The organism is Xanthomonas theicola (assembly GCF_014236795.1).
GTDB lineage: Bacteria > Pseudomonadota > Gammaproteobacteria > Xanthomonadales > Xanthomonadaceae > Xanthomonas_A > Xanthomonas_A theicola.
The window spans coordinates 3621043-3676269 of the sequence record NZ_CP049017.1 but is presented as its reverse complement, the minus strand read 5'-3'; the positions used below and the strand labels follow the sequence as shown (position 1 = coordinate 3676269).

At 68.8% G+C, this 55227-nt stretch carries 51 protein-coding genes and 8 pseudogenes (2 of these 59 cut by a window edge); 32 read left to right on the top strand and 27 right to left on the bottom strand.

Annotation, left to right across the window (positions count from 1 at the left end; genetic code table 11):
• Positions 1-1271, top strand: the final stretch of a protein-coding gene (locus tag G4Q83_RS17140; protein ID WP_128419104.1) for a bifunctional acetate--CoA ligase family protein/GNAT family N-acetyltransferase. The gene continues 1426 nt to the left of window position 1, outside the view; the window shows 1271 of its 2697 coding nt (coding positions 1427-2697); the start codon falls outside the window, past its left edge; it ends in the stop codon at positions 1269-1271.
• 147 nt (positions 1272-1418) lie between these two features.
• On the opposite strand, the gene G4Q83_RS17135 is transcribed toward G4Q83_RS17140, so the two are convergent.
• A complete protein-coding gene (locus G4Q83_RS17135) occupies positions 1419-2102 on the bottom strand; it encodes a chymotrypsin family serine protease (protein WP_128419105.1) in 684 nt (227 codons plus the stop codon).
• A gap of 62 nt (positions 2103-2164) precedes the next feature.
• On the opposite strand from G4Q83_RS17135, the gene G4Q83_RS17130 reads away from it, so the two are divergent.
• Both G4Q83_RS17130 and G4Q83_RS17125 read left to right on the top strand, forming a co-directional pair.
• A protein-coding gene (locus tag G4Q83_RS17130; RefSeq protein ID WP_246432140.1) for an IS5 family transposase occupies positions 2165-2928 on the top strand; the annotation gives its coding sequence in 2 pieces (ribosomal slippage) (positions 2165-2480 and positions 2480-2928; 765 coding nt in all).
• A gap of 78 nt (positions 2929-3006) precedes the next feature.
• Positions 3007-3240: pseudogene (locus G4Q83_RS17125) on the top strand (transposase); the annotation flags it as partial.
• Between the two features lie 7 nt (positions 3241-3247).
• Here G4Q83_RS17125 and G4Q83_RS24790 read toward each other — a convergent pair.
• Positions 3248-3565 (bottom strand): transposase, encoded by a 318-nt coding sequence (locus G4Q83_RS24790; RefSeq protein ID WP_425509775.1) that lies wholly within the window; start codon positions 3563-3565, stop codon positions 3248-3250.
• A complete protein-coding gene (locus tag G4Q83_RS24785) occupies positions 3454-3747 on the bottom strand; it encodes a helix-turn-helix domain-containing protein (protein ID WP_128422014.1) in 294 nt (97 codons plus the stop codon). Before G4Q83_RS24785 ends, G4Q83_RS24790 begins: the two co-directional genes overlap by 112 nt.
• Before the next feature lie 418 nt (positions 3748-4165).
• Between G4Q83_RS24785 and G4Q83_RS17115 the strand changes: the two are divergent.
• A pseudogene (locus G4Q83_RS17115) lies at positions 4166-4456 on the top strand (IS5/IS1182 family transposase); the annotation flags it as partial.
• Positions 4457-4625: 169 nt separating this feature from the next.
• Entirely contained in the window at positions 4626-4910 is a 285-nt protein-coding gene (locus G4Q83_RS17110; RefSeq protein ID WP_146095472.1) for a hypothetical protein, read from the top strand.
• A 232-nt stretch (positions 4911-5142) separates the two neighbouring features.
• Here G4Q83_RS17110 and G4Q83_RS17105 read toward each other — a convergent pair whose 3' ends face one another.
• From G4Q83_RS17105 to G4Q83_RS17095, 3 genes are all read right to left on the bottom strand, one after another.
• Complete coding sequence (locus tag G4Q83_RS17105) at positions 5143-6276, bottom strand: PA0069 family radical SAM protein (protein ID WP_128421708.1); 1134 nt, start codon at positions 6274-6276, stop codon at positions 5143-5145.
• A gap of 184 nt (positions 6277-6460) precedes the next feature.
• Entirely contained in the window at positions 6461-7477 is a 1017-nt protein-coding gene (locus tag G4Q83_RS17100) for a class 1 fructose-bisphosphatase (protein WP_128421707.1), read from the bottom strand.
• A gap of 226 nt (positions 7478-7703) precedes the next feature.
• Positions 7704-8906: an amino acid aminotransferase gene (locus tag G4Q83_RS17095; protein ID WP_128421706.1), complete on the bottom strand. Its 1203-nt coding sequence runs from the start codon at positions 8904-8906 to the stop codon at positions 7704-7706.
• Between the two features lie 148 nt (positions 8907-9054).
• Between G4Q83_RS17095 and G4Q83_RS17090 the strand changes: the two genes are divergently transcribed.
• From G4Q83_RS17090 to G4Q83_RS23630, 3 genes and pseudogenes are all read left to right on the top strand, one after another.
• Positions 9055-11163 (top strand): TonB-dependent receptor family protein, encoded by a 2109-nt coding sequence (locus tag G4Q83_RS17090; protein WP_170069206.1) that lies wholly within the window; start codon positions 9055-9057, stop codon positions 11161-11163.
• 213 nt (positions 11164-11376) lie between these two features.
• Positions 11377-11577, top strand: coding sequence for a hypothetical protein (locus G4Q83_RS17085; RefSeq protein WP_128421705.1), 201 nt, complete (start codon positions 11377-11379; stop codon positions 11575-11577).
• A gap of 738 nt (positions 11578-12315) precedes the next feature.
• Positions 12316-12558: pseudogene (locus G4Q83_RS23630) on the top strand (IS30 family transposase); the annotation flags it as partial.
• Here G4Q83_RS23630 and G4Q83_RS17075 read toward each other — a convergent pair.
• The gene (locus G4Q83_RS17075; RefSeq protein ID WP_211288276.1) at positions 12535-12687 is read right to left on the bottom strand and encodes a hypothetical protein; all 153 of its coding nucleotides are present in this window, start codon (positions 12685-12687) and stop codon (positions 12535-12537) included. The pseudogene G4Q83_RS23630 and the gene G4Q83_RS17075 sit on opposite strands and share 24 nt — an antisense overlap.
• 385 nt (positions 12688-13072) lie before the next feature.
• On the opposite strand from G4Q83_RS17075, the gene G4Q83_RS17070 reads away from it, so the two are divergent.
• On the top strand, positions 13073-15250 hold the full coding sequence (locus G4Q83_RS17070; RefSeq protein ID WP_128419722.1) for a carboxy terminal-processing peptidase: 2178 nt from the start codon (positions 13073-13075) through the stop codon (positions 15248-15250).
• 215 nt (positions 15251-15465) lie between these two features.
• Here the strand turns inward: G4Q83_RS17070 and G4Q83_RS17065 are convergent.
• A pseudogene (locus G4Q83_RS17065) lies at positions 15466-16204 on the bottom strand (TSUP family transporter).
• A gap of 85 nt (positions 16205-16289) precedes the next feature.
• Here G4Q83_RS17065 and G4Q83_RS17060 point away from each other — a divergent pair.
• Positions 16290-17165 (top strand): annotated as a pseudogene (locus G4Q83_RS17060) (LysR substrate-binding domain-containing protein).
• Positions 17166-17198: 33 nt separating this feature from the next.
• Here the strand turns inward: G4Q83_RS17060 and G4Q83_RS17055 are convergent.
• Entirely contained in the window at positions 17199-18056 is an 858-nt protein-coding gene (locus G4Q83_RS17055; protein WP_128419721.1) for an endonuclease/exonuclease/phosphatase family protein, read from the bottom strand.
• 485 nt (positions 18057-18541) lie between these two features.
• On the opposite strand from G4Q83_RS17055, the pseudogene G4Q83_RS17050 reads away from it, so the two are divergent.
• The 5 genes and pseudogenes from G4Q83_RS17050 to G4Q83_RS17025 all read left to right on the top strand — a co-directional run.
• Positions 18542-18820, top strand: a pseudogene (locus tag G4Q83_RS17050) (bifunctional nicotinamide-nucleotide adenylyltransferase/Nudix hydroxylase); the annotation flags it as partial.
• 64 nt (positions 18821-18884) lie between these two features.
• Positions 18885-20309 (top strand): nicotinate phosphoribosyltransferase, encoded by a 1425-nt coding sequence (locus G4Q83_RS17045; RefSeq protein WP_128419720.1) that lies wholly within the window; start codon positions 18885-18887, stop codon positions 20307-20309.
• A gap of 19 nt (positions 20310-20328) precedes the next feature.
• Positions 20329-20814: a hypothetical protein gene (locus G4Q83_RS22670; RefSeq protein WP_221893091.1), complete on the top strand. Its 486-nt coding sequence runs from the start codon at positions 20329-20331 to the stop codon at positions 20812-20814.
• Between the two features lie 80 nt (positions 20815-20894).
• Positions 20895-21563, top strand: coding sequence for a DUF2242 domain-containing protein (locus G4Q83_RS17030; RefSeq protein ID WP_246432138.1), 669 nt, complete (start codon positions 20895-20897; stop codon positions 21561-21563).
• Between the two features lie 139 nt (positions 21564-21702).
• Complete coding sequence (locus G4Q83_RS17025) at positions 21703-22071, top strand: glycine zipper 2TM domain-containing protein (RefSeq protein WP_128419718.1); 369 nt, start codon at positions 21703-21705, stop codon at positions 22069-22071.
• 124 nt (positions 22072-22195) lie between these two features.
• Here the strand turns inward: G4Q83_RS17025 and G4Q83_RS17020 are convergent, their stop codons facing one another.
• Complete coding sequence (locus G4Q83_RS17020; protein ID WP_128419717.1) at positions 22196-23086, bottom strand: TIGR01777 family oxidoreductase; 891 nt, start codon at positions 23084-23086, stop codon at positions 22196-22198.
• Between the two features lie 205 nt (positions 23087-23291).
• On the opposite strand from G4Q83_RS17020, the gene G4Q83_RS17015 reads away from it, so the two are divergent.
• Positions 23292-24593 (top strand): hypothetical protein, encoded by a 1302-nt coding sequence (locus G4Q83_RS17015; protein WP_128419716.1) that lies wholly within the window; start codon positions 23292-23294, stop codon positions 24591-24593.
• Positions 24594-24663: 70 nt separating this feature from the next.
• Positions 24664-25605 (top strand): phosphogluconate dehydrogenase (NAD(+)-dependent, decarboxylating), encoded by a 942-nt coding sequence (gnd, locus tag G4Q83_RS17010; protein WP_128419715.1) that lies wholly within the window; start codon positions 24664-24666, stop codon positions 25603-25605.
• Positions 25606-25617: 12 nt separating this feature from the next.
• On the opposite strand, the gene G4Q83_RS17005 is transcribed toward gnd, so the two are convergent.
• Positions 25618-26658, bottom strand: a complete 1041-nt coding sequence (locus G4Q83_RS17005; protein ID WP_128419714.1) for an oxidoreductase — start codon at positions 26656-26658, stop codon at positions 25618-25620.
• Between the two features lie 156 nt (positions 26659-26814).
• On the opposite strand from G4Q83_RS17005, the gene G4Q83_RS17000 reads away from it, so the two are divergent.
• The 5 genes from G4Q83_RS17000 (at position 26815) to G4Q83_RS16980 (ending at position 31729) form a co-directional block, all read left to right on the top strand.
• Positions 26815-27216, top strand: coding sequence for a BON domain-containing protein (locus G4Q83_RS17000; protein ID WP_128419725.1), 402 nt, complete (start codon positions 26815-26817; stop codon positions 27214-27216).
• Between the two features lie 321 nt (positions 27217-27537).
• Positions 27538-27750 carry a hypothetical protein gene (locus tag G4Q83_RS23625; protein WP_246432137.1) on the top strand — a complete coding sequence of 71 codons (213 nt, stop codon included), beginning with the start codon at positions 27538-27540 and terminating at the stop codon, positions 27748-27750.
• A 209-nt stretch (positions 27751-27959) separates the two neighbouring features.
• Positions 27960-29771 (top strand): sensor histidine kinase, encoded by a 1812-nt coding sequence (locus tag G4Q83_RS16990; protein ID WP_128419713.1) that lies wholly within the window; start codon positions 27960-27962, stop codon positions 29769-29771.
• Positions 29768-30208 (top strand): response regulator, encoded by a 441-nt coding sequence (locus G4Q83_RS16985; protein WP_019797077.1) that lies wholly within the window; start codon positions 29768-29770, stop codon positions 30206-30208. The genes G4Q83_RS16990 and G4Q83_RS16985 overlap by 4 nt, the downstream gene beginning before the upstream one ends.
• 6 nt (positions 30209-30214) lie before the next feature.
• On the top strand, positions 30215-31729 hold the full coding sequence (locus G4Q83_RS16980) for an ATP-binding response regulator (protein WP_128419712.1): 1515 nt from the start codon (positions 30215-30217) through the stop codon (positions 31727-31729).
• Positions 31730-31833: 104 nt separating this feature from the next.
• Here the strand turns inward: G4Q83_RS16980 and G4Q83_RS16975 are convergent.
• A pseudogene (locus G4Q83_RS16975) lies at positions 31834-32456 on the bottom strand (IS1595 family transposase); the annotation flags it as partial.
• 78 nt (positions 32457-32534) lie between these two features.
• Between G4Q83_RS16975 and G4Q83_RS16970 the strand changes: the two are divergent.
• Positions 32535-33187 (top strand): annotated as a pseudogene (locus G4Q83_RS16970) (IS5 family transposase); the annotation flags it as partial.
• Between the two features lie 94 nt (positions 33188-33281).
• On the opposite strand, the gene G4Q83_RS16965 reads toward G4Q83_RS16970, so the two are convergent.
• From G4Q83_RS16965 to G4Q83_RS23620, 5 genes are all read right to left on the bottom strand, one after another.
• Positions 33282-34730 carry a dihydrolipoamide acetyltransferase family protein gene (locus G4Q83_RS16965; protein WP_128419711.1) on the bottom strand — a complete coding sequence of 483 codons (1449 nt, stop codon included), beginning with the start codon at positions 34728-34730 and terminating at the stop codon, positions 33282-33284.
• Complete coding sequence (locus tag G4Q83_RS16960) at positions 34727-35077, bottom strand: SH3 domain-containing protein (RefSeq protein ID WP_128419710.1); 351 nt, start codon at positions 35075-35077, stop codon at positions 34727-34729. The genes G4Q83_RS16965 and G4Q83_RS16960 overlap by 4 nt, the downstream gene beginning before the upstream one ends.
• 1 nt (position 35078) lies before the next feature.
• Entirely contained in the window at positions 35079-36065 is a 987-nt protein-coding gene (locus tag G4Q83_RS16955; protein WP_386272955.1) for an alpha-ketoacid dehydrogenase subunit beta, read from the bottom strand.
• Between the two features lie 91 nt (positions 36066-36156).
• A complete protein-coding gene (pdhA, locus tag G4Q83_RS16950; protein WP_128419708.1) occupies positions 36157-37245 on the bottom strand; it encodes a pyruvate dehydrogenase (acetyl-transferring) E1 component subunit alpha in 1089 nt (362 codons plus the stop codon).
• 362 nt (positions 37246-37607) lie between these two features.
• Complete coding sequence (locus tag G4Q83_RS23620) at positions 37608-37943, bottom strand: hypothetical protein (protein WP_246432136.1); 336 nt, start codon at positions 37941-37943, stop codon at positions 37608-37610.
• Between the two features lie 164 nt (positions 37944-38107).
• On the opposite strand from G4Q83_RS23620, the gene G4Q83_RS16940 reads away from it, so the two are divergent.
• The 3 genes from G4Q83_RS16940 to G4Q83_RS16930 all read left to right on the top strand — a co-directional run bounded on the left by G4Q83_RS16940 (position 38108) and on the right by G4Q83_RS16930 (position 41329).
• Positions 38108-39004 carry a tryptophan 2,3-dioxygenase gene (locus tag G4Q83_RS16940; protein WP_128419707.1) on the top strand — a complete coding sequence of 299 codons (897 nt, stop codon included), beginning with the start codon at positions 38108-38110 and terminating at the stop codon, positions 39002-39004.
• A 176-nt stretch (positions 39005-39180) separates the two neighbouring features.
• Positions 39181-40704: a peptide MFS transporter gene (locus G4Q83_RS16935; protein ID WP_128419706.1), complete on the top strand. Its 1524-nt coding sequence runs from the start codon at positions 39181-39183 to the stop codon at positions 40702-40704.
• Positions 40705-40720: 16 nt separating this feature from the next.
• On the top strand, positions 40721-41329 hold the full coding sequence (locus G4Q83_RS16930) for a thioredoxin family protein (RefSeq protein ID WP_128419705.1): 609 nt from the start codon (positions 40721-40723) through the stop codon (positions 41327-41329).
• Positions 41330-41443: 114 nt separating this feature from the next.
• Here G4Q83_RS16930 and G4Q83_RS16925 read toward each other — a convergent pair whose 3' ends face one another.
• Entirely contained in the window at positions 41444-41932 is a 489-nt protein-coding gene (locus tag G4Q83_RS16925) for a MarR family winged helix-turn-helix transcriptional regulator (protein ID WP_128419704.1), read from the bottom strand.
• 133 nt (positions 41933-42065) lie between these two features.
• Between G4Q83_RS16925 and hppD the strand changes: the two genes are divergently transcribed.
• Both hppD and hmgA read left to right on the top strand, forming a co-directional pair.
• The gene (hppD, locus tag G4Q83_RS16920; RefSeq protein WP_386272957.1) at positions 42066-43178 is read left to right on the top strand and encodes a 4-hydroxyphenylpyruvate dioxygenase; all 1113 of its coding nucleotides are present in this window, start codon (positions 42066-42068) and stop codon (positions 43176-43178) included.
• Positions 43179-43308: 130 nt separating this feature from the next.
• A complete protein-coding gene (gene hmgA, locus G4Q83_RS16915) occupies positions 43309-44610 on the top strand; it encodes a homogentisate 1,2-dioxygenase (RefSeq protein ID WP_128419703.1) in 1302 nt (433 codons plus the stop codon).
• Positions 44611-44623: 13 nt separating this feature from the next.
• On the opposite strand, the gene G4Q83_RS16910 is transcribed toward hmgA, so the two are convergent.
• On the bottom strand, positions 44624-45088 hold the full coding sequence (locus tag G4Q83_RS16910) for a hypothetical protein (protein WP_128419702.1): 465 nt from the start codon (positions 45086-45088) through the stop codon (positions 44624-44626).
• Positions 45089-45233: 145 nt separating this feature from the next.
• Here G4Q83_RS16910 and G4Q83_RS24275 point away from each other — a divergent pair, with 145 nt between their 5' ends.
• The 3 genes from G4Q83_RS24275 to G4Q83_RS16900 all read left to right on the top strand — a co-directional run bounded on the left by G4Q83_RS24275 (position 45234) and on the right by G4Q83_RS16900 (position 47207).
• Positions 45234-45398: a hypothetical protein gene (locus G4Q83_RS24275; protein ID WP_343068357.1), complete on the top strand. Its 165-nt coding sequence runs from the start codon at positions 45234-45236 to the stop codon at positions 45396-45398.
• Positions 45399-45848, top strand: a complete 450-nt coding sequence (locus G4Q83_RS16905; protein ID WP_343068356.1) for a lectin — start codon at positions 45399-45401, stop codon at positions 45846-45848.
• A 408-nt stretch (positions 45849-46256) separates the two neighbouring features.
• Positions 46257-47207, top strand: coding sequence for a calcium/sodium antiporter (locus G4Q83_RS16900; protein WP_128419701.1), 951 nt, complete (start codon positions 46257-46259; stop codon positions 47205-47207).
• Positions 47208-47378: 171 nt separating this feature from the next.
• Here G4Q83_RS16900 and G4Q83_RS16895 read toward each other — a convergent pair whose 3' ends face one another.
• From G4Q83_RS16895 to G4Q83_RS16870, 6 genes are read right to left on the bottom strand one after another with little or no spacing between them, the layout of a single operon-like run.
• Positions 47379-47747: a Na+/H+ antiporter subunit G gene (locus G4Q83_RS16895; RefSeq protein ID WP_128419700.1), complete on the bottom strand. Its 369-nt coding sequence runs from the start codon at positions 47745-47747 to the stop codon at positions 47379-47381.
• Positions 47744-48028, bottom strand: a complete 285-nt coding sequence (locus G4Q83_RS16890) for a K+/H+ antiporter subunit F (RefSeq protein WP_128419699.1) — start codon at positions 48026-48028, stop codon at positions 47744-47746. Before G4Q83_RS16890 ends, G4Q83_RS16895 begins: the two co-directional genes overlap by 4 nt.
• Positions 48025-48525, bottom strand: a complete 501-nt coding sequence (locus tag G4Q83_RS16885) for a Na+/H+ antiporter subunit E (protein ID WP_128419698.1) — start codon at positions 48523-48525, stop codon at positions 48025-48027. Before G4Q83_RS16885 ends, G4Q83_RS16890 begins: the two co-directional genes overlap by 4 nt.
• 1 nt (position 48526) lies before the next feature.
• On the bottom strand, positions 48527-50089 hold the full coding sequence (locus tag G4Q83_RS16880; protein ID WP_128419697.1) for a monovalent cation/H+ antiporter subunit D: 1563 nt from the start codon (positions 50087-50089) through the stop codon (positions 48527-48529).
• On the bottom strand, positions 50086-50445 hold the full coding sequence (locus tag G4Q83_RS16875; protein ID WP_128419696.1) for a Na+/H+ antiporter subunit C: 360 nt from the start codon (positions 50443-50445) through the stop codon (positions 50086-50088). Before G4Q83_RS16875 ends, G4Q83_RS16880 begins: the two co-directional genes overlap by 4 nt.
• A complete protein-coding gene (locus G4Q83_RS16870) occupies positions 50445-53276 on the bottom strand; it encodes a monovalent cation/H+ antiporter subunit A (RefSeq protein WP_128419695.1) in 2832 nt (943 codons plus the stop codon). Before G4Q83_RS16870 ends, G4Q83_RS16875 begins: the two co-directional genes overlap by 1 nt.
• Positions 53277-53480: 204 nt before the next feature.
• Between G4Q83_RS16870 and G4Q83_RS16865 the strand changes: the two genes are divergently transcribed.
• Positions 53481-54386: an SDR family oxidoreductase gene (locus G4Q83_RS16865; protein ID WP_386273595.1), complete on the top strand. Its 906-nt coding sequence runs from the start codon at positions 53481-53483 to the stop codon at positions 54384-54386.
• A 15-nt stretch (positions 54387-54401) separates the two neighbouring features.
• Here the strand turns inward: G4Q83_RS16865 and G4Q83_RS16860 are convergent, their stop codons facing one another.
• Both G4Q83_RS16860 and G4Q83_RS23615 read right to left on the bottom strand, forming a co-directional pair.
• Positions 54402-54884: an Mpo1 family 2-hydroxy fatty acid dioxygenase gene (locus G4Q83_RS16860; RefSeq protein WP_128419693.1), complete on the bottom strand. Its 483-nt coding sequence runs from the start codon at positions 54882-54884 to the stop codon at positions 54402-54404.
• Between the two features lie 150 nt (positions 54885-55034).
• Positions 55035-55227: the 3' portion of a hypothetical protein gene (locus G4Q83_RS23615; protein ID WP_246432135.1), read on the bottom strand. It continues 38 nt past the right edge of the window; 193 of the gene's 231 nt are visible here — the last part of the coding sequence; the start codon falls outside the window, past its right edge; it ends in the stop codon at positions 55035-55037.

Here is a 55227-nt window from a genome sequence, read left to right as displayed (position 1 = left end):
GCGGTATTGTCGACGCCGCGCTGGCCGCCGGCCAGACCTGGCTCGACCCATTGGCCGCCACTGGGCTGCTCGCCGCCTACGGCATTCCCACCGCCCCGGTGGTCCACGCCGCCAGCGCCGCCGAGGCCGCGCGCGCGGCCGCGCCGATGCTGGCCGAGGGCCTGGCGGTCGCGGTGAAGATCCATTCGGCCGACATCCCGCACAAGTCCGACGTGGACGGGGTGCGCCTAAACCTGGTCAGCGCGGGGGCGGTGCAGGACGCCGCCGCCGGCATCCTCGCCCGCGCCCGCGCCGCGCGCCCGGACGCGCACATCGATGGCGTGCTGGTACAGCCCACGCTGCTGCGGACCAAGGCGCGCGAACTGATCGCCGGCATCGCCGACGATCCCACCTTCGGCCCGGTGATCGTGTTCGGCCGCGGCGGCACCGCGGTGGAGGTGATCGACGACAAGGCGCTGGCGCTGCCGCCGCTGGACCTGCGCCTGGCCCACGAATTGATCGGCCGCACCCGCGTCAGCCGCATCCTCAAGGCCTACCGCGACGTGCCCGCGGCCGACGAGCGCGCGGTGGCGATGGTGCTGGTCAAGCTGGCGCAGCTGGCCGCGGACCTGCCGGAGATCCGCGAGCTGGACATCAACCCGCTGCTGGCCGACCGTGAAGGGGCGATCGCGGTGGACGCGCGCGTGGCGGTGGCGCCGCCGCGGCGCCTGCACAAGGGCCGCGGCCATCCGCGCTTCGCCATCTTCCCGTATCCCAAGCAATGGGAACGGCGCATCGCGCTCAGCGACGGCGCCACCGCCTTCGTGCGCCCGGTGCGTCCGGAGGACGATGCCTTGTTCCGCAGCTTCTTCGCCCGCGTCACCGACGAGGACCTGCGCCTGCGCTTCTTCCAGGCGGTCAAGCATTTCAACCACGAATTCATCGCCCGCCTGACCCAGCTCGACTACGCCCGCTCGATCGCCCTGGTGGCGATCGAACCGAAGACCAGCGACATGCTCGGTGCGGTGCGCCTGCATGCCGACGCCGACTACGACCGCGGCGAATACGGCATCCTGATCCGCTCCGACCTCAAGGGCCACGGCATCGGCTGGCAGCTGATGCGGATCATGATCGAGTACGCCGGCTGGCTCGGCCTCAACGTGGTCGAGGGCCAGGTCCTGCGCGAGAACCGCACCATGCTGGCGATGTGCGCGCAACTGGGCTTCAAGGCCATCCCGGATCCGGACGACGCTACGCTGATGAACGTGGTGCTGTCGGTGGGGAAGGGGTGAGGATGTAGACGCCTCGAACGGCGTGACGCATGTTGCGGCAGCACGCCCGGGGCGTGGGGCCGAACCGGCCGCTGCCATGGCGGTGGCGGTCGGCCCGGAGCGCTTTTGTATATGCATCGCCGTGGCCTGCATCGCCGTTGCCGGCGTTCAGTACAATCCCAGCGCGAGATCGCCGGTCTTGCCGATGGCGCTGAACGCCAAAGCCCCGCACTTGCCGGGCACCGCACCGGCAAAAGCCGCGGCCTTGACGATCCCGATCGCAGCGTTTCCATAAGGCGCCGGGCCGCCGCTATCGCCGAGAAAACACGCAATCTCCTCGTCAACCGCCACTTGGTAGGCTCTGGGATTGCAGACTTTCCCGTTGCAATCATCCTTGCCGAATTTATAGGCGTTACTCGATACGATGCCGCACGACCGTCCAGTCTGCAGCCCACGGTGACAGAGATCATCAGCGGCGGCAACGATGGCGGTGTGGGTGATGGCAACTCCGCAATAGAAGCATGTGTGGCGCGCGACTATTTCGCCGAGAGGCCGGTATTCCGCTAACAGGAAAGAGTGCCATGCAGGATCATGTTCGGCGCCGAAAATTTGATTGCCATCTGTCAGCTTCGCCGTGACCTGCTGGCCGCTTTCTTTGTCGGACCAATCGCCGTAAGGCAGGTTCTTCCCGCAATGTGCGGCGGCGATGATGCCCCACTGGGCGGTCGCCTTGTTGCGCACGATGAGGCCGCCTGTGCACTGGTTTCTTGTGCCGAGGTTGAGAATCTGCGAGCCAGCAAGCACGTGAGGTGCGTCTGCCGCGGCGCCTGCCGCAGGCGATGCGTCCAGCACGGATGGAGGTTGCTGCTTAGGGCCTGTTAACACTAATGGCCCGAGCGTTTAAACTATCGGGCATGGAGATCACGCCAGCACAATTTTCCCTAATCGAACACTGCCTGCCGGCACAGCGCGGCAATGTCAGCATGACCAACCTGCAAGTGGTCAACGCCATCCTTTACGTTGCCGAGCATGGCTGCAAATGGCGCGGCCTGCCCAAGCGCTTTGGCAACTGGCACACGGTGTACACACGCATGAACCGCTGGGCCAAGGCGGGTGTGCTGGACCGGATGTTGGTCCAATTGCAGAAGTCCCAGATCGTGCGCATCAAAATCGAAGCAATCTCGCTGGACTCCACCAGCATCAAGGTGCATCCCGATGGCACGGGCGCATTAAAAAAAACGGTCCGCAGGCCGTCGGCAAGTCCCGCGGTGGATGGAATACCAAGATTCATATGGTTGCCGCAGATGCTCGAACAGCCATCACCTTTGGATTGACGCCTGGTAACGTGCATGACGCACCTGCAGGCCGCACGTTGCTTGAACACCTGGGGCCAGTGGAGCGGCCGATTCATTTGTTGATGGACCGTGCCTACGAAGGCAACCAAACCCGCCAGTTGGCGCTCGATCTTGGCTTCGTGCCGGTGGTCCCGCCGAAATCCAATCGGGTCGAGCCTTGGGAATACAACCGGGAGATGTACAAGCGGCGCAACGAAGTGGAGAGACTGTTCCGTCGCCTGAAAGGCTACCGCCGGATTTTCTCGCGCTTCGAGAAGCTGGATGCCATGTTCCTTGGATTCCTCAGCTTCGTCCTGGTCGTTGATGGGCTTCGGATGTGTTAACAGGCCCTAGAATCTGCTCATGATCTTTCCAGATCACTGCAGACTTTGCTGATACCCAAAAGACAGTATCCAAGCGACATGAGCCGTGACCGTTTCGAACGGATCCTTCCGATCCTGGAACAGGCGCGCAAGCGCACCAGGCCCCGCCGCGTAGACCTGTTATGAGGTGTGGTGCGCCGTGCTTTACCTGTTACGCACCGGATGCCCTTGCCCAGCGACTTTCCGCAGTGGCGTACGGTGCACGCGTACTTGGCCAAGTGGAGCGAGCCAGACGATGAAGGAATGAGCCTGCTGGAGCGGGCGCTCAAAAAATGGTTCTTCACCCAAGTCCGGGGAAGGCCGCCCTGATCTTCAGGAAGAAGGAGTGATTCAGGAAGAAGGAGTGATCATCGCGGTGGCCATAGGCGATGCGCTTGATGACCTTGATCTTGTTGTGGACGCCCTCGACCAGATGGGTGCCCAGAGGCCAGCGACAGTGCGCCAGGATGCCCAGCAGGTACGGCTCCAGCCGGCCGACGAAGACCTTCAGTGGCTCCAGGCCGCTGCGCAGGACACGAGGTTTCCAGCTCTTCCAGATCTTGCGCGCCCACGCCTGGCTGCGGCAGCGCCATCGCTGCTTGAGGTCGTCCTTGAGCAGGTAGACCGCCAGCAAGGCGCGGTTGGCTGCCAGCAGTGCGTCCAGGCCAGCCCGACCCAACGCGCCGCCTGCACGGTCGAGGTCGCCGTGCACAGCCGCGCCACGTTGTCGGCCAGCCGGCGCGTCGGGCCGGCGTGCCGATCCAGCCAATCCAGGCGCTCCGAACGCGGCCCGCCGCCCATGCAGGCCAGGCGCCACCGCGGTACCCGTCATTCCACCGCATGCTCGAACACCGGCAGGTCGCGGAGACCACGCACGCTGCAATCGTGGATCGCGCTGACCACCTCGTGGCAGCCCGAGCAACGACGCGCGGCATCGGCCTGTGGCACCAGATCCAGGATCCACCCACGGCCGTTACCCGGCTGCTCCTACCGCCAACCCGACACCCCATTCCCCTCCCCGCCACCCAACGGCGCAATACCCTCCCCGGCGGCCACGGCCGATCGCCATTTTGTTGCCTCGACAACGACACTAATGCTGACGGTCGGCCGTGCGCCTTTCCACTCGGTTGGGTGAAGAACCCGAAAAAATCCTCCGTACCTGCCGATTTAATGACGCAGTAAGATTAGTAGGGTGATCTGACTACTGCCGGCCAGTCACGTCGCTGGCAAGGCCGGGCGTGCACGGCGTTGGCCAGGCAAGTGGCACGCCGACACGGCCGATAACATCGACCGCTGCCGCAGCCATCTCAAGCACCGCGGCATCACCGCGCGCATCGCGCGCAACGACGGGCTGGGACGCCAGCGCTGGGTGCTCGATCGCACCCATGCCTGGTTCGCCGCGATGGGCAAGCTGCACATTCGCTTCGAGCGCAGGATCGATATCCATCTTGCAGGGCTGTGGCTTGCTTGCTCCATCAGCTGCCTGCGGCTTCTTTCAGAGTTTTGTTAGCCGCTCTTAGAGCAACGAGCGCAATCGATCGTGGACGATTACCTTCGATATCCCCATGGCAAGGCCATCGTCTTACTTGCCGACCAGCAGTTTGTGCAAGAGATGTCCATGCACCTGAACGCCATCTTGGATGGCAGGCTAGGGGGAATCGGAAATCGGCAGTCGTGCCGTGGGCATCGGTTCCTTTATGAATGATGCCACCGTACGACAAGCTTTCCAGAAATTTTCGCAAGAGAGCGAAGAGCCGAAATTTTTGATTATGACGCCACCACGGATTGTCGGCCTAGGCATCCAAATCGTGACGTGCTACGTGACTTGCAGCGTTTCTCCCGCGATGCGAGTAAGCGCGGCCCCGCTAGTTTCTCGGCCAAGGCCGGGCAAGGGCGGCGGCCGCATTGTCGACTACGTCGATCATTCATGGGACATGGAGGAATTCGTCGGATCTACGATCTGAAAATAGTTCGTAGCCGACATATTGGTGTTGCACTGGGATAAACGTTATATGCTCTGTTTTTTGAGTTTTAAGTATTCAGTAGGTCAGTAATCGCGGGAGCACTTATCGCTGTGTGGGCCATCGCCTTTGTGCCTTCACTCGCGCCGCACAATTAGGCATGAAAGGGCGCTGGAAAGCGCCGGCCGGTCCAAGGCTCTGCACCAGGTTCTCCGCTGACACTGAGCTGCGCCGATCAGAAGAGTTCCATCTGCGGGGTCTCCGGCCGAGGCGGGCGGAACTGGCTGGTGTCTAGCTTCGGCATCCTGCCGAATCCAAGGCGGCGGTATGCGGATGCGAATCGCTGCGCGATGAGCTGCGCGAATGGGCCTTCGCCAACCATGCGTTTGCCGAAGCTGCTGTCGTAGTCCTTGCCGCCGCGCATCTGCTGGATAAGGCTCATGACGTGCTTGGCCCGGTCCGGGTAGTGCAACTCAAGCCATTCGCGCCACAGCTGGGTCAGCTCGTGCGGCAAGCGTAACAGGACATATCCTGCGGAGCGCGCGCCGTGCTCCCTGGCTGCTTCCAGGATATGCTCAAGCTTCCTGTCGCTGATCATCGGGACCACCGGCGCCACCAGCACGCCCACCGGAATGCCGGCCTCGTGCAGTGCCCGCATCGCGCGCAGCCGCGCATGCGGTGCAGCTGCGCGGGGTTCCATCTTCGCCGCCAAACGATTGTCCAGCGTCGTCACTGAGAAGTGCACGGACACTAGATTGCGCTGCGCCAGCCTAGTCAGTATGTCGATGTCGCGCTCTATTAGCGCCGCCTTGGTGACAAAGCTGACCGGATGCCGCGCATCGGCTAGGACCTCCAGGCATGCTCGCGAAATGCAATGACGCCGCTCGGCGGGCTGATAGGCGTCGGTGTTGATGCCAAGTGCGATAGGCGAGCATGCATATGAGGGGCGCGCAATCTCAGCGCGCAGCAACGCCGCAGCGTTGGACTTTGCGAAGATCCGCGTTTCAAAATCCAAGCCCGGCGACAGATCCAGATAAGCGTGCGAGGGCCGGGCGAAGCAATAAACACATCCATGCTCACAGCCCTTATAGGGGTTCACAGAATGGGAGAATCCCACGTCCGGTGAACTGTTGTGGCTGATGATGCTTCTCGCATTCTCCTCCTTCACAACGGTTTTGGGCCGGCTGGGGGACTCAGCATCTGGTTCCAAAGAACCCCAGCCGTCATCTACCTCGACTGAAGTGGTAACTGCAAATCGACCAGGCACGTACGACGTCGTACCTCGGCCTTTGATGGCCGTCCGCGCGCTTCGGACATCTCGGCCGGCCAGATCATCGGTTGCCTCTACAGGGTCGCTTTTCTTCCACATGCCGTTAGTATTAGTGCTAACGACGCGTGTTGCAATCGCTCTCAATGAAGCTGAGCAGCAAGTAGGCCGTCCGTGAAATGGGGGTGAACCCCTGCTAACAGGCGGCGTCATGTGCCGACTCTCGCGTTTCTCGTATGCCCGTGTCACGGAAGCCCGCAAGCCGTCGCGCCGCCGGCGGCCGAACTCAGCCTCGCGCCCCGACATGCTCCGCGTGATAGCGCACTGCCTCGGCCACTTCGTTCCTGGAACCCAGGAACACCGACACGCGTTGGTGCAGCTGGTCGGGCTGGATGGCGAGAATGCGCGCGCGGCCGGTGCTGGCGGCGCCGCCGGCCTGCTCGACCAGCAGGCCCATCGGGTTGGCTTCGTACATCAGGCGCAGCTTGCCGGCCCTGCCTGGATCCTTCTGGTCCCAGGGGTAGATGAAGATGCCGCCGCGGGTGAGGATGCGGTGCACGTCGGCGACCATGCTCGCGATCCAGCGCATGTTGAAGTTCTTGCCGCGGGCGCCCTCGCTGCCGGCGAGCAGGTCGGCGACGTAGTGTTGCATTGGCGCTTCCCAGTGGCGCTGGTTGGACATGTTGATCGCGAATTCGGCAGTGTCCTCGGGAATGCGCATGTCGGCTTGGGTCAGCAGGAAACTGCCCTCCTCGCGTTCGAGGGTGAAGGCGTGGGTGCCGTGGCCCAGGGTCAGCACCAGCATGGTGCTGGGGCCGTAGATGCAGTAGCCGGCAGCGACCTGGGCGGTACCGGGCTGCAGGAAGTGTTCGTCGCCGGGCTTGTCGGCGCCGGGCGGGGCGCGCAGCACCGAGAAGATGGTGCCGACGGAGACGTTGACGTCGATGTTGGAGCTGCCGTCCAGCGGATCGAACAGCAGCAGGAAGTCGCCGCTGGGATACTTGTCGGGGACCGGCTGGCTGTGGTCCATCTCTTCCGACGCGCAGGCGGCCAGGTGCCCGCCCCAGGCGTTGGCTTCGAGCAGGATGTCGTTGCTGAGCACGTCCAGCTTCTTCTGCGCCTCGCCCTGCACGTTGCCGGTGCCGGCATCGCCGAGCACGCCGCCCAGCGCGCCCTTGCTGACTGCGATGGAGATGCGCTTGCAGGCGCGCGACACGATGGTGATGAGCTGGCGCAGTTCCGGCCCGATACGGCCGGCGTGCTGTTCTTCGATCAGGAAGCGGGTCAGCGAGGTTCGCGACATGGGCGCAGGCAGCCTTTGGTGGGGGAGGCGCCTATTGTCGCGGCTGTTGCATGAGATTTCGATTAGCGGACGCGCAATCGCGCCGCACGCAGGGAGATTGGCGGTCGGCGCGCGCCGTGCGCGATGGCACGGGACCGCCGCAGGCACCGGCGGCAGGCTGTCACACGCGCATAAAAAAGCCGGAAGCGCATGCGCTTCCGGTGATGTGTCGCACCACTGCGCGCGATCAGCCCTTGTGTACCGCGGCCACGGCCCGGGTCACGTAGTCCAGGTTGTTCCGGCTCAGCGCGGCCACGCAGATGCGGCCGGTGCCGACCGCGTAGATGCCGAATTCCTCGCGCAGCCGGTCCACCTGCGCCTTGCTCAGGCCCGAGTAGGAGAACATGCCCGCCTGCTGCTGGATGAAGCCGAACTCCGGCGCGCCGAGCGCGGCCAGTTTCTGCACCATGCCGGCGCGCAGCGCGTGGATGCGCTCGCGCATCTCGGTCAGTTCCTGCTCCCACATCGCGCGCAGCTCGGGGCTGTTCAGCACGCCGGCCACCAGTGCGGCGCCGTGGGTGGACGGGCTGGAGTAGATCGTGCGGATGATGCGCTTGACCTGCGACTGCACCGCCTTGCTCTCGGCCGCGGTGGCCGAGACCACCGACAGCGCGCCGACGCGCTCGCCATACAGCGAGAACGACTTGGAGTACGAGCTGGCGACCACGTAGCTGTCCACGCCGGCCTCGGCCAGCAAGCGCACCGCGTAGGCGTCGGCGTCGATGCCCTTGTCGAAGCCCTGGTAGGCGATGTCGACGAACGGGAACAGCTGGCGCTCCTTCAGCAGCGCGGCGACCGTGCGCCATTGCTCCCGGGTCAGGTCGGCGCCGGTCGGGTTGTGACAGCAGGCGTGCAGCAGCACCACCGCGCCCGGCGCGAGTTTGTGCAGGTCGGCGAGCATGCCGTCGAAATTCAGGCCGTGCGTGGCGGCATCGAAGTAGGTGTAGTCGACCACCTCGAAACCGGCGGCCGAGAACACCGCGCGGTGGTTCTCCCAGCTCGGGTTGCTGATCGCGATGGTCGCGTTGGACAGCAGTTTTTTCAGCAGGTCCGCGCCCACGCGCAGCGCGCCGCTGCCGCCGACGGTCTGCGAGGTGGCGACGCGGCCGGCCGCCAGCAGCGGCGAGTCGGCGCCGAACAGCAGCTTCTGCGTGGCCAGGTCGTACGCCGGCAGGCCGTCGATCGGCAGGTAGCCGCGCGGCTTGGCGTCCTGCGCCAGCTGCTGCTCGATCTGCTGCACGGCGCGCAGCAGCGGAATGCGGCCGCTCTCGTCGTAATAGATGCCCACGCCCAGGTTGACCTTGGTCGGGCGGGAATCGGCGTTGTAGACCTCGGTCAGGCCCAGGATCGGGTCGCCTGGGATCTGTTCCACGTTTGCAAAGAAGGACACGGCGGTACTCGTTCGTTGACGAAGGGTGGGGGCCGGGAGGGGGCCGGAGCCGGCGCGGTCAAAGGCCTCATCCTAGCAAACGCAGGTCTTGCGCGGGGTTTTGCGCCGCGCCGCGTGCCGCCCGGCGGCGGTTCCCGATAATGCGCGCATGCCCCATCCTCATCGCCTCGTTCTGCTCTGCGGCCTCTGCGCCGCGGGGCTGTCGCCCGTCGTCTGCGCCGCCGATGCCGATCCCACCACCCTGCCGGTCGTGCAGGTCCAGGCCGCGCGGGTCGGCGGGGTGGACGATTTCGACCTGCCGGCCTCGCTGACCGCGATCCCGCTGGGCGACAGCAACCGCACCGGCGTGCAGGTCGCCGAGGCCTTGTCCGGCGTGCCCGGGCTGCTGGCGCGCGACCGCCAGAACTATGCGCAGGACACCCAGCTGTCGATCCGCGGCTTCGGCGCGCGCTCGGCGTTCGGCGTGCGCGGCGTGCGCCTGCTGCTGGACGGCATCCCGGCGACGATGCCGGACGGCCAGGGCCAACTGTCGCACTTCAACCTGCTCGGCGCCGAGCGCATCGAGGTGCTGCGCGGCCCGTTCTCGGCGCTGTACGGCAACTCCTCCGGCGGCGTGCTGCAGCTGTGGAGCGCCGATGGCGCGCCCGAGGACCCGTGGCAGCTGCGCACCACCTTCGGCAGCAATGGCACCTACAGCGCAGGGGCGCAGTTGCAGGGCCAGCAAGGCGACGTCCACTACAACGTGGCCGCCACCCACTTCCGCACCGACGGCTACCGCGACCACACCCAGACGCGGCGCGAGTCGGTCAACGCCAAATTCGGCTTCGGCCTGGCCCCGGGCCGGCGCCTGGACCTGGTGCTGAACTCCCTGGACGCGCCGTGGGCGCAGGATCCGCTGGGCCTGACTCGCGCCCAGTTCCATGCCGATCCGCGGCAGGCCACCGCGGTGGCGACCCAGTTCGATACGCGCAAGTCCGCGCGCCAGGCGCAGGCCGGGGCGATCTTCGCCCAGCAGCTGGACCAGCAGACCTGGCGGCTGATGGGCTATGCCGGGCGCCGCGACGTGCAGCAATACCTGGCGGTGCCGGCCAATCCACTGCATGCCGGCGGGCTGATCGACCTGGACGGGGACTACGGCGGCGTCGATGCGCGCTGGGCCTGGCAGGGCGCGCTCGGCGGGCGTCCGTTCCAGTTCACCGTCGGCGCCAATGCCGACCGCCAGAAGCAGCACCGCACCGGCTACGAGAACTTCGTCGGCAGCACGCTGGGAGTGAAGGGGCGGCTGCGCCGCGACCAGGAGGACCGGGTGCAGAACGTGGACCAGTTCGCCCAGGCCTGGTGGCAGTTCAGCGACCGCTGGTCGCTGTTGGCCGGGCTGCGCCACAGCCAGGTGCGGTTCCGCTCCGACGACGCCTACATCGTCGGCCGCAATCCCGACGACAGCGGTCGCACCGACGACGCGGCGACCACGCCGGTGGCCGGGCTGCTGTTCCGCGCCAGCGACGCGTTGCGCGTCTACGCCTCGGCCGGGCGCGGCTTCGAGACGCCGACCTTCAACGAACTGGGCTACCGCAGCGGCGGGGGCGCCGGCCTGGCGCTGGACCTGTCCGCGGCCAGGAGCGAGAACCTGGAACTGGGCGCGAAATGGCGCGACCAGGCCGGTGCGGCGTGGGAAGCGGCGCTGTTCCGCGCCGACACCGACGACGAAATGGCGGTGGCCAGCAACACCAACGGCCGCAGCACCTACCGCAACATCGGCCGCACCCGCCGCCAGGGCGCCGAGGCCAGCTACCTGCCGCCGCTCGGGGAGACCGCGCAGCTGCAGCTGTCCTATACCTGGCTGCAGGCGACCGTGCGCCAGACCTACCTGACCTGCGCCGGCAGCGGCTGCGCCACGCCCACCGCGCCGGTGGCGGCCGGTTCGCGCCTGCCTGGCCTGCCGCGCCAGCAGTTCTTCGCGCGCTGGCAGTGGCAGCCGCGCGCCTGGCAGTTCGCGGTCGAAGCCGTGGCGGCCGGCGACACCGTGGCCAACGACCTGGCCACCGAAACCGCCCCCGGCTATGCGTTGCTGAACCTGGAGGCCTCGCGCCGCTGGAGCACCGCGCGCGGCGCGCTGCGCACCTTCGCGCGCATCGACAACGCGCTCGACCATGCCTACATCGGTTCGGTCATCGTCAACGACGCCAATGGCCGTTACTACGAGCCGGGACCGGACCGTGGCTATACCGTCGGACTGCAATGGGATTTTGCGCACTGAGGTTGTCGTAGCGGTGGCTGCGCGGATACGACCGCTGCGCGGCTGCCCACGCCCATTCTTTGGGATACGCTCATGAAAACCGCATCGCTGCTGGTGCTTGCCGCCCTCGCACCGGCCACCGCACTGACCGCCTCCGTCAACGGCCAGGACGTGGAAGCCTATTGCGCGACCCGCTGCGGCCACTGATGGTTCGTCGCCGAGCCGGAAAGCGATGTGTTCGTGCTGAAGAAGGCGGTCAAGGGAAAGCGGGTCGCGCTGGAATACGCCACCAAAGCCAATGGCGACCGCATCGCCGGTCCAGGCCCGGACGAGCGGCTGCTGTTCGTGAAGAGCTTGGACTCAAGTTCCCAGTGCAACACCTCACAGAGCGCAGGAGGTTGCGCTGGGCAAACAGTCCAGTCATCTGCGTGTTGAGGAACGCGCGGTGCTGCAGGTGGAGCGCGATCGAGGAACGCGCTTGCGCAAGATCGGTCGCCGGTGGGGATGCCGTGCATCGACGCCGAGCCGCCAGGTCGGTGGTGTGCAAGGGCCGGTGTCCTGTGCGCACGCGGCGGCTGTGGCCTATCGCTCGCGCCGCTCGCGCTGCGTGCGCCCTCGCCGGCCCCTGGAAGGTTCGTCGTTGTTCCCGTGCGTCGATGAGCGCCTGGTGTACGAGCGCTGGTCGCCACAGCAGATCGCGGCCGCACGGCGGGACAGGCATCCGGACGCTTCCAGCCAGCGGGTCAGCCACGAGAGGATCGCTGCGGCGATCGACACGCAGCGGGGGGGGTGGTCTGAAGAAGGCGCTGATCCATGCATGGAGAGGGGGCCAGCCCACACCAGGTCGCAGGCGCACGACAGCGGCGGTGCGCTCGTGGGCGCCGGAGGAACTGCGCATCGTGCATGGCCCGGACCCCGTGGAGCGGCGCCTGGCGCCGGGGCATGGGGAGGGCGCCCTGATCGAAGGCGCGTTCAACCGTTCATGCGTGGGCGCACTGGTGGAACGCAAGACCCGCTTGGTGGTGCTGTGCAGGATGGACGGTGGCACGGCGCAGGCGGCGGTCGAGGGGTTTCCCCGGCAGATGAAGCAGCGGCCGGCCTTCCTGGGTGAGAGCCCGACCGACGACCGCGGAACGGACCTGCTACGAGGAACGGATGCAGCGGTTGAACAGCCAGGTCTGGTTCGCCGATCCGCACGCACCGTGGCAGCGCGGAAGCAATGAGAACACCAACGGTCTACTTCGCCAGTTCCTGCCCAAGGGGGCGGACCTATCCGCCGTCAGCCAGGAATACCTCAATCACATCGCGTTGCTGATGAACACTCGCCCTCGCCAGACACTTGGCTGGAAGACGCCTAGCGAGGCAATGGAAGCGGACATCGCAGCGTTCAAATCACGTGTTGCACTTGATTCTTGAGACCGCCCACTGCACGTTCGGGGCGAATTCGAGCAGGGTCAGGAAGTCGCGTTCGAGCGTGGATTCGAACTGCGCCGGGACCGGCGCCTTGCGGGAGGCGACAATGCCGGTGACGTTTCGGTAGTTCATGGGGATGCGGCGGACAGGCATGTTCTACAACCCATTCCGAACGAACAATGTAAAATCCGATCCGTTCCGACGGATCGGAGCCTGGCATTCCGACGCAGCGATGGGAAAAGAGCCTTTCATGGCGTCCCTTAGTCTAATCGAGCGTTGGAAATGACAGCCGCCTGAGCCCCCGAAGCCGATCCTGCTACGGCTGCCTGCGCGCGTGCTGCGCCGACCGGCGCGTGCGCCTGCCGTGGCCTGCACCGGCAGCATTCACACTTCGCTACCGTGCCGCCGCTAGTCTGGTTCAGGAACAGGTGACACGCCCTGCAACTTGCGGCACTGTCGCGTTGTCTGACGCGATCTGCCGCCCCCCCCCTGACGGCCTGGTGCCGAGAGTACGTTGATGAAATTCAAAGCCTCCGCCTTCCTGCTGGCGTTCGCGCTGACCGCGCCGCTGGCGCTGTTCGCCCGCAACGACGCTCCCGCGCTGCCGGCCGCGTCGACCGCCGACCAGGCCACCACCGCCAAGCTGGTGTACGGGCTGCTCTCCGACAGCCGTTATGCCTATCGGCCGCGCGCGCTCGACGAGGCGACGTCGAAGGAAGTCTTCAAGAAGTACCTGGAGACGCTGGACGGCAGCAAGCAGTTCTTCACCCAGGCCGACGTGGACAAGTTCGGCGCGTTACAGGCCAGCCTCGGCGCCGATATCGCCTCCGGCCAGTTGGAGCCGGCGTTCCAGGTGTTCGCCGTGTACCGGCAGCGCGTGGACGAGCGCATCGGCTACGCGCGCAAGTTGCTCAAGCAGGATTTCGATTTCAACGGCAGCGAGAAGTTCGAGTACGACCGCAAGAACGTGCCGTGGCCGAAGGACGACCAGGAGCTGGACACGCTGTGGCGCAAGTCCGTGATGAACGACTGGCTGCGGCTCAGGCTCGCCGGCAAGAAGCCCGAGGACATCCGCAATACGCTGGACAAGCGCTACGCCAACCTCGCCGACTCGGTGAAGGAACTGAAGAGCGAGGACGTGTTCCAGTTCTTCATGAACGCCTACACCAATACCGTCGACCCGCATACCGACTACTTCACTCCGCGCACCGCCGAGAACTTCAACCAACAGATGTCGCTGTCGCTGCAAGGCATCGGCGCGCAGTTGCAGAAGCAGGACGACATGGTGGTGATCCGCGAGGTGATCCCGGGCGGCCCGGCCGCGGTGGACGGCACGCTGAAGCCAGGCGACCGCATCGTCGGCGTCGGCCAGGGCAAGGCCGGCCAGGTCGAGGACGTGATCGGCTGGCGCATCGACGACGTGGTGGCCAAGATTCGCGGCGACAAGGACACCCAGGTGCGCCTGGAGTACATCCCGGCCGAGGCCGGCGTGGACGGCAAGCACCGCCAGTTGCTGCTGACCCGGCAGAAGGTGCGCCTGGCCGAGCAGGCCGCCAAGGCCGAGACCATCAGCCTGCCGGCGAAGGATGGCGAACCGGCACGGCGCGTCGGCGTGATCAAGCTGCCGGCGTTTTACCAGGACTTCGAAGGCCGCCGCCGCAACGCCGCCGACTACGCTTCGGCGACCCGCGACGTGGCCAAGCTGTTGGCCGGTTTCAAGACCGACAAGCTGGACGGGGTGGTGCTGGATCTGCGCAACAACGGCGGCGGTTCGCTGGACGAGGCGATCGAGCTGACCGGCCTGTTCATCGAGCAGGGCCCGGTGGTGCAGGTGCGCGAATCCGGCGGCCGCGTCACCGTCAACGGCGACCAGAATCCGAGCGTGGCCTGGGACGGTCCGCTGGCGGTGCTGATCAACCGCGGCTCGGCTTCGGCCTCGGAGATCTTCGCCGGCGCCATCCAGGACTACGGCCGCGGCTTGGTCATCGGCGAAACCAGCTTCGGCAAGGGCACGGTGCAGAACATCGTCGACCTGGACCGCTGGCCGGCCAACGAGACCGACCGCTTCGGCCAGGTCAAGCTGACCATCGCCCAATTCTTCCGCGTCAGCGGCAGCAGCACCCAGCACAAGGGCGTGGTGCCGGACATCGCGTTCCCGGCCAGCGTCGATGCTACCGAGTTCGGCGAGAGCACCTATGATAACGCACTGCCGTGGACTCGCATCGCTGCGGTGCCGCACACCCAGTACGGCAACTTCGCGCCGCTGCTGCCGAAGCTGGAAGCGTTGCATGCCAGCCGCATCGCCGGCGACAAGGAATTCCAGTGGTGGGAGGAGGACGTGCAGCAGTTCCGCACCGAAGCGGCGAAGAAGTACGTGGTGCTCAACGAGGCCGAGCGTCGTGCCGAGCGCGAGAAGCAGGACGTGCAGCGCAAGCAGCGCCAGGCGATGCGCAAGCAGCTCGGCCTGCCGCTGGACCCGCTCGCCGACGACAACGGCGACGACGGTCTGACCGGCAACGAGCGCGACATCGTCAAGGACGCCGCGCGCGAGAAGCTGGTCGACAAGCGTCCGGATCCGCTGCTGCGCGAGTCGGCGGCGATCCTGGCCGATGCGCTGAACCTGCTGGAAAAGGACCGTCCGCTGTCGGCGCAGGTGCTGCCGCAGTCCAGCGGCCCGGGACGTTGGGCGGACTGAGCCGGCGCGCCATCGCCTAGCGGTGGCGTGCTTTTCGTTGGGTGTTCGCGCAGGCGCGCCATCGCCCGCGTTGCGCGCCGCCGTGCGCCGGGGCGCTCTGGAATGGTGGCCAGCGCGGCGATGGCCGACCGCGCTGGAGCGGCTTCAGCCCCGACAGGCGGCCCTGCCGCGTTGACAGCCCTGTCGTCGTGCGCACCGCGCCGATCGGAACTGTCCTAGCCCAGCACCTGCCACAACTGCTGCAGGCCCAGCGCCAACAGGGTCAGGAAGAACACGCGGCGGAACGCCTCGGTGCAGATGCGCCTGCGCAGGCGCCCGCCCACATGCCCACGGCGGTCGGCAGCAGCGCCAGCAGCGAGGGCGCGAGCGCGCCGTTCGCGAAGGCTCCATGCCACGCCAGCGCCGCGGCCAGCGCCAGCGTGGCGGTGAAGAAGCAGTGGCCCAACGCGCGCATCAGCGTCTTGCGCGGCAGCTCCAGCGCGACCAGATAGGGCAGCGCCGGCAGTACGAACACGCCGGGGGCGCCGGTCAGCAGGCCGGTCGCCAGCCCGGCCGCCGGGCCTGCCCAGGGCTCGTGCCGTGGCGGCAGCCGGCCCTGCCAGCGGCTCAGGCCGAGCAGCGCGTACAGCGCCAGCAAAGCGCCGAGCCCGGCGCGGGCCAGCGCCGGATCGGCGCCGGCCAGGAGGTCGGCGCTGAGCCAGGTGCCGACCACGATCGTCGCCAGCAGCGGCCACAGCCGCCGCAACAGCGCCGTCGCGTCGGCGCCCCAGGCCTGCTGCAGGTTGGTCAGCAGCGAGGGCAGGGCCAGCAGCGCGGCCGCCTCGGTCGGCGCCAGCCACAACCCCAGCAGGCCCATTGCCACGGTCGGCAGCCCGGTCCAGCGACGTCCTTGACGAAGCCGGCCAGGCAGAACACCGCGGCGATCGGCAGCAGATGGGAAGCGAGCATGTCCATGCCGGCAGCATCGACCGTGCGCCGGCAGCGGACAATGCGCGATTGCTTCAGGCAGACGTCGGCGACGGCGACGGCTGGAGCGGCCATGCACCTGGATTTCATCGACTTGCGGCTGTTCGCGGCAGTGGCCCAGGCCGGCAGCATCACTGCCGGCGCCGAGCGCGCCGCGTTGTCGCTGGCCGCCGCCAGCGCCCGCATCCGTGCGCTGGAACTGCAGGCCGGGGTGGCGCTGTTCGAGCGCGGCCGCCGTGGCGTGAGCCTGACCGCCGCCGGCGCCGCGCTGTTGCGGCATGCACGACAGTTGCTGCGCCAGGCCGAGGCGATGCGTGCCGAACTGGGCGAGCACGCCGGCCGCGATCAGGCCACGGTGCGGCTGCTGGCCAATACCGCGGCACTGTACGAATGGCTGCCCGAACTGCTGGCCGAGTTCCTGGTCGCGCATCCGCGCATCGACCTGGCCTTGCGCGAGCAGGGCAGCATCGCGGCCGCCGATGCGGTGCGCGAGGAACGCGCCGACCATGCCGACCTACGCGCGCAACCGTTTCGGCAGGACCGGCTGGTGCTGGTGGCGGCGGCCACGCATCCGCTGGCGCGGGCGCCGTAGCTGCGCCTGGCGCAGCTGTGGCAGGCGCAGTTCCTCGGCCTGGCCGACGACAGCGCGCTGCAGCACCACCTGCGTACCCAGGCCGCGCGTGCCGGCGGCCGTTTGCGCATCCGCGCCCATGTGCATGGCATCGAGCCGCTGTGCCGGATGCTGGCGCGCGGCGCCGGCGTGGCGATCCTGCCGCTGGCCGCGCTGGCGCGGGTCAGCGTGCGCGAGCGGCTGGCCGCGGTGCCGCTGCACGAGCCGTGGGCGCCGCGCCAGCTGTCGATCGTATGGTGGCCGGCGCCGGCGATGCGTCAGTTGCTGGACTGGTTGTGCGCGCACGCCGATGGCGGACCGGCCGCGCCCGTGCAATGACGCGTGACGCGTTGGCGCAGGAAGGGGCGGGACTCAGTGCGGCCAGGCGAACTCGGCGACGACCGGGAAGTGATCCGACGGCCAATGCCCCTGCGGCCGCGCGTCCAGCGTGGCGAAGCGGGTGGTTCGCAGTCCGCGCGACAGGATCCAGTCGATGCGCCGATCCGGATGGCCGGTGAAATCGTGGAAGGTCGCTTCCGGCCCCTGCGGCTGCGCTGCCTGCGCGCGCGCGTCGGCCAGTGCGGGGACGAGCGTGCGGTAGGTGGGCGAGTCCGGTGCCGTGTTGAAGTCGCCGACGAGCACCACCGGCACACCGGCAGGCAGGACCTGCAGGCGCGCCAGGATCAGCGCAGCGCCCTTGGCGCGCGCCGCCTCGTCCTCGTCGCGATAGGGCAGGTGGGTGTCGAACAGGTAGAAGCGGCGGCCATCGGCGATGCGCTCGAACAGCCCCCAGTTCACCATGCGCGGCAGCGGGTGGCCCCAGCTGATGCTGCCGACCACCGCCGGCGTGTCCGACAGCCAGAAGTCGCCCGAGTCGATGCGTTTCAGTCGGCGGCCGTCGTAGAACACGCCCATGCGCTCACCGTCCTCGCGGCCGTCGCGGCTGCGGCCGAACCAGCGATAGCCGGGCAACTGCGCGGCCAGGTAGTCGGCCTGCCGCCCGACCAGTTCCTGGGTGCCGACCACATCCGGATGCTGCGCGCGGATCAGCGCCGCCAGCGCGCTGCGGCGGATCTCCCAGCGCCTGTCGCCATCCTGGTCGACCGGCACGCGCACGTTGACGCTCATCACCTTGAGCGTGGCTTGCGGGCGTGCCGGTGCCGAGGCGAGCGCTGCGCTCAGCGCTAGCAGCAACGCCAGTGGACGCGAGAGCAACGGGGATTTCGGCATGGCGGCGTGTCTTGCGCTGAGGGGCCGCGCCAATGGTGACATGCGGACGTGAAAGGCAGCCAGCCGCCGGCGCGTCGCGAGTTCGGGATAGCCCGCTGCGGCGCGACAGCCGGGCGCCCGACGGCGGAAGCGCGCGCCGGCATCGGCATCGCTGTCCTCGCAATCGATGACCAAGCCAGCAAGGCGACTGCGATGGGCCGTGGCCGCGCGCTCCTGTCCGGGGAAGCACGGGGCTAGAGCATTTTCGATTCTAGTATGTTCAGAAATCGGAGTGTTGTGGAGCGACTTCAGTCGCGAATCAATTTAAATTCATAGCCTTTAGTGACTGAAGTCGCTCCAATAAATGTAGTCATTTGAATCGAAATTTATCTAGCGCGCGCAGCGCGCACATGACGGTGCGCGACGCGCACGTTCAAGCTTGAACGCGCGTAGGCGCGAGGCACGCAACGCAAGCCGTCGCCGCGTTGCGCAGGCAGCGGCGAAGACGCGGTCGCCGCCGCGAACCGCGCCAGATCCCGCTGCCGGTGCTGAAGGGCTCGCTGAAGAACCGCCACGTGTTCGATCATCCGCTACGCAGCCTGCGCGGGCGCACCATCGCCTCTGCTTTCCACTTCGAGTTCAGCTTCGGCGACCTGCCCGAGGTGCGCGGCGGCGGCGATGCCGACAAGGCGCGCTGGGTGCCGGTCGGCGAAGTGCTGGGCATGGGTCCGAAACTGTTCGAAGACCACCTGCACCTGCTCGAGTTCTTCCTGGGCCGCGGTTGACCGCGGCGTTCCCGGCCGGCGGACAGACCGCCGGCCTTCCCCCGACGCGAAGGAGCTTCCCGTCATGCAATGCCTGAACAACCTGCTGCTCGACACCGACAGCTACAAGGCCAGCCACTGGCTGCAGTACCCGGCCGGCACCGATGCCACGTTCTTCTACATGGAATCGCGCGGCGGCGTCTACGACCGCACCGTGTTCTTCGGCCTGCAGTCGATCCTCAAGGAGGCGCTGGGCCGCGCCGTCACCCATGCCGACGTCGACGAGGCGCGCGACCTGTTCGCCGCGCACGGCGAGCCGTTCAACGAGGCCGGCTGGCGCGACATCGTCGACCGTCTCGGCGGACAGCTGCCGATCCGCATCCGCGCCGTGCCCGAGGGCAGCGTGGTGCCGACCCACAACGCGCTGATGACCATCGAGTCCACCGACGCGCAGGCCTACTGGGTGCCGTCGTACCTGGAAACGCTGCTGCTGCGCATCTGGTATCCGGTCACCGTGGCCACGGTCAGCTGGCACACCAAGCAGACCATCCGCCAGTTCCTGGAGCGCACCAGCGACGATCCGGAAGGGCAGTTGCCGTTCAAGCTGCACGACTTCGGCGCGCGCGGCGTGTCCAGCCTGGAGTCGGCGGCGATCGGCGGCGCCGCGCACCTGGTCAACTTCCTCGGCACCGATACCGTGTCCGGACTGCTGCTGGCGCGCGCCCACTACCACGAGCCGATGGCCGGCTACTCGATTCCCGCTGCCGAGCACAGCACCATCACCAGCTGGGGCCGCGAGCGCGAAGTGGACGCGTACCGCAACATGCTTAGGCAGTTCGGCAAGCCGGGCGGCATCGTCGCAGTGGTCTCGGACAGCTACGACATCTTCCACGCGATCCGCGCGCACTGGGGCACCACGTTGCGCGCGGAAGTGATCGCGTCCGGCGCCACGGTGGTGATCCGCCCCGATTCCGGCGACCCGGTCGCGGTGGTGCACCAATGCCTGGAACTGCTCGACGAGGCCTTTGGCCACAGCGTCAACGGCAAGGGCTACAAGGTGCTCGACCACGTGCGCGTGATCCAGGGCGACGGGGTCGACCCGACCAGCATCCGCGCCATCCTGGAACGCGTCACCAGCGCCGGCTACGCCACCGACAACGTCGCCTTCGGCATGGGCGGCGCGCTGCTGCAGCGGCTGGACCGCGACACCCAGAAGTTCGCATTGAAGTGCTCGGCCGCCCGCGTGGACGGTAGCTGGATCGACGTCTACAAGGCCCCGATCACCGACAACGGCAAGCTCAGCAAGCGCGGCCGCATGAGCCTGCTGCGCCATCGCGAGTACGGCGGCTATCGGACCGAACCGGTGCCGGCTGCGGTCGCGTCGCCGGATGGGTTGGCGCGGCCCGCCGGCTACGAGGACGCGATGGTCACGGTGTGGGAGAACGGCCGCTTGCTGCACGACTGGACCCTGGCCCAGGTGCGTGCGCGCGCGAACGCGGCGCGTCTGTAGGCGCCGCGGTAGATGTCCCATGTTGCTCGCCGCCGCGCTGGAAGGGCGGCGCGGGCTGGGCCTGGAGATCGATGCGCCGCGCGCGGCGTTGGCGCGCGAGCGGCTGCAGCGGCTCGGGTTGGACGCTGACAATACGGGTCGGCGCGCTGCCGCAGTTCGCGCTGGATGTGCCGGACGAGTTGCGCCTGACCAGTGCGCCGTACTTCGGCGGCGCCTGGCCGGGCGCGGCGGCGCCGGGTCAGCGCTACGCCAGTGCCGACTATGCCGCCTGCCTCATGGCCTGCGCGCGGTCTTCCACGCGGTCGGCCGTTGCCTGCGCGGCGCCGGCTTCTGCGTTGCAATGCTGGAGAACGTGGTGATCGACGGCGCGTTGGCGCCGCCGCCGGCCCTGGCCCTGCGCGACGCCTGCGATTACCTGCATGCCGAACGCCGCGATCGCGGCGGCGGCCTGCTGCAGCTGGACCTGTCGCCGCGGCGGGCGCTGGACTGGCTAACCGCGGGATGAGCGCTGGCGGCGGCATCAAGACCACCTCGACACGCTTGCGGCTATGCTTGTCTGGTTCGTCATCCCTTCGGTCCACGGCCATGTCCGCTTCTTCCAACGTCCTCGCCTTTCCTGCGCTCGTGCTGGTCGCGATCGGCCTGAGCGGCTGCTTCAACCGCAAGCAGGACGGCCTGGTGAAGGAGACCTTCAATTCCGACAACACCTATTCGCGCAGCTACCCGCTGCAGCCGGCGCAGGCCTGCGAATCGGCACGGCGCGCGCTGCTGAGCCAGGGCTACGTCGTGTCCAAGGCCACCGCCGATGCGGTCGAGGGCACCAAGAACTTCCAGCCGAACCAGGAGTCGCACGAGCAGCTGGAGCTGCGCGTGTCGTGCGTGGCGCACGGCCAGGACGCATCATGGGTGTTTGTCAGTGCGCTGCAGGACCGCTACGCACTGAAGAAGAGCGCCACCTCGGCCAGCGTCGGCGTCGGCGTGCTCGGCTCGGTGTCGCTGCCGGTGGGCAGCAGCGACGACTCGCTGGTGCGGGTGGCCAGCAGCACGGTGCAGGACAGCGATTTCTACAAGCGCTTCTTCGAGCGCATGGCGCAGTACCTGCCGAAGGCCAAGCCGGCCGCGGCCGAACCGTCGTCGCCGGCGGCCATGCCCAGGCCCGCACCGACGCCTGCGCCTGCGCCGACGCCAGGGCCGGCCGCGACCGAGGACGGCGCGGTCGCGCCCGCCGCCAACGGCGGCAGTGCGCCGCGCTGAGCGTTTACGCACGGCATCGGAAGCTGAATAGAGGCGTTTCCGCTTCACGATTCATTCGCGAACGCGATGCAAAGGTGGCGCCTGCCGAGCGCGCGATGCGTATCGGCATGCAGCGGCCAGCCACCCAGGAGCAGACCTCATGAATAATCTCAAATCCGCGTTGTGTCTCACCGTGCTCGCCGTCGCCACTGCTGCCGCACCATTGGCGCAGGCGCAGCGGCACTATGGGCCCGAAGACGCCGGACGCCGCTTCAACGACGGCACCCGCGTGCACTGCAAGAAGGTCGCGGTGCAGAAGAACAACACCGACCCGAACCGCATCGGCGGCACCGTGGCCGGCGCGGCGATCGGCGGACTGCTTGGCAACCAGGTCGGCAAGGGCGACGGCAAGAAGCTGGCCACGATCGGCGGTGCGGTCGCCGGCGGCGCCACCGGACGCTACATCCAGGGCCAGCGCCAGCAGTCCAACGGCAACCGCGTGGTCGAGACCGTCTGCAAGCGCTACTGAGGCCGGGCCGCGATGGGCCATCGCGGCGCAGCGCCAGCGAGCAACGCAAACGCCCCGGCGGGTCATGTCCACCGGGGCATTTGCGTTGCGGCGCCCGTGCGGCGTCGGCCAGGATCGAAACCCGCTAACGGCCGACCAGCGCGCGCAGCGCGCTTTCCAGTTCCGGGTGGCGGAACACGTAGCCCTCTTGCTGCGCCCGCATCGGCAGCGCGCGCTGGCTGCCCAGCAGCAGGTCGGCCATCTCGCCGAAGGCCAGGCGCAGGGCGGCGGCCGGGAGCGGCAGCAACGCCGGCCGGTGCAGCGCGTGGCCCAACTGCCGGGCGAAATCCGCATTGGTCGCCGGCACCGGCGCGGTGGCGTTGTAGGCGCCGTCGCCGCCATGCTGCAACAGCCACAGCAACAGCCCGACATGGTCGTCGCGGTGGATCCAACTCATCCATTGCTGGCCGTCGCCCATGCGCCCGCCCAGGCCGAATCGGAACGGCGGCAGCATCCGCGCCAGCGCGCCGCCGCCGCCGCCGAGCACCACCCCGGTGCGGATCAGGCTGGTCCGCACGCCCAGCGCCTGCGCGCGCAGCGCCTCGGCCTCCCAGTCGCGGCACAGTTGCGCGGGAAAATCCGCGCCGGCATGGCTGTGCTCGTCGAGCAGGTCGTTGCCGCGGTCGCCGTAGTAGCCGATCGCCGAACCGGAGAGCAGGCACGCCGGGCGCTGCGCCGCGTCCAGTTGCGCGATCCAGTCGATCAGCGCGCGCGTGGTGCCGATGCGCGAGGTGCGGAAGCGGCGCTTGCGGGTCTCGTTCCAGCGGCCTTGGCTCAGCGATTCGCCGGCGAGATTGATCACCGCGTTCGCCGTTGCTGCGCCTTGCAACGTTTCGAGCGCCTGCACGCCCGGCAGCGCGCGCGCCGCGCGCGCCGTATCGCGGGTGAGGACGCTGACTTGGTGCCCGGCCTGGAGCAGGGCGGGGCACAGCGCGCGGCCGATGAATCCGGTGCCGCCGGTGACCAGGACATGCATGACGACGTTTCCGCGAATGGGAGCGGCAGTGTAGGGCTGCCCGGTATTGCAGCGGGGTGAACGCATACGCGCGGTCGCCGCGCGCGCCACGCGTGCCGCACGGCGGCGCGCAGCTTCGCGGCGCGTGCACGACAGCTGCGGCACGCTCCGCCTCCGCGCGTTGGAGCGCGGCCACCAGACCGTTCGCATCCTCCATGCTCGCGCCATGACCGCCCCGACCGCCATCCGGCCATCGCCGCGCCGCCGCCATGCGGGCTTGCGGTGGCTGCTGATGCTGGCGCTGGCCAGCGGCGGCGCGCTCGCGGCGCCGCCGGAAGCGGCGGACCAGGCCGGTGCCGACTGCCTTGCCGCGCTGCTGCGCCAGCTCGGCTGGCGCATCGGCAGCACGTCCGATGCACAGCCGCGGCTGCTGCCGGGCACGCCGTGCGTGCGCACCTCGCTGGCCGCCGCGCACGCGCATGGCGATCTGCAGGTGGCGCTGCCGGTGCGGTGGAACGAGGCGCAACGCCGCCAGACGCTGCGCGCGCTGCTCGACGCGCCGGCCACGCGTTGTGGCTACTTCCTGCTGCTGGGCGCAGCCACCCAGCGCGCGGTGGCGCGCCTGCAGGACAACCCCGGCTACCGCTTCTCCGCGCTGCAACTGGGCTGGATCGGGTTCGGCCCGGGCGGCGCGCGCCGGCAGGGTTGGCAGCGCTTCCGCAGCTTCGGCCGCGGCTACCGCCCGGTGCACGGCAACGCGCGTGCGCTCCAGGCGTTCTACACTGGCCGCGTGCGCTCGGAGTGCGGTGTCGGCCGGCAGATCGCACAGCTGGCCACGCAACGCGAGCTGTACGGCGACGCCGGCTTCGACCGCGAGTTCAGCCCCGGGGAGCTGTCGATCGGCACCTTCCTCACCCTGCATCAGACCGACAGCATCCTGCTCGGCGCGCATGCCGGCGAGTTCTTTGCCGATGGCAAGGCGGCCAAGACCTCGCAGCTGGGCGCCGCCGCCTTCCTCGGTGCACCCGGCTTCATTGCCCACGTGTTCGAACGCCGCTACCTGGACGACATCAACAATCAGGCGGAGAACTTCGTGGTCGCCGCGGTCAGCGCCGAGGCGGCGGCCGCGTTGCGGCAGCACGGCGGTTTCGCCTACTACGACCGCAGCAACCGGCGCATCTGGGAGCTGGCGCAGGCGCTGCGCGGGCCCGGCCGCGAGCGCTTCGAGGAGCTGCTGTTCGCGCGCGACCCGATGCTGCGCGCGACGCTGTCGCCGGCGCAACGCAGTGCCCTGGCGCAGATCGACGCGCTGCTCGACGACCCGTTCTACCGCGGTTTCGAGGTGTATGTGCATCCCAAGGGCCGCAAGCCGATCGGCTACCACGTGGCGCGCCTGCTGGACCGCAATCCGCGCACGCCTTTCGCGATCGACCTGGCCCTGCATAACCTGCATACCACGCTCTACCGGCGCTGGCGCGACCACCAGTTGCAGGCCTGCGCGCAAGCGGCGCAAGCAGGTGCCCCTTAGCGGTGCGTCATCCAGGGTGCGACGCTTCGTGCGATCCTGATGCCCCTTACTTCGAGCTAGGACACGACGCATGGAACTGGGACTTGTAGGGCTGGGCCGGATGGGCGCGAACATGGCCGAGCGGCTGGTGCGCGGCGGTCATCGCGTGGTCGGTTTCGACCTCGGCGAGGCGGCGCGCAGTGCGGCGCAGCAGCGCGGGGTGGAAACCGTCGCGAGCATGGCGGCGCTGATCGCGGCATTGCCGGCGCCGCGCGCGGTGTGGCTGATGGTGCCGGCCGGCAAGATCGTCGACGCCACGCTGGCGACGCTGCTGCCGTTGCTGGCTGCCGGCGACGTGGTCGTGGACGGCGGCAATTCGTACTACAAGGATTCGATGCGCCGCGCCGCCGACCTGGCCGCGCACGGCATCGCCTACGTGGACTGCGGTACCAGCGGCGGCGTGTGGGGCCTGAGCGAAGGCTACAGCCTGATGATCGGCGGCGACGCGGCGGCGGTGTGCCGCCTCGACCCGCTGTTCGCCACCCTGGCGCCGGCCGCCGACGCGGGTTGGGCGCGGGTCGGTCCCAGCGGTGCCGGCCACTTCACCAAGATGGTCCACAACGGCATCGAGTACGGAATGATGCAGGCCTATGCCGAGGGCTTCGCGCTGATGGCGCGCAAGCAGGAGTTCGAGCTGGACCTGCACCAGGTCGCCGAGGTTTGGCGCCAGGGCAGCGTGGTGCGCTCGTGGCTGCTGGAGCTGTGTTCCAATGCGCTGGGCGACAATCCCGCGCTGGCCGGGATCGCGCCCTATGTCGAAGACTCCGGCGAGGGCCGCTGGACGGTGGCCGAGGCGATCGACCTGAACGTCGCCGCGCCGGTCATCACCTTGTCGCTGCTGGAACGACTGCGCTCGCGCGACGACGATTCGTTCACCGACAAGCTGCTGTCGGCGATGCGCAACCAGTTCGGCGGGCACCCGATCAAGCACGAGACTCACGGCTTGCCGCCATCCGGGGCCGCGGCCGGCTGAGCCGCGCCGGGCTCAATCCAGCGCCAGCGTGCGGCCTTCGGCGGCGCTGCGCTGGCCGAGTTCGAGCAGCCGGATCACCGCCAGCGCCTGTGCCGCGTCCACCGGCGCGGCCGCGCGGCCGGCCATGGCCTCGCGAAAGCCGGCATAGCAGTGGCGATAGTCGCCGCGTTGCGTCGGTAGCGCGTGGGTGGCGGTGTTGCCGTTGCCGGCGGCCAGGGTCAGCTGGCCGGCGGCCGGGTCTTGGCCCCACTGCGGCGCAGCCGGGGTGAGCCCGGCGCGCAACTGCGCCTCCTGCGTGTCCAGCCCGTGCTTGAGGTAGCTGCCGCGGTCGCCATGCACCGCGAAGCGCAGGCCGTTCGCCGCGACCAGCGAGCCGGCATGCAGCACCGCGCGCAGCCGCGGGTAGCGCAGCACCGCATGGAAGTAGTCCGGCGCCTGCGCGCCATGGCGTTGCAAGGCCAGGTCGACCTGGATCGCCACGGGCGGGCCGAACAGCTGCAGGGTCTGGTCGAGCAGGTGCGGGCCCAAGTCGAACCACAGGCCCGAACCGGGCAGCGCATGCTCGCGCCAGCGGTCGCCGACCTGCGGGCGGTGGCGGTCGAAGTGCGAGTGGAATTCGGCGACCGCGCCCAGCCTGTCCTCGTCGAGCAGGCGCTGCACGGTGAGGTAGTCGCCATCCCAGCGCCGGTTCTGGAACACGCTGACGATGCGCTCGGCGCGTTGCGCCTGTGCGGTCACTTGCCGCGCTTGGTCCAGGTCCAGGGTGAACGGCTTGTCCACCAGCACGTGCTTGCCGTGGGCCAGCGCCGCCAGTGCCAGCGGCGCGTGGGTCTGGTTCGGCGTGGCCACCACCACCGCATCGATCTGCGGGTCGGCGAAGGCCTGCTGTGGGTCGGCGACGATGCGCGCCTGCGGATGGGCCGCGGCGGCGGCGTGGCGGCTGGACACGATGGTGTGCAGTCGCAGGCCCGGCGTATGCGCGATCAGCGGCGCATGCAACACGCGGCCTGCATAACCATAGCCGAGCAGGGCGAGATTGAAAGGATGGTCCATGGCGTCGGGGCTCGGGCGGGGGAGGGCGTCAGTATCGGCCAGCAACCGTCACGCAGTGTGCACGCATTTCACGCTGCCGCCATTTGCCGGTCACGTGGCTTGTACGCAGCAGCGCAGACACTTCGCACCACACTTCTACAAGGAAAAGAGGACAGCATGAAAACGCACACGTCTCGCACGATGCTCGGTACCGCACTGGCATTCGGCCTGACCCTGGCCGCAGGCCAGGCGCTGGCGGTCGATCCGCCGACCGCTGCCAGCAAGGACCATGGCAGTATGGACCATGACAGCATGAAGCATGACAGCATGAAGCATGGCTCCAAGAAGCCGGTCGCCGACACCTGGATCACTACCAAGGTCAAGGCCGATCTGCTGGCGACCAAGGACGTTTCCGGCACCGACATCAAGGTCGAGACGCTCAACGGCACGGTCAAGCTGTCCGGCGCAGTGGAGAGCACGGCGCAGCGCGACAAAGCCATCTCGGTCAGCAAGATGATCGATGGGGTAAAGAAAGTCGATGCATCGGGCCTGAAGGTGGCCGGCGCCGCCAAACGCTGATCCGGCGCCATCCATCCGTAGCGGAGGCGGAGCCAGAGACGAGGCGCCTTATCTCCGCCGCGCATGCAACGCGCACCCTCGAGGGGTGCGTTTTTTTGCACCCCGCAGATGCACGAAACACCTGCGCCCGTATCGTTTCGCACCGTATTGACACGCGGTCAGCCATCCTCCGGCGATGCTGGCTACCAAGCGAATCGCCATGTCGGATACCTGCTTCCACGCCGCCGCCAGTCCTGCGACCGCGCAACCCGCGGCGGCGACGCGCCGCCGCGGCCGTCCTCGTTGCCCGTGGCGATGGGTCAGTTGGAAGCGCAGTTGGGCATGCTGCTGGTCGCCTGCCACGACGATGTCGGTTTCTGGCCAGCATTCGCCAAGCTGATGCACGGCCTGGACGACGGGTTGACCGTCGCCGAGCGCGTGCGCCTGCGCAGCCATGCCGACTTCCTGCTGGTCCAGGCCGGGATGTCATCGTGGACCCTGATCGGCGCGGCAAGCGTTGCGGCGTCCAGCACGACCGCGGTTCCGGCGCGCTGACCCGATCCGCGTCGTCCGGGGTCCTATCCACGGGCGGCTTGCAGCCGCCCGTTTCTTTGTCCGCAACCATTTAAGATAGAGCTATTCAAATGGCGCGTGGCGTGGCGGGGAGTCGTTCCAAGCCTGAATAGTTTATCTGAGGCGGCGGTGGATCGGCGAGAATGCCGCTCCTTCGATGTCGCTTCTGCTGCAATCTTCCACGGCTAGCTATGCAGATCACCGCCAAAAATGACGCCTGGGACCGCTGGCGCTTGCCGCTGCTGGCGTTGGCTGTCGTCTTGATCGTGATCCTGCCTTCGCTGCTGCTGCGGCAGATCAGCGCCAGCACCCTGCGCGCGGCCGACTGGGTCAGCCACAGCCAGGAGGTCACGGCAACGCTGCGCAGGCTGGAAGCGAGCCTGCGCGACATGGAATCGGCAGCGATGGCGATGTCGCACGGGACCGAATCGCCGATCCTGCATACCCGCTTCCGCGAGTCGCGCGCCGCGATCGCACCGACCATCGCGCGCCTGATCGAGCTGACTGGCGACAACCCCGGCCAGCAAGTGCGCATCGGTCGCCTGCAGAGCACGCTGGAGCGCCGCGGCCTGCTGGCCACGCGCATTGCGAAGAACCGCGACCCGCAGCAGATCCGCGCGCTGATCCAGGAGATGACCGCGGACAACCCGATCCGCGGCCTGGTCGCCGAACTGCAGCGGCGCGAGGACGTGCTGCTGGCCGAGCGCACCGCCGATGCCGGCAAGCGGCGCCTGTTGGCGTCCACGATCAGTTGGGTCTCGCTGGCGGTGCAACTGCTGCTGCTGGGCCTGGTGATCTGGCTGCTGCAACGGCAGACCGGCCGGCGCCTGGACGCCGAGCGGCACATGCTGCGCGCCAACGCGCGCGCCGCCGCGGTGCTGCAGACGGTGCGCGAGCCGATCGTGTTGCTCGACGGCGCGCAGCGCATGATGATGCACAACGCCGCCTTCGGCGAGCTGTACGGGCTGGACCCGGCGCACGCGCCGAAGATGCTGGCCGATGTCGGCGACGGCGCCTGGCAGGATCCCATCGTCCGCCAGCGCCTTGCCGACGTGTTGTTGCGCGGGCGCGAACTGTGGGACTTCGAACACGAGCAGGTCGGCGCCGACGGCGTCGTCCGCACCATGCTGCTGAACGCGCGGCGCATGCCGTTGCCGGACAGCGAAGACGAAGTGGTGCTGATGACGGTCAGCGACATCAGCCTGCAGAAGGCCTCGCGGCAGCGCATCCAGGAACTGAACCGGCAGCTCGAAGGCAAGGTGGAGCTGGTCTCGGAAGTCAACCGCGAGCTGGAGGCCTTCAGCTATTCGGTCTCGCACGATCTGCGCGCGCCGCTGCGCCACGTCGCCGGCTTCGCCGACAAGCTGGCACGCCACCTCGGCGACGCCGCCGACGAGAAGAGCCGGCACTACCTGGAAGTGATCGCCACTTCCGCGCGGCGCATGGCCTCGCTGATCGACGACCTGCTGGTCTATTCGCGCCTGGGCCGCAGCGCGCTGCGCCTGCAGGCGGTGGACATGCAGTCGCTGGTGGCGGAGGCGCGCTCGGTGCTGGAAGCCAATTTCTACTCCGACCATGCCGGCAGCGGCCAGCGCATCGAATGGAACATCGCCCCGCTGCCGATCCTGGTCGCCGACGAGAACATGATGCGCCAGCTGTGGATGAACCTGCTCGGCAACGCGGTCAAGTACAGCGTCAGGCGCGAAGTGCTGACCATCGAGGTGGACTACCAACTGCAGCCCGACGGCAGCCACCACTTCAGCGTGCGCGACAACGGCGCCGGTTTCGACATGACTTATGCAGCCAAGCTGTTCGGCGTGTTCCAGCGCCTGCACAAGGCCAGCGAATACACCGGGACCGGCATCGGCCTGGCCAGCGTGCGCCGCGTGCTGACCCGCCACGGCGGCCACGTCTGGGCCGACGCGGCGCCGGACCAGGGCGCGACCTTCCATTTCGTGTTACCGCCCGCGCTCGAAGCGCCCACCACCGAGTTGATCGCATGACCGCCATCCGCACCATCCTGCTTGCCGAAGACAGCCCCGCCGATGCCGAAATGGCGGTCGATGCGCTGCGCGACGCGCGCCTCGCCAATCCCATCGTCCATGTCGAGGACGGGGTCGAAGCGATGGATTACCTGCTGCGCCGCGGCGCCTACGCCGACCGCGAGGAAGGCCTGCCGGCGGTGTTGCTGCTCGACATCAAGATGCCGCGCATGGACGGGCTCGAGGTGCTGAAGCTGGTGCGCAGCGACGAATCGCTCAAGCGGCTGCCGGTGGTGATCCTGTCCTCCTCGCGCGAGGAAAGCGACCTGGCGCGGAGTTGGGATCTGGGGGTCAACGCCTATGTGGTCAAGCCGGTGGACGTGGACCAGTTCTTCACCGCGGTGAAGACCCTGGGCACGTTCTGGGCGCTGATCAATCAGGCGCCGGACAAAGAGTAAGCGCGCATGCCCACGACCGGCACCAAGCTTGGACCGATCCGGATCCTGATGGTCGAGGATTCGCCGGAGGATGCCGAACTGCTGTCCGACCAGTTGCTGGATGCCGGACTGGAGGCGACCTTCCGCCGGGTGGAAAGCGAGCCCACCCTGCGCGAGGCGCTGGGCGAGTTCGCGCCGGATATCGTGCTGTCGGACCTGAGCATGCCGGGCTTCTCCGGGCACGAGGCGTTGCGGGTGCTGCGCGAGCACGGCAGCGCGATCCCCTTCATCTTCGTCTCCGGCACCATCGGCGAGGAGACCGCGGTGGAGGCGCTGCGCGACGGCGCCAACGACTACATCATCAAGCACAACCCGACCCGGCTGCCGTCGGCGGTGACACGCGCGATCCGCGAGGCGCGCAGCGAGCGCGAGCGGCAGCGGGTGGAAGGCGAGCTGATGCGTGCGCAGCGACTGGAGAGCCTGGCGATGCTGGCCGCCGGGCTGAGCCACGACCTGCGCAACATCCTGCAGCCGCTGCTGATCGTGCCGGAGCTGATGGTCGGGCGCAGCGACGATCCGCAGCTGCGGCACCTGGCGGACGTCATCGCCGAGTGCGGCCGGCGCGGTCACGAGATGGCCGAATCGATGCTGTCGTTCGTGCGCGGCTCGCGCACGCCCAGCGAGCGGGTCTTGATCGCCGGCCTGTTCCAGGCGGTGCAGATGCTGCTCAAGAGCAGCCTGCCCGAGCGGGTCGGCTTGCGCGTGGAGGTGGTCGACGCCGAGCTGTCGATCGAGGCCAACTACACCGAGTTGCAGCAATGCCTGCTCAACCTCGGCCTGAACGCGATCCAGGCGATGCCCGGTGGCGGCACGCTGGATTTCTCGGCGACGCCGGCGATCGGCGCCGACGGCAGCGAACAGGTGCGGATCCTGGTCCGCGACACCGGCGTGGGCATGGACGCGGACACTCAGGCGCACCTGTTCAGCCCGTTCTTCACCACCAAGCCCGACGGCACCGGCCTGGGCCTGATCTCGTGCAAGCGCGTCGTCGAAAGCTACGGCGGCAGCATCGGCGTGGACAGCACTCCGGGCGTGGGCACCTGCTTCGAACTGCTGATCCCGCTGCGAGGCCACGCACCCTCGGCCGAGCCGGAACTGGGGATCCCGATGGGCGACGGCCAGCGCGTGTTGCTGGTCGACGGCGAGGCCACGCGCCTGTCGCTGCTCGGCAACGCCTTGTCCAGCCAGGGTTACCGGCCGCAGCTGGCCTCCGACGGCGCCGCGGCGCTGCGCGATGTGCGCGAGCATGGCATGCCGGACCTGGTGATCGTGGACAGCGACATCATCCTGCTGTCGGCGGTGAGCCTGCTGCTGGCCCTGCAGGACCTGGACTACCGCGGCCCGGCGATCGTGCTCGAGGATGCCGGCACCGCGCTGCAGCGCGATCACTTCCCGCGCGACATCGCCGTGCACGTGCTGCGCAAGCCGCTGGAGATGCAGCGCGTGTTCCGCGCGGTGGCGCATGCGTTGGAGAGCGGCTGAGGTGGGGCTGGCGCAGTTCCCGTCAGGACGCTGGCGGCCCATTACGTCGTTTGAGCCATGTTAAATGTCAACCTGTCTTATTGATTCCTGATTATCCCTGACTTTCAGTAATGGAAATTGCTCGCCGCATGCAGAAGTGGCTCCGGGCAGGGCTTGCAGCGCAACACGGCGATGGCCAATGGCGGCAGCAACTCGCGCAGCCGGAACCGTCGGTTGAAGCGGTCGGCGGCCTCGGCCAGGTAGCGCCGGGCATACTGGGCCTGCCGGATCGGGTGATAGACCCCGCGGATCGCGCTTGAGATTGGCCAGCACCACGTCGACCCAACGCGCCCCGGGCGCTTCGGTGGCCGCAGGCCCCCCGGCCTGCAGCGTGGTGTGGGTATGCCCGGCCTCTTCGAGCCGGCCGAAACACGCCAGGCCATCGCTGTAGAGTTCGCACTCCGGCGCCAAGCGGCGCGCAATCCAGTCCCTGAGCGAGGCATCGTCCAAGCCGCGTACCGGTTCGATCACCGCAAACATGGGATGCTGGTCAGGCGCGTCGGTCTGCACGGCGATCACCAACGGCGGCCTGTTCTGCGATCCGCGCCCGCGCTTGCCGCCGTTGCGTTCACCGCCCAGAGGCATCGTCGATCTGCACGAAACCGGCCAGTTGGCGGCTGTCCTCGCGTTCGACCATGGCCTGCATGATCTTGTGCTTGAGCCGCCAGGCGCTCTTGTGGTGCACGCCCTGAACCGCTCCGGGATTGCACTGCCCCCCAGAAGTTGGACGAACTTCAAGGGGCCAGTTCAAAGTCGGGGCGGTTCAGTCCTGCGCACCGGCATTGCCTGGCAAGCACTCCCGCTGGAGTTGGGCTACGGCAGCGGCATGACCTGCTGGCGGCAATGGCGGCAATGGCGGGATTGGCAGACTGACGGCGTCTGGCATCGCCCGCATCGGGTCCTGTTGGCCGAACTGCGCCGGGCCGACCAGCTGGACCTGAGCCGGGCCAGCTTGGAGGCGACCAGTGTGGCCGCCCCTGGGGGGCGCCTACAGGCCGATCGCGGCAAGCGGCATCTGATCGTCGATCGTAATGGCATTCCTTTGGCATTCTGTGTGACCGGAGCCCATCGGCACGACTCGGTGGCGTTCGAGGGACTGGTCGATGCCTTGCCACCGATCGCTGGCAAGGCCGGGCGTGCACGGCGTTGGCCAGGCAAGTGGCATGCCGACACGGCCGATGACATCGACTGCCGCCGCAGCCATCCCAAGCAACGCGGCATCACCGCGCGCATCGCGCGCAAGGGCATCGCGCACAACGACCGGCTGGGACGCCAGCGCTGGGTGCTCGAGCGCATTCATGCCTGGTTCGCCGCAATGGGCAAGCGACGCATTCGCTTCGAGCGGGGGATCGATATCCATCTTGCAGGGATGCCGCTTGCTTGCTCCATCATTGCCTGCGGCTTCTTCCAGAGTTTTGTTGGCCGCTCTTATTCTTGAAATGCTCCAGGTTTTGCGTTGGCCTTACATGGATATCGATTGCCAATCGCCGGTGCCGTCGCGCGGCGCGGCGGTTCAGCTGGGCGCGGCCAGGTCGTCGAGCATCGCGCGCAGGAAGCGCGCCGCCTCGCCGCCGGTGCAGGCGCGGTGGTCGAAGCTCAGCGACAGCGGCAGCAGCTTGTGCGTCTCCACGCCGCCCAGCACCGGCACCAACTGGTGGCGGGCGCGGCCGGCGGCGACGATGGCCACGCACGGCGGTACCACGATCGGGGTGGCGTAGCGGCCGGCGAACATGCCGAAGTTGGACAGCGAGATGGTGTGGCCGCTCAGCTCCGAGGCGGCGATGCTGCGCGCTTCCACCTGCTGGCGCAGGCGGTTGATGCCTTCGCGGATGCCGCGCGGGTCGAGCATGTCGGCATTGCGCAGCGCCGGTACGAACAGCCCGTCGTCGGTGTCCACGGCGATGCCGAGATCGACCTGCGCATGCAGGGTGCGGGTCAGCGTGCCGCCGTCGAACCATGCGTTCAGCGCCGGCACCGCCCGGCAGGCGGCGACGAGCGCGCGCACCAGGCGCACCGTGGTGTCGTTGCCGGGCGTCCAGGCATGCAGGTCGGCATCGTCGTTGAGCGTGGTCAGCACCACCTGGCGCTGCGCCTCGGCCATCACCCTGGCCATGTTGCGGCGCACGCCCTTGAGCGGCTCGGGCTGGCCGTGTGCGACGACGCCGGGCGGCTGCGTGCGCATCGGCTTGCCGGCGGTGGACAATGGCGTGCGCGACGGTGCGGCGGCGGCTGTTGTAGGAGCGGCTTCAGCCGCGACCTGTGGCGGCCGTGGGGTCGCCGCCGATGGCCCGAGGCCACCCTGAGCCGCTCCTGCAGCAACCGAGCCGTCGGCTGCGGCCTGTTTGACGTCGGCCAGGGTCACTGCGCCGTCGCCGCCACTGGCGCTTACCCGTGCCAGGTCCACGCCCAGTTTCCTGGCCAGCGCGCGTACCGCGGGCATCGCGCGGACCCCGCCGACCGAGACCGTGCGCTCGCGGTGCACGGCGTTGGAGCTCTGCATCGCACCGACCACAGTGCCGGCATCGTCGCGTGCGCTCTCGCTCTCGCTTTCGCGATGCGCCACGTCGGCATCGTGCAGTTCGCCGCCGGTGTCGGAAGCGACCACGCGGTCGTTGTCGCCCGACGCCTCGGCGCCGGCGCCCTTGCCGGGATTGGCCGGCGCAGCGCCGCCGTGGTGATGGCCGGTGTCCTGGCCTTCGGCGCGCTGCGGCAGGTCGGGGTCGGGCGCGAACTGCGCCAGCATGCTGCCGGTGACGACGATGTCGCCCGGTGCGCCGGCCAGCTTCAGTACCTTGCCCGAGACCGGCGACGGGACCTCGACCACGGCCTTGGCGGTCTCCATCGACACCAGCGGCTCGTCGAGCCGGATGTTGTCGCCTTCCTTGACGAACCACTCGACGATGGTGGCGTCGGGCAGACCTTCGCCCAGGTCGGGCAGATTGAAGTTCTTGATTTGGCTCATGGGGTCTCTTCCAGCAAGTCCAGGTCGCGCGCCGGCAGCCAGCCTTGCGCGCCATCGGCGCGCTCGGCCCACCACCAGCCGCCGTATTCGTGATGCAGGGTCACGGTGTCGCCCTGCGCGGCATCCAGTTCGCGCGCGTGGTAGGCGCGCAGCGCCACGGCATGGCCGTCGCCGGTTGCGCGCAGCCAAGCCAGCGGCGCCCAGCCGGCGTTGCCGGCCGCGGTGGTGGTCCAGACGAACGCGGGCCATTCCTCGTCGCGCACGCCCAGCACGACCCGTTCGTCGGCGGCGAAGCGGATCGGGTGCGGGTAGGCGGCGCGGTAGTCGCTGAGCAGGCGCGCGCGCATCTCAACCCGCGGCGACGGCGCGCTTGGCCGCCGCGACGATCTTGTCCACACTCGGCAGGTATTTCATCTCCAGCCGGAACAACGGGATATGCGTGTCGTAGCCGGTCACGCGCTGCACCGGCGCCACCAGATCGTACATCGACTGCTCGGCCAGGCGCGCGGCGATCTCGGCGCCGAAGCCGGCGCTGCGCGGGGCTTCCTGCACGATCACGCAGCGACCGGTGCGCGCCACCGATTCGGCGATGGTGTCGAAGTCCAGCGGGCGCAGCGTGGCCACGTCGATGACCTCGGCGCTGATGTCGTCGGCGCCGAGCCTGTCGGCCGCTTCCAGCGCTTCCTTGACCTGCGCGCCCCAGGCGACCAGGGTCACGTCGCTGCCGTCGCGCAGCACGAAGCACACGTCCAGCGGCAGCGCCTCGCCGTCGTCGGCGACGACTTCCTTGTACTGGCGATACAGGCGCTTGGGCTCCATGTAGATCACCGGGTCCAGGTCGCGGATCGCCGCCAGCAGCAGGCCGTAGGCGCGCTGCGGCGAGGACGGCAGCACCACGCGCAGGCCGGGCACGTTGGTGAAGATCGCCTCGTTGGCCTCGCTGTGGTGCTCCGGCGCGCGGATGCCGCCGCCCCACGGCACGCGCAGCACCATGGGGCAGTGCAGGCGGCCGCGGGTGCGGGTGCGCAGGCGCGCGGCGTGGCAGATCAGATGATCGACCATCGGGTAGACGAAGCCGTCGAACTGGGCCTCGGCCACCGGCTTCATGCCCTGCGCGGCCAGGCCGACGCTGAGCCCGGCGATGGTGGTCTCGTCCAGCGGGGTATCCAGCACGCGCTGCGCGCCGAAGCGCTGCTGCAGGCCGGCGGTGGCGCGGAACACGCCGCCGTTGACGCCCACGTCCTCGCCCAGCACCAGCACCGACGGGTCGTGCTGCAGTTCCCAGGCCAGGGCCTGGGTCACCGCTTCGATGAGGGTGATGGGCGTGGCGGTCATCGGGCTGTCTCCGCGCGACGCTGCCGCGCTGTGGGCGCTGCCGGCCGCACGCGCGGCAGCGCTGTCGGTGTCGACAAGGCGGGGGGTGAACTCATCCATGGCGCTGCTCCAGGGCGATGGCCTCGGCGCGCTGCGCCAGCAGGTCCTGCGGCGGGTCGGCGTACAGGTAGTCGAACATCGCCTGCACCGGCTGCACCGGCGTTGCCAGGTAGGCGTCGACCTCGGTGTCGACCAGGCGCGCGCACTCCTGCTTCCAGCCCGCTTCCTCGGCCTCGCTCCACAGCCCCTGCGTGGTCAGCCAGGTGCGCAGACGGGTCAGCGGCTCGCGCTCCCAGGCGCGCTTGACCTCGGCCTCGTCGCGGTAGCGGCGCGCGTCGTCGGCGGTGGTGTGGTCGGACAGGCGGTAGGTCAGGAACTCGATGACCGTGCCGCCCTGGCCGGACAGCGCGCGCGCGCGCGCCTGGCGCATCGCCTCCAGCACCGCGATCAGGTCATTGCCGTCCACCTGCAGGCAATGCAGGCCGCCGGCCAGGCCCTTCTGCGCCAGGGTCTGCGCGCCGGTCTGCGCCGCGCGCGGCACCGAGATTGCCCAGCCGTTGTTGATCACGCACAGGATCAGCGGCAGGGTGTAGGCGCCGGCGGAATTGAGCGCGGCGTAGAAGTCGGTCTTGGAGCTGCCGCCGTCGCCGCAGGTGGCGACGGCGACATGGGCTTCGCCGCGCAGCTCGAACGCCAGCGCCGCGCCGGCGGCGTGCAGGCACTGAGTGGAGATCGGCACGCAGATCGGGAAGTCCCTGGCCGCGTCCGAGTCGCGCAGGAAGTCGCTGCCGCGTTCGTCGCCGCCCCAGTACAGCAGCACCTCGCGTGGGCGCACGCCGCGCATGAACATGGCGCCGTACTCGCGGTAGCTGGGCGCCAGCACGTCGCCGCTGCGCATCGACGCGCCGATGCCGATGTGAGTGGCCTCGTGGCCCAGGCACGAGGCGTAGGTGCCGAGCTTGCCGGTGCGCTGCAGGGCCACCGCCTTGGCGTCGAAGGTGCGTACGTAGAGCATCTGCTTGAACAGCGCCAGCAGCGTCTGCGGGTTGGCCGATTCGGCGGGAAGCGCGTCGCGGACCGGCTGGCCGCTTGCATCCAGGTACTGCAGGTATTCGATTTCGAACTGCGCGGCGATGGGCATGACGGCGGCACTCTCGGCAACAAGTTTCAAATGGTATGAGCGCGCATGTTAAGGAAGCCGTGTGCAAAAGCCGTCCTGCACCGCAGCACGGCATCTTGCTGGATCGCAGCAAGAAAGCGCAGCGTGTTCCGCGCATGCGCCGCCTGGGTTGGCTGCCGCGATTGTTGCGCTGCGGTCGTCGGCTGCGCAACGGCCGCGGATGGGCGATGCGGTAGCTGGCGCCGAATGCGGGTCGGCGGCAGCATTGCCGGACCATCGATGCGCAGCGCTAGGTCGGCCGGCAGGCGCGGCCTGCACCGCCATCGCCGCACTGGCGCCGTTGTTGTCGGGGTTCGGGTCCTCGGTCTGCGAGGCGGTCAGGGTCAGCGTGCGCCCAGCCAGCGCGGCCGGGGCCGGCACTGCGACCTCGAAGCGCGGCGCCGCGCCGGCGATGAACTGCGTCGTGGTGCAGGTGGAGCACGGGTCTGCGCACCCAATTGCGGCGCGGTGCAGTCACGGCCCCGGGCGGCGGTCAGGGCCGGTGCCAGGGCGGCATCCAGGGCGGCGAAGGCGATCGCGGCGAAACGTGCCGCGTCCGGGTCGCCGTTGCCGACCTCGACGCTGTAGCGGATCGTGTCGCCGGCTTGGACTGCGGCCTCGGCGACGTTCACCGCCACGCCCAGGTTGGCGCGCTGCAGCGGCTTGAGCTTGAGCAGCAACCACCGCCGGGTCGTGGTCGGACAGCCGCGCCGACGAATCGGCGTCCTTGCGCGCGATGGCAAGGCGCCGGTCCGATGCTGCCCGAGCTTGGGGTCCAGCCGTTGACTGGGATGTGACAGGCATCGCTGCGGTACCCTTGCCGGCCCGGACCGCCGTACCCCCCATGCCCGTCGAACAGAACCAGCGCCCGCTCGAAGCCGGGATCCATACCGATCTGGAAGGCCGCCTGACCTACGGCGGCTATCTGCGGCTGGACCAGCTGCTGTCGGCGCAGCAGCCGCTGTCCGACCCGCCGCACCACGACGAGCTGCTGTTCATCATCCAGCACCAGACCTCCGAGCTGTGGCTGAAGCTGCTGGCGCACGAGCTGCGCGCGGCGATCGCGCACCTGCAGCGCGACGAGGTCTGGCAGTGCCGCAAGGTGCTGGCGCGCAGCAAGCAGGTGCTGCGCCAGCTCACCGAGCAGTGGTCGGTGCTGGAGACGCTGACCCCGTCCGAGTACATGGGCTTCCGCGATGTGCTCGGCCCGGCCTCCGGCTTCCAGTCGCTGCAGTACCGCACCATCGAGTTCCTGCTCGGCAACAAGAACGCGCAGATGTTGCGCGTGTTCGGCCACGACCCGCAGGGCCAGGCGACGCTGCAGGCGGTGCTGCAGGCGCCTAGCCTGTACGAGGAATTCCTGCGCTACCTGGCGCGCTTCGGCCATGCCGTGCCCGAACAGTACCGAGTGCGCGACTGGCGCCAGCCGCACGTGAGCGACCCGCTGCTGCGGCCGGTGTTCGAGCGCGTCTACGAGAACACCGACAGTTACTGGCGCGAGTACTCCCTGTGCGAGGACCTGGTGGACCTGGAGACGCAGTTCCAGTTGTGGCGCTTCCGCCACATGCGCACGGTGATGCGGGTGATCGGCTTCAAGCGCGGCACCGGCGGCTCCAGCGGCGTGGGCTTCCTGCAGCAGGCGCTGGCGCTGACCTTCTTCCCGGAGCTGTTCGAGGTGCGCACCTCGGTGGGGCTGGAAAGACGGGACTCGGGACCCGATGGCACGCCGCAGGCGTCGTAGCGCGCGCTTGGGTGTCGGTTTCAAGCGGCCGGCTCAGGTCGAGAAACGCCTACGAGTCCCGGGTCCCGGGTCCCGACCCAATTTGACGCCACCGTCACCTCTCTGTGATGCTCGCCTGCCGCCCGGCCCCGCCGCCGCGTCGCCCAGCCCATACTGACTACGCAAGGGAACATCGCATGAGCGTTGACGACGTCGTGTCGCGCCACCCAGTCTCACCGCCGCAGCCGCCAGTGCAACTGCCCGAATTCAAGACCTTGCTGGGCCATCCACGGCCATTGTGGATGCTGTTCATGACCGAATTCTGGGAGCGCTTCGCGTTCTACGGCATCCGCTGGGCATTGGTGCTGTACATCGTGGCGCAGTTCCATGGCGGCCAGGGTTCGGGCCAGGCCTCGGCCAGCGCCACCTATGGCGCCTATCTGGCGCTGGTCTACGCGGCGGCGATCTTCGGCGGCTACATCGCCGACCGGGTGCTCGGCTACCAGCGTTCGATCCTGGTCGGGGCCGGGGTGATGGCCGCGGGCCTGTTCCTGATCTCGATACCCAACCCGCAGATCTTCGAGCTGGGCCTGGCGACGGTGGTGGTCGGCAACGGCCTGTTCAAGCCCAACATCTCGACCATGGTCGGCAAGCTGTACAGCGTCGCCGATCCGCGCCGCGACAGTGGGTTCACCATCTTCTACATGGGCATCAACCTGGGCGCGATGATTGCGCCGTGGCTGACCCAGCAACTGGCCGAGAAGGTATTCGGCACCGAGGCGATGCCGTCGTACAAGATGGTGTTCATCGCCTCGGGCATCGGCATGCTGATCAGCCTGGTGTGGTTCTGGTTCGGCCGCAGCCAGCTCAAGGGCATCGGCGCGCCGCTGCACGACGGCACCGGCCGCATGCGCGTGGTCTATGTGCTGCTCGGCATGCTGCTTGCGATCCCGGCGGTGTACCTGGCGCTGGCCGCCGGCGCGGAGATCCTGCAATGGATCCTCAGCACGATGTTCGTGATCCTGGCGGCGATGCTGCTGGTGGAGGGCGTGCGCAACGGCAAGGTGGCGCGCGACAAGGTGATCGCGATGCTGATCATCTTCGCCTTCAACGTGCTGTTCTGGATGTTCTTCGAGCAGGCAGGCAGTTCCTTCACCTTCCTCGCCGACGAGATCGTCGATCGCCAGTTCGGCGACTGGACCCTCCCCACCGCCTGGTTCCAGTCGGTGAACTCCCTGGCCATCATCACCCTGGCGCCGATCATCGCCTGGATCTGGGTCGAGGCCGGCCGCTTCAATCCTTCGATCTCGCGCAAGTTCGCGCTGGGCCTAGTGTTCAACGGCCTGGCGTTCCTGTTGCTGATGTTCGCGCTGTCGAGCCTGGTCGACGATGCCGGCAAGATCCCGTTCTGGACCTTGTTCATGGTCTACGTGATCCAGTCGGTCGGCGAGCTGTGCCTGTCGCCGATCGGCCTGTCGATGGTGACCAAGCTGGCGCCGCTGCGTCTGGTCGGCTTCGGCATGGGCGGCTGGTTCCTGTCCACCGGCATCGGCAACAATCTGTCCGGCATCTTCGCCAGCCATGTCAGCGGCGAAAGCGGGATGACGGTATCGTCCGCGCTGAGCGGGTATACCTTCGGTTTCTGGGCGCTGCTCGGTGCCGGAGTCTTGCTGTTCCTGATTGCGCCGTTGATCAGCAAGTTGATGCACGGTGTCAAATGACGTGAGGTGGATCGCAATGTCGAACAAGACGATCAAGACGATAGCAAGCGCGGCGGCGCTGATGCTGGCACTGGGCGGCTGCGGCAAGGCGCCTGCGCCGGACGCCGGACAGGCGCCGGCCAAGCCGCTGGACACCTCGGTGCAGAAGCCGCCGGTGGCCGATCCGAACCAGCCGGTGGCCTCGGGCAACACCCCGGCCGCCGCCGACGTGGCCGCGGTGGCGGCGCTGGGCGCGCAGTTCGACCCGGCCCGCGACCCGGCCAACGACCTGGAAACGGCCGAGGTGGAAGCCAAGCGCGGCGGCAAGCGCATCCTGCTCGACGTGGGCGGCGAGTGGTGCTCGTGGTGCCACATCCTCGATGCCTTCATCGAGGGCGACGCGGAGCTGCGCAGTTTCCGCGACGCCAACTACGTGTGGGTCAAGGTCAACTACAGCGACGACGACAAGAACGAGGCCTTCCTGGCGCAGTACCCCAAGATCGAGTCCTATCCGCACCTGCTGGTGCTGGATGCCAACGGCAAGCTGCTGCACTCGCAGTTCACCGGCGAGCTGGAGAAGGGGGAGGGCTACGACCGCAAGAAGTTCTTCGACTTCCTCAAGCAGTGGGCGCCGCCGAAGACCTGAGCGGAGCGGCGGGCTGTTTGCAGCAGCGGCTGAAGCCGCTCCTACGTGCCTGCGGCGCGCAGTTCGATAGCGCCGCATCTGCGCGCCACGCCCGCCACGCGCGGGCGTGGCGCCTCACTTGCCGGTCATGCTCGGCAGCCCCTCGGCGGCCAGGCGATCGATCAGCCGGTTCAGCACGCGCTGTTCTTCTTCGCTCAACGGCGCAAGCAGGCGGCGCTCGCATTCCAGCACCATCGGCGCGACCACCTGGTAGACCTCTACCCCCGCGTCGGACAGGTGCAGCACCGAGCGACGGCGGTCGTCGCCATGCGTTTCGCGCTGGATGAAGTCGCGCTCCAGCAGCCGCGCCACCGCGCGGCTCACTGCCACCTTGTCCATCGCGGTGCGCTCGGACACCTCGCCGGCGGACAGCCCCGGGTACAGCGCCAGCACCGCCATCACCCGCCACTCGGTCACCGCCATGCCGTAGCGCTCGCCGTAGACGCGGGCGATGTTGCTGCTGATCCGGTTGGACAGCACGCTGATCCGGTAGGGCAGGAACTGCTCCAGGTCGAGCGAGGGCGGCTCGGGGACGCGCGGGGCGGCGGGGGCGATCGACGTCATGCTGCATTGCACCTTGCTTGTGGTTTCATTTGTAACTATAACGGAGGACACGATCGTTCATTCTCGCGAGTCTGGCGTCCGTCCGCATTCGAATGTCGGCCGGCCACCACCCGCATCCTCCAGGAGACGCGCCATGAGCGCACAACCGCAGTATCCGTCCCAGCCGGCCAACCTGGGCATGCAGGTCACCACCTTCGAGAACCCGATGGGCATCGACGGCTTCGAATTCGTCGAGTTCGCCGCGCCCGCCGGGCAGGGCGAACGGTTGCACGCGTACTTCCGCAGCATGGGCTTCAGCGCGGTGCTGCGCCACCGCCGCCGCGCGATCACCGTGTACCGGCAGGGCGGGGTCAGTTTCCTGCTCAACGAGGACCCGGACTCCTTCGCCGCCGATTTCGCCGCCGCGCACGGCCCTTGCGCCTGCGGCTTCGCGATCCGCTTCCGGCATCCGGCCGAGGAGGTGTTCGCCAAGGTGCTGGAGAACGGCGGCGAGGCCATCGGCGACAAGGCCGACACCCGCGCGGTGCCGGCGCCGGTGGTCAAGGGCATCGGCGACTGCATGCTGTACCTGGTCGACCGCTATGGCGAGAAGGGTTCGGTGTACGCCGAGTTCGAACCGGTGCCCGGCGCCGAACCGCATCCGGCCGGCTTCGGCCTGACCTTCATCGACCACCTGACCCACAACCTGTACTTCGGCAACATGCAGCGCTGGTCGGACTACTACGAGCGCCTGTTCAACTTCCGCGAGATCCGCTACTTCGACATCAGGGGCGCCAAGACCGGTCTGACCTCCAAGGCGATGACCGCGCCGGACGGGGTGGTGCGCATCCCGCTCAACGAGTCCTCCGACCCGAAGAGCCAGATCAACGAGTACCTCGATGCCTACCATGGCGAAGGCATCCAGCACATCGCCTGCTTTACCGACGACATTTACGTGACGGTGGAGCGCATGCGTGCGGCGGGCGTGGAGTTCCTGGACACCCCGGAGGCCTACTTCGAGGTGATCGACCAGCGCATTCCCGACCACGGCGAAGACGTGGCGCGGCTGGCCAGGAACAAGATCCTGATCGACGCCGACACGGAGACCAAGCAGCGCAAGCTGCTGCAGATATTCACCCAGAACTGCATCGGCCCGATCTTCTTCGAGATCATCCAGCGCAAGGGCAACGAAGGCTTCGGCGAAGGCAACTTCCAGGCGCTGTTCGAGAGCATCGAGCGCGACCAGATGAAGCGCGGGGTGCTTTGAGAGCCGGGACCGGGGACAGGGGACTCGGTAAAGCAGTCCCGGCAGTTCATGTCCTTGGGCCTGTCGGCGGCATGCCGCAAGCGTTTCGTTCGTCAAGCTTTTCCCGAGTCCCGACTTCCCGAGCCCAACCATGCACAACGGCACGCTCCACTACCAATCCGGCTTCGGCAACGAATTCGCCAGCGAGGCGGTGGCGGGCACGCTGCCGGTCGGGCAGAACTCGCCGCAGCGCGTGGCCCATGGCCTGTACGCCGAGCAGTTGTCCGGGACCGCGTTCACCGCGCCGCGCGGACTCAACCGGCGCAGTTGGCTGTACCGGATCCGCCCGGCGGCGGTGCACGGCACGTTCGCCGCCTACACGCAGGCCGTCGGCTTCCACAACGACTTCGATGCCGGGCCGGTGTCGCCGGACCAATTGCGCTGGAGTCCGTTACCGCTGCCGCAGGCGCCGCTGGATTTCGTCGATGGCCTGTACGCGATGGCCGGCAACGGCTCGGCCGCGGCGCAGCACGGCGTGGCGGTGCATCTGTACGCCGCCAACGCGTCGATGCAGGGGCGTTTCTTCTACGACGCCGACGCCGAGCTGCTGATCGTGCCGCAACTCGGCCGGCTGCAGCTGTGCACCGAACTGGGCGCGCTCGAGGTCGAACCGCAGGAAATCGCCGTGATCCCGCGCGGCGTGCGGTTCCGCGTCGCGCTGCCCGACGGCCAGGCGCGCGGCTACGTGTGCGAGAACTTCGGCGCGCTGCTGCGGCTGCCCGACCTGGGGCCGATCGGCGCCAACGGCCTGGCCAATCCGCGCGATTTCCTCACTCCGGTGGCCGCCTTCGAGGAGGACGAGGGCGCGTTCGAACTGATCGCCAAGTTCCAGGGCCACCTGTGGCGCGCGCCGATCGCGCATTCGCCGCTGGACGTGGTCGCCTGGCACGGCAACTACGCGCCGTACAAGTACGACCTGCGCCGCTTCAACACGATCGGCTCGATCAGCTTCGACCATCCCGATCCGAGCATCTTCACCGTGCTCACCGCGCCCAGCGACACGCCGGGGACCGCCAACCTGGATTTCGCGATCTTCCCGCCGCGCTGGCTGGTGGCGCAGCACACGTTCCGGCCGCCGTGGTTCCACCGCAACCTGGCCAGCGAGTTCATGGGACTGGTGCACGGCGTCTACGACGCCAAGGCCGAAGGCTTCGCGTCGGGCGGCGCCTCGCTGCACAACTGCATGAGTGGACATGGCCCGGACGCAGCCACGTTCGACAAGGCCTCGCAGGCGGACCTGTCGCGGCCGGACGTCATCGCCGACACGATGGCTTTCATGTTCGAGACCCGCGCGGTGCTGCGCCCGACCGCGCAGGCGCTGTCAGCGCCGCATCGCCAACGCGACTACCAGCAGTGCTGGCAGGGCCTGCCTCGCCACTTCCGCGCGCCCTGAGCGCGCGCCGCGCTCAGGCGGCGGCCAGCGCCGCGTGCAACGGCGCCGGCAGCACTTCCAGCACGCGCTCGCGGATGCGCTGCGCGTAGCGCTGGGAGGTCATTTCCGGCATCGCGCGCAGCGCGTGCGCGATCGCCTGCAGCGTGGCGGCCTCCTCGCGCGCGTCGCGCAGTCGTTGCTGCAGCAGGCGCGAGGCCGGGTGGCGCTGCAGTTGCAGCAGGTCGAGCAGGTACATGCGCGCGTTGAGCAGGGCGCGGCGCGGATCCGGCGGCGCTGCATCCGCGCGGCCATCGTCGAGATAGCCCAGTTGCAGCAGCGTCTGCACGATCGCCGCGGCATTGCTGCCGCCCAGTGCGGCCAGTTCGTCGGCGCTGCGCCGGCCGTCGGCCAGGATCAACACGCGCCGGTGGCGCATGTCCAGTGGTGCGGCGTGGGATTGCAGCGCGGCGAGGGCGAGGGCGGTCTTGCGCGGCGGCATGGCAATGGTTCCGGAAGGTGGGCAGTGTCGCCGTCGGCGATGAAACACCGATGACAGGCGCTGCGTGCGGCCGGTGGCGCTGTCGGCCTGCGGCGCGCGCCAGCCTATGCGCTGCTCTCTTGCGCTGCTGTTTCGAGGACCTGCGATGAAGCCGACCCTGCCCGTTGTTGCCTCGCTGCTGCTCGCACTGGCTGCCTGCGACACGTCGCCGGCGCCGGCGGGCGACCACGCCCTGCCGCCGCCGGCGCTGGACCAGCTCGATACCGACGTGCCGCCGGCGCAGGCCCTGGCGGCGGCGCTGCCGCCGTAGATGGCGCCGGCCGACCGTCAGCTGGCGCGCGAGGACGGCTATGGCGACCTGCGCCTGGGCATGTGCGCGGCCTGGGGCGGCGCGCTCGACGGCGAGCCGGGCGCGGCCGGCGGCTGCTATTCCCTGACGCCGCGCTGGGCCAAGGGCGGCACCGGCATCGGCCTGATGTTCGAAGCCGACCGGCGGGTGCGCTACGACGTGCGCACCGCCAGCGAGACCGCGCCGGGCGGCGGCAAGGTCGGCATGGCGCTGGCGCAACTGCGCACGCTGTATGCCGGACGCGTGCAGGAGCAGCCGCACGAGTACGTCGGAGGCGACAAGGTCCTGCGCATCGGCGGTAATGCCGCCCAGTCCGGCGTGCTGGTGTTCAAGATCGACGCCGTCGGCAGGGCCAGCGTCTGGCGCGTCGGCCTGCCGCCGCAGGTGGACTACGTCGAGGGCTGCGGCTAGCGCCGTTGCTTTCAGGGGCGTGGCCGCGAAGAACCTCACAGGTGCAGTTAGCGAACGCGTCGGGACTGAAGTCCTTCCCACAGTGTCCGCGCCAGTCCGCCATGCTCCCTGTAGAGCGGTTTCAACCGCGGCAGTTGCAGCGGCGAGTTGGCAGGCTTCGTCAGTTGTCGGCGCTGAAGCCCCTCCTACAGTGCAACCCGCCGGTCGGCCATGCTCCCTGCAGGAGTGGTTTCAACCGCGACAGACGCCGCGCCGCGCTGGTGCGCGTCGGCAGCCCTCGAGTCCGAAGCTCCCGCTGCAGTGCACTCAGCCCCCCACCGCCATATCCCTTCCATGCCGTCGCCACGATGACGGCCGCATCATCCGCGCTGCGCATAGAATCGCGCATCGTAAAAGAGGAAGTGGACGATGGCGAGCGCGATCGGCTTGGTGCTGGTGGGACTGCTGTTGCTGGCATTGGGCGGCGACTCGATCGTGAAGGCGGCCTCGGGCCTGGCGCAACGTTGCGGCGTCTCGCCGTTCGTGGCCGGCCTGCTGCTGGTGGCCTTCGGCACTTCGCTGCCGGAACTGGCGGTCAATGCGCGCGCCTACGCGATCGGGGCGCAGGACCTGGCGCTGGGCAACGCGATCGGCAGCAACCTGGCCAACCTTGGCCTCACCCTGGCGCTGGCCGCGCTGGCGGCGCCGCTGCTGGTGCGCACGCGGATGCTGGCGCCGCTGCTGGTGCTGCTGGCGCTGGCGACGCTGGCGCTGATCGGCTTCGGCCTGGACGGGGCGATCTCGCGGCTGGAAGGCGGGCTGCTGTTGCTGGGCTTCGTCGGCGTGCTGGCGTTCCTGCTGCGCCGTGCGCGCAGCGAAGACGCCGCGCGCCAACTCGGCCTGTCCGGCTATGCGGTGACCCGCACCGCGCTCGGCCTGAACCTGCTGCGGCTGCTGATCGCGGTCGTGCTGCTGTACGCCGGCGCCAAGCTGGTGGTCGATGCCGCGCCGCGGCTCGGCGCCGCTTGGGGCCTGTCGCCGCTGCTGGTCGGCCTGTTGCCGGTCGCGATCGGCACCGCGTTGCCGGAGGCGGCCGCCGCGATCGCCGCCGCGCGTCGCGGACAGGGCGACATGGTGGTCGGCCACGTGCTCGGCTCGAGCCTGTTCAACCTGCTGGTGGTGATCGGCGGGATGGCGGCGTTGCGGCCGCTGCCGCTGCCGGCCTCGTTCGTGCGCCTGGAACTGCCGGCGGCGATCGCGTTCAGCGTGGTGCTGTATCCGATGCTGCGCGGCGACATGCGCATCAGCCGCGGCGAAGGCGCGGTGCTGCTGGCCGCGTTTCTGGCTTGGGTCGGGTTGGAAGTGGTGCTGGTGGGGTGAGGCGGGCCCGGGACCCGGGACTGGGGACTCGGAAAAGCGGGGGCCAGCTCGCGGCCGGAGTCGTTGATTCGATGATGTCACTTGTGCGAGCGACTTCAGTCGCGACGGGCGGTACCGGTAAAAGCTGTCGCGACTGAAGTCGCTCCCACAACATTGCGGTGACCGTAATCCTCAGCGCTCGTCCTGCGTCGGCGGCGGCGGCCCTTCCTTGTCGGCATGATCGTTGCTGGGCACTTGCGGCCGCTGTTCCATCATCAGCGACAGCGCGGCCTTGGCCATCATGTGCGCACTGATCGGCGCGGTGATGAACAGGAATGCGGTGATCAGCAGTTCGCGTGGTTGCGGGTCCTGGCCCAGGAACAGGTGGTAGCCGACCGAGGCCAGCAGCACGCAGCCCACGCCCAGCGTGCCGGCCTTGGTCGGCGCGTGCAGGCGCTTGAAGAAGTCGGACAGCTTCACCAGCCCCAGCGCGCCGACCAGGATGAAGCAGCAGCCGATGATCAGCAGCAGCGACAGCGCCACCTGCAGCAGCCCGATCATTCGACGATGTTCCGGCGCAGCACGTACTTGCTCAGCACCACGGTGCTGCCGAAGCCGAGCATGGCGATGACCAGCGCCGCCTCGAAGTACACCGGCGAGTTCAGGTGCATGCCGAACAGCATCAGCTCGGCGATCGCGGTCACCGACAGTGTGTCCAGCGCCAGGATGCGGTCCGGCACCGTCGGCCCGCGCAGCAGTCGCCACAGCGCCAGCAGCATCGCCAACGCCACCACGTGCATGCACACGGCGATGCTGCCCTCGATGAACAGGTGTCCCGTCATGGAAAGATCTCCATCAGCGGCGCTTCGTAGCGCGTTTTGATCTGCCGGATCACGGTCTCGGCATCGTCCAGGTGCAGTACGTGCACCAGCAAATGCTTGCGGTCATCCGACAGCGCCGCCGACACCGTGCCCGGGGTCAGCGTGATCATGCTGGTCAGCGCGGCGATGCCGTGGATGTTGGCGATGTCCAGCGGCACCCAGACGAAACCGGGGTGGATCCTGGATTCCGGGCCCAGCACCTGCAGCGCCACCACCACGTTGGAACGCACGATGTCCCAGGCGACCACGCACAGCATCTTCGGCACCGAGCGCAGCGAGCCGATGCGCGCGAACTCGCGGTCCAGGCGCGCGGCGAACAGCGGCACCGCCACTCCCAGCAGCGTGCCCAGCAGCAGCGGGCCCAGGCCGAAGCTGTCGCTCATCAGCAGCCAGAACACGGCGACGGTGACGCTCAACGGCCACGAGGGGAACAGGCGGCGCAACCGGGGACGGCGCATCTCAGGGCTCCCGCAGGACCGGCGCGGCGGCGCGCAGTTGGGCAACATAATCGGCCGGGCGCAGCAACTGCGCGGCCGCCGATTCGGTATAGCGCAGCATCGGCCCGGCGGCGACGGTCATCGCCATGCCATAGCCGAGCAGCAGCAGCGTCGCTGCGGTCTCCAGCGGCCGCGCCGGCGCCTTGTGCGGCCGCGCCTGCCGCGGTTGCGCGCCCTCGTCGTGCAGGGCCTGCTGGTCGCCCGGCACGCGCCAGAACAGGCGCACGCCGGCGCGGGCCAGGCCCATGATCACCATCAGGCTGCTGAGCAGCACCGCCGCCCAGATCGGCGCCACGTCGGCCGCTGGCGTGGCGCTGAGGATCGCGACCTTGGCCAGGAACCCAGACAGCGGCGGCAGCCCGGCCACCGAGACCGCCGCGATCAGGAACAGCACGCCGGGGACGGTCTTGCCCGGCAGCGGCGCGATCACTTCCTTGCGGTCGCTGGCGTCGCCGCGGCGGCGCCGGATCAGGTCGGCGATCAGGAACAGCGCCGCGGCGACGAAGCTGCTGTGCGCCAGGTAGTAAAGGCCGGCGCCGAGCGTGCCCGGCGCGTCCAGGGCGAAGGCGACGAACAGCGTCGCCGCCGACACGATCACCAGGTAGCCGACCAGCACCCGCAGGCGTACCGCCGCCAGTACCCCGAGCGCGGCCAGCAGCAGCGTGCCGATGCCCAGCCACAGCAGCCAGTCGCGGCCGTAGCCGTCCAGCGCCTGCGTCTGGCTGCCCAGGATCAGCGTGCTCACCCGCAGCACCGCGTACAGCCCGACCTTGGTCATCACCACGAACAGCGCCGCCACCGGCGCCGGCGCGCGCGCGTAGGTTTCCGGCAGCCACAGGTACAGCGGCAGCAGCGCGGCCTTGGCGCAGAACACCAGCAGCAACAGGCCGAACGCGGCCTTGATCAGGCGCAGGTTCTCCGCCGGCGCCTGCGCGATGCGCTGCGACAGCTCGGCCATGTTCAACGAACCGAGCAGCGCGTACAGCAGGCCGAGCGCGATCAGGAACAGGGTGGAGGCGGTGACGTTGAACACCACGTAATGGAAGCCCACGCGCAGGCGCAGGCCGCGCCCGCCGCTGAGCAGCAGGCCGTAGGAGGCGACCAGCATCACCTCGAAGAACACGAACAGGTTGAACACGTCGCCGGTCAGGAACGCGCCGTTGAGGCCGACCAGCTGGAACTGGAACAACGCGTGGAAGTGCGGCGCGCGCCGGTCCCAGCCGGCGCAGGCGTGCAGCAGGCAGGCCGCGGCGAGCAGGGTGGTGGTCAGCAGCATCCACGCCGATAGGCGGTCGGCCATCAGCGCGATGCCCAGCCGCGACGGCCAATCGCCGAGCAGGTACACCTGCACATGGCCGTCGCCGGCGCGCACGAACAGCGCGATCACCGCTGCGGCCAGCGCCGCCATCGCGGTCCAGGCCACGGCGCGACGCACGTGGCGCCCGTAGCGGCGGTGCTCGACGAACAGGGACAGCGCCGCGCCCAGCAGCGGGATCAGGATCGGCAGGATGACCAGGTGGTTCATAGCGCGCTGTCGCCGTCGCGATCGACGCGCGCATCGACGTGGTCGCTGCGGTTGTCGCCGCGGCTGCGCATCGCCAGCACCACGCTGACCGCGGTCAGCGCGAAGGCGATCACGATCGCGGTCAGCACCAGCGCCTGCGGCAGCGGATCGGTATGCTCGGCCAGGGTGGCGGCGACGCCGTCGCGCAACACCGGCGCCTTGCCCTGCACCGGCCGCCCGCCGGCGAAGATCAGCAGGTTGGTGGCATAGGACAGCACGGTCATGCCCAGGATCACGTCGAAGCTGCGCGCACGCAGCAGCAGGTACGCGCCGACCGCGGTCAGCACGCCGATCGCGCTCGCCAGGGCCAGTTCCATCAGCGCATCTCCCCGGTGCGTGCGGAGCGCTGCGCCGGGTCGATCTCGCCGCGCTGGGACTCGCGCGTGCGCGAGGGTTTGATCGTGCCCATCATCGACAGGGTCAGCATGGTGCCGCCGAACACGACCAGGTACACGCCGGTATCGAAACCCAGCGCGCTGGCCAGCGCGATGTCGCCGATCAGCGGGACGTAGAGGTCGTAGTGGCCGCTGGTCAGGAACGGCGCCCCGAACAGCATCGAGGCCATGCCGCTGAGCGCGGCCAGCGACAGGCCCAGGCCGATGCAGCGGATGTAGTCGAAGCCGAAGCGCGATTCCACCGAGGCCGCGCCCTGGATCACGTACTGGATCAGCAGCGGCACCGCCAGCACCAGGCCGGCGATGAAGCCGCCGCCGGGCGCGTTGTGCCCGCGCAGGAACAGGAAGATCGACACGGTCAGGGTGAGCGGGAACATCAGCTGCGCCAGGTCGGCCGGCACCGGCAACTTGATCGGCGGCCCCGGCATCACCTTCTCCGGCGCCATCCGCGCGCGCCGCAGCAGCGCATGCACCACCAGCGCGGCGATGCCGAACACGGTGATCTCGCCGAACGTGTCGAAGCCGCGGAAATCGACCAGGATCACGTTGACCACGTTGCGCCCGTAGGCTTCCGGCAGCGCGCGCTGCAGCAGTTCGCCGGCCATCGTCGACGCCGGCCGGGTCATCACCGAGTACGCCAGCATGGCCATGCCGGCGCCGGCGGCGACCGCCAGCATCGCATCGCGCGCCTTGCGCCAGCGCTGCGGCTCGACCGGCGAGGCCTTGGGCAGGTAGTTCATCGCCAGCAGCATCAGCAGCAGCGTGACCATCTCCACCAGCAGCTGGGTCAGCGCCAGGTCCGGCGCCGACAGAAACACGAACACCAGGCTCACGCCCAGGCCGCTGCCGCCGATCACCAGGATCGCCAGCAGGCGCTCCCGGTACAGCAACAGCGTGGCCAGCGCGCAGCCGACGATCAGCAGCCACAGCGCCCAGCCCAGCAACGGCATCGGCTGCGGCGCCGGCCACTGGCTCCACGGCGGCGGCGCGGCGACCAACGGCGCCGCCGCCACGACCACCGCGCTCAACAGCAGCCAGCGCAGGCTGCGCTGCAGGCTGCCGTTGGTCAGCAGCCGGGTGAAGCGCGCGGCGACGCCGAACAAGGCATCCACCTGCCAGTGGAACGCGCGCTTGCCCAGCGAGCGGCGCACCTCGGTGTACAGCGCGGTCAGGCGGCGCAGGCCGAAGTACAGCGCCACGCCGCCGAGCATGCCGGCGATGCTCATCGCCAGCGGCGCGTTCCAGCCGTGCCACACCGCCAAGCTGTAGTCGGGCAGCGCGTCGCCGAGGATCGCGCCGGCCGCCGCGTGCAGCACCGGCGCCACGGTCAGCGCCGGAAAGATGCCGACCGCCACGCACGCCAGCACCAGCACTTCCACCGGGATCTTCATCCAGCGCGGCGGCTCGTGCGGCAGCCCGTCCAGTTGCCGCGGCCCCTCGCCGAAGAAGGTCTCGTAGACGAAGCGCAGGCTGTAGGCGACGGCGAACACGCCGGCCAGCAACGCCGCCGTGGCGGTGAACACGCGCATCGCCACCGGGCCGTCGGCGCGCAGCGCCTGCGCGAAGAACATCTCCTTGGACAGGAAGCCGTTGAGCAGCGGAATGCCGGCCATCGACAGCGAAGCGGTGATCGCCAGCGCGCTGGTGAACGGCATCCAGCGGCGCAGGTTGCCGAGCCGGCGCATGTCGCGGGTACCGGTCTCGTGGTCGATGATGCCCGCGGCCATGAACAGCGAAGCCTTGAACACCGCGTGGTTGAGGATGTGGAACACCCCGGCCACCACCGCCATCGGCGTGGACAGCCCGAACAGCATGGTGATCAGGCCCAGGTGCGAGATCGTCGAATACGCCAGCAGGCCCTTCAGGTCGTGCTGGAAGATTGCGCACCAGGCGCCGACTAGCAGGGTGACCGCGCCGATGCCGCTGACCGCGTAGAAGAACAGCTCGCTGCCGGCCAGCGCCGGATGCAGCCGCGTCAGCAGGAACACGCCGGCCTTGACCATCGTCGCCGAGTGCAGATAGGCCGACACCGGGGTCGGCGCGGCCATCGCGTGCGGCAGCCAGAAATGGAACGGGAACTGCGCGCTCTTGGTGAAGATGCCGAGCAGGATCAGGCCCAGCGCCCATGGATACAGCGCGCTGGCGCGGATCGCGTCGCCGGCGGCGAGCACCGCATCGAGTTGGTAGCTGCCGACGATGCGACCGATCAGCAGCACCCCGCCGAGCAGCGCCAGGCCGCCGCCGCCGGTGATCACCAGCGCCATGCGCGCGCCGTCGCGCGCATCCTGGCGATGCGACCAGAACCCGATCAACAGGAACGAGCTGATGCTGGTCAGTTCCCAGAACACCATCAGCAACAGCAGGTTGCCGGCGATCACCATACCCAGCATCGCGCCCATGAACAGCAGCAGATAGCCGTAGAAGCGCGCCACGTTCTCGCGCGCGCCGAGGTAATAGTGCGCGTACATCGCCACCAGCGCGCCGATCGCCAGCACCAGCCCGGCGAACATCCACGCCAATCCGTCCAGGCGCAGCGAGAACAGCAGCCCGATCTGCGGCAGCCAGGCGTGGTCGGCGCGGACGATGCCGCCGTCCAGCACGGTCGGGGTCATCATGCCCAGCAGCGCCAGCCCGGCCAGCGGCGCCGCCGCGGCGACCCAGGCCAGCGTGGTGCGCGAACGATGGCGCAGGGCGACCGCGGCCGCCGCCATCAGAAACGGCAACGCCAGCAGGACGTCCAGGAGCCGAATCATGCAGGGAATACGAGCTTCGCGAGCAGAAGCCCGAGTATAACAGGCGCATCCGGGCCCAGGCTTGCGATGGTGGTCCACGCATACGGCATCATGGCCGCACCGTAGCGCAGCCGGAGTGACGCGCTTGCGAGCGCGCCGCGGCCTCGGGCATTGGGCGTGGCGGCAACGGCTCGCTATGCTGGCGGCATGACCGACGCGCCCGCCATCGCCGCTTCCGCTCCCGCCGCGCTCGCGACCGCCACGGCAACGCGCGTGGCGCTGCTGTTCGGCGGCAGCGGCCAGATCGGCGAGCGCCTGCTGCACGGCCTGCTGGCCGCCGGCTGGCAGGTGCATGCGTTCTCGCGCATGGAGCAGCCGCCGCGTGCCGGCGTGCACTGGCATCGGGGCGAATTGAGCCAGCTGCAGGCGCCGCCAGTGCAGGCCGCTGCGATCTTCAGTTGCGGGCCGCTCGATGCCTTCGCCGACTGGTACCGGCGCACGCCGCTGCGCGTGCCGCGCGTGGTCGCGTTCGGTTCCACCAGCCTGGCGGTCAAGCGCGATTCGCCGGATGCGGCCGAACGCGACGTCGCGCGGCGCCTGCGCGAGGCCGAGGCCGCGCTGTTCACCGCCGCGGCCGCGCGCGCCGCGGCGGTCACCGTGCTGCGCCCGACCCTGGTCTACGGCGCCGGCCGCGACCGCACGCTGAGCGCGATCGCGGCGCTGGCGCGGCGTCGCGGCTGGTTCGTGCTGCCGCGCAGCGCCCGTGGCCTGCGCCAGCCGGTGCATGTGCAGGACCTGGCCGACGCGGCGCTGGCGGTGCTGGCGTACCCGGCCACGCATGCCCGCAGCTATGCACTGGGCGGCGGCGAGGTGCTCAGCTACCGCGACATGGTGCGGCGCGTCCTGGCCGCACTGCAGCCGCCGGCGCGGCTGCTGCTGCTGCCGCACGCGGCCTTCGTCCTGGTCCTGGCCACCGCCCACGCCGGCGGCCGCCTGCGCGGCATGAACCGCGCCGCGCTGCTGCGCATGGGCGATGACCTGGTATTCGACCTGGCGCCGGCGCGGCGCGATTTCGGCTATGCGCCGCGCGCGTTCTCGCCGGACGCGGCAATGCTCGGCGTACCGCGCTGAAACGCAGCGGCTGGCTCAGTAGCGCCAGTCCAGGCGCCGGTAGAGCTTGGCCAGCACCCACGCCGGCCCGATCAGCAGGTACACCAGGTCGGTGAGGAAGCTGGGCGTGTGGCCTTCCAGCTTGTGCCCGACGAACTGCGCGCACCACGCCGCCACGAACACGCCCAGCGCCAGCCACAGCAGGCCCTGCAGGCCGATGCGCGCCTCCAGCAGCCGGCACAGGCAGCCGCAGAAGAAGAACGCTGCGAGCATGCCGTAGCCCAGCGGCCGCGACAGCCGGTTGTAGAACATCCACGCCGCGAACATCGCCAGCGCCGCCCACAGCCCGTTCTGGAACCAACTGCCGCCGACCGGGATGCACCACAGCAGCGCCACCACCGACCACAGGATCGCCGGCACCGCGAACACGTGGATGCGCTGGTTGGCGGCATTGCGGTGATCGTCGGCATAGCGGGCGAAGTAACGGTCGATCGGGCGCGCGTAGGCGGTAGTGTCCATCGTCCCTCCCAGGGATCGGGCCAGCATAGCGCCATCGCCGCGGCGCTGCGGAGACAGCGCCGCGACGTCAGCGCAGGCGGCCGGCGTCCCGATCCGTCAGGATCTTGCCGCTTGCCGCCCGCGTGCAGCGACGCGCAGCGCCGCCGCTGGCTACATGCCGTTGCGAAACGCGTCGAGCGCATCGGCGCTCACCCAGCCCTGCGCGCAGTCGCCGCTGTACAGGCCCGGCGCGGTCGCGCCGGCCGCCACCAGGCGCTGGATCGGGCGATCGCCGTCGTGGTCGCACAGCGCATTGCCCTGGCACTCCTCCACGCTGCTGGCCGGGATCGCGACCACGTAGTAG

Bases quoted from the DNA above. Each gene is read 5' to 3' on its own strand.
- G4Q83_RS16890 (WP_128419699.1), bottom strand. From the start codon at position 48,028: ATGACGGGACACCTGTTCATCGAGGGCAGCATCGCCGTGTGCATGCAC.
- G4Q83_RS17070 (WP_128419722.1), top strand. From the start codon at position 13,073: ATGAAATTCAAAGCCTCCGCCTTCCTGCTGGCGTTCGCGCTGACCGCG.
- G4Q83_RS16965 (WP_128419711.1), bottom strand. From the start codon at position 34,730: ATGAGCCAAATCAAGAACTTCAATCTGCCCGACCTGGGCGAAGGTCTG.
- G4Q83_RS16980 (WP_128419712.1), top strand. From the start codon at position 30,215: ATGCCCACGACCGGCACCAAGCTTGGACCGATCCGGATCCTGATGGTC.
- G4Q83_RS16935 (WP_128419706.1), top strand. From the start codon at position 39,181: ATGAGCGTTGACGACGTCGTGTCGCGCCACCCAGTCTCACCGCCGCAG.
- G4Q83_RS24785 (WP_128422014.1), bottom strand. From the start codon at position 3,747: ATGGGCGGCGGGCCGCGTTCGGAGCGCCTGGATTGGCTGGATCGGCAC.
- G4Q83_RS16880 (WP_128419697.1), bottom strand. From the start codon at position 50,089: ATGAACCACCTGGTCATCCTGCCGATCCTGATCCCGCTGCTGGGCGCG.
- pdhA (WP_128419708.1), bottom strand. From the start codon at position 37,245: ATGCCCATCGCCGCGCAGTTCGAAATCGAATACCTGCAGTACCTGGAT.
- G4Q83_RS16905 (WP_343068356.1), top strand. From the start codon at position 45,399: ATGGCGCCGGCCGACCGTCAGCTGGCGCGCGAGGACGGCTATGGCGAC.
- G4Q83_RS16960 (WP_128419710.1), bottom strand. From the start codon at position 35,077: ATGCGCGCGCGCCTGCTCAGCGACTACCGCGCCGCCTACCCGCACCCG.
- G4Q83_RS16870 (WP_128419695.1), bottom strand. From the start codon at position 53,276: ATGATTCGGCTCCTGGACGTCCTGCTGGCGTTGCCGTTTCTGATGGCG.
- G4Q83_RS17055 (WP_128419721.1), bottom strand. From the start codon at position 18,056: ATGCCGAAATCCCCGTTGCTCTCGCGTCCACTGGCGTTGCTGCTAGCG.
- G4Q83_RS17005 (WP_128419714.1), bottom strand. From the start codon at position 26,658: ATGGACCATCCTTTCAATCTCGCCCTGCTCGGCTATGGTTATGCAGGC.
- G4Q83_RS16860 (WP_128419693.1), bottom strand. From the start codon at position 54,884: ATGGACACTACCGCCTACGCGCGCCCGATCGACCGTTACTTCGCCCGC.
- G4Q83_RS16940 (WP_128419707.1), top strand. From the start codon at position 38,108: ATGCCCGTCGAACAGAACCAGCGCCCGCTCGAAGCCGGGATCCATACC.
- G4Q83_RS16875 (WP_128419696.1), bottom strand. From the start codon at position 50,445: ATGGAACTGGCCCTGGCGAGCGCGATCGGCGTGCTGACCGCGGTCGGC.
- G4Q83_RS17000 (WP_128419725.1), top strand. From the start codon at position 26,815: ATGAAAACGCACACGTCTCGCACGATGCTCGGTACCGCACTGGCATTC.
- G4Q83_RS16895 (WP_128419700.1), bottom strand. From the start codon at position 47,747: ATGATCGGGCTGCTGCAGGTGGCGCTGTCGCTGCTGCTGATCATCGGC.
- G4Q83_RS17030 (WP_246432138.1), top strand. From the start codon at position 20,895: ATGTCCGCTTCTTCCAACGTCCTCGCCTTTCCTGCGCTCGTGCTGGTC.
- G4Q83_RS17090 (WP_170069206.1), top strand. From the start codon at position 9,055: ATGCCCCATCCTCATCGCCTCGTTCTGCTCTGCGGCCTCTGCGCCGCG.
- G4Q83_RS16900 (WP_128419701.1), top strand. From the start codon at position 46,257: ATGGCGAGCGCGATCGGCTTGGTGCTGGTGGGACTGCTGTTGCTGGCA.
- G4Q83_RS17025 (WP_128419718.1), top strand. From the start codon at position 21,703: ATGAATAATCTCAAATCCGCGTTGTGTCTCACCGTGCTCGCCGTCGCC.
- G4Q83_RS17105 (WP_128421708.1), bottom strand. From the start codon at position 6,276: ATGTGGAAGAAAAGCGACCCTGTAGAGGCAACCGATGATCTGGCCGGC.
- gnd (WP_128419715.1), top strand. From the start codon at position 24,664: ATGGAACTGGGACTTGTAGGGCTGGGCCGGATGGGCGCGAACATGGCC.
- G4Q83_RS16930 (WP_128419705.1), top strand. From the start codon at position 40,721: ATGTCGAACAAGACGATCAAGACGATAGCAAGCGCGGCGGCGCTGATG.
- G4Q83_RS17075 (WP_211288276.1), bottom strand. From the start codon at position 12,687: ATGAACTACCGAAACGTCACCGGCATTGTCGCCTCCCGCAAGGCGCCG.
- G4Q83_RS16955 (WP_386272955.1), bottom strand. From the start codon at position 36,065: ATGACCGCCACGCCCATCACCCTCATCGAAGCGGTGACCCAGGCCCTG.
- hmgA (WP_128419703.1), top strand. From the start codon at position 43,309: ATGCACAACGGCACGCTCCACTACCAATCCGGCTTCGGCAACGAATTC.
- G4Q83_RS17015 (WP_128419716.1), top strand. From the start codon at position 23,292: ATGACCGCCCCGACCGCCATCCGGCCATCGCCGCGCCGCCGCCATGCG.
- G4Q83_RS16885 (WP_128419698.1), bottom strand. From the start codon at position 48,525: ATGCGCCGTCCCCGGTTGCGCCGCCTGTTCCCCTCGTGGCCGTTGAGC.
- G4Q83_RS16985 (WP_019797077.1), top strand. From the start codon at position 29,768: ATGACCGCCATCCGCACCATCCTGCTTGCCGAAGACAGCCCCGCCGAT.
- hppD (WP_386272957.1), top strand. From the start codon at position 42,066: ATGAGCGCACAACCGCAGTATCCGTCCCAGCCGGCCAACCTGGGCATG.
- G4Q83_RS17020 (WP_128419717.1), bottom strand. From the start codon at position 23,086: ATGCATGTCCTGGTCACCGGCGGCACCGGATTCATCGGCCGCGCGCTG.
- G4Q83_RS23625 (WP_246432137.1), top strand. From the start codon at position 27,538: ATGCTGCTGGTCGCCTGCCACGACGATGTCGGTTTCTGGCCAGCATTC.
- G4Q83_RS16910 (WP_128419702.1), bottom strand. From the start codon at position 45,088: ATGCCGCCGCGCAAGACCGCCCTCGCCCTCGCCGCGCTGCAATCCCAC.
- G4Q83_RS22670 (WP_221893091.1), top strand. From the start codon at position 20,329: ATGTTGCTCGCCGCCGCGCTGGAAGGGCGGCGCGGGCTGGGCCTGGAG.
- G4Q83_RS17045 (WP_128419720.1), top strand. From the start codon at position 18,885: ATGCAATGCCTGAACAACCTGCTGCTCGACACCGACAGCTACAAGGCC.
- G4Q83_RS17100 (WP_128421707.1), bottom strand. From the start codon at position 7,477: ATGTCGCGAACCTCGCTGACCCGCTTCCTGATCGAAGAACAGCACGCC.
- G4Q83_RS24275 (WP_343068357.1), top strand. From the start codon at position 45,234: ATGAAGCCGACCCTGCCCGTTGTTGCCTCGCTGCTGCTCGCACTGGCT.
- G4Q83_RS16925 (WP_128419704.1), bottom strand. From the start codon at position 41,932: ATGACGTCGATCGCCCCCGCCGCCCCGCGCGTCCCCGAGCCGCCCTCG.
- G4Q83_RS16990 (WP_128419713.1), top strand. From the start codon at position 27,960: ATGCAGATCACCGCCAAAAATGACGCCTGGGACCGCTGGCGCTTGCCG.